The organism is Pallidibacillus thermolactis, from assembly GCF_025660415.1.
GTDB lineage: Bacteria > Bacillota > Bacilli > Bacillales > Caldibacillaceae > Pallidibacillus > Pallidibacillus thermolactis.
Genome location: NZ_JAOUSE010000018.1, coordinates 1 through 49,361, shown reverse-complemented (window position 1 = coordinate 49,361; position 49,361 = coordinate 1). Strand labels below are relative to the sequence as shown.

Sequence of the window (49,361 nt, the reverse complement as noted above, 5' to 3'; positions counted from 1 at the left end):
CGTAAAGTTTATTGGAACCCTATTTACGAAGAAATAAAAGCAAAGACAAAAGCAGCCCTTGATGACGAACAAAAAGCAACACTTTATGCCAAACGTAAAGTAGATGTCGAAAGTGTGTTCGGTAACATTAAGGGCAATTTGTCGTTCACTCGATTCCGGTTGCGTGGAATCGAAAAGGTTGAAACTGAATTTGGGATTGTGGCTTTAGCCCACAATCTCCTAAAATTTGTAGGTAATATCAAGCTGTTTTCAGGAAAATGTAAAAAGAGCGAATTGAGAAACACAAGGATTTCTCAATTTCGCTCTTTTTTTGGGGACTTATTGGACAGCCCCTATATTAATCATCGTTTTTTAATTAACGGTGACGCATGAGTGGGAATAATAAGACATCGCGAATGGATGGCGAATTTGTAAGTAACATAACAAGACGGTCTACACCAATACCTAATCCACCTGTTGGGGGCATACCATATTCTAAAGCCTCTATAAAATCATCATCCATTAAATGAGCTTCATCGTTTCCTTTTTCCCGTTCTTTTAATTGTGCTTCAAAACGTTCTCTTTGATCAATAGGGTCATTTAACTCTGTAAAGGCATTGGCATGTTCACGACCTACAATAAATAGTTCAAAACGGTCAGTGAAACGCGGGTCTTCCGCATTTTTTTTGGCTAATGGAGAAATCTCAACAGGATGTCCATAAACAAATGTTGGTTGGATTAATTTCTCTTCAACTTTTTGCTCAAAGAATTCATTAATGATGTGACCAACTTCCATATGTTCTGTAATTTCTACCCCGTGTTCTTTTGCAAGAGCACGTGCTTCTTCAATCGTTTTCTCTTCCCAGAAGTCTACACCACAATATTCTTTAACTGCATCAACCATATGGAGTCTTTTCCATTTTGGCGTAAGGTCAACTTCGTGTTCACCATATTGAATTTTGGTTGTACCTAAAACATCTTCCGCAATATGTGCAATTAAATTTTCAGTTAAATCCATGATATCCTTGTAATCAGCATATGCTTCATATAGTTCGATCATTGTGAATTCAGGGTTATGTCTTGTCGAAACTCCTTCATTTCTAAACACACGACCGATTTCATATACTTTTTCAAGACCACCAACAATTAAACGTTTTAAGTGAAGTTCTAGAGCAATACGCATATATAATTCCATATCTAGTGCATTATGATGTGTAATAAATGGTCTTGCTGCAGCACCACCCGGAATAGAATGCATAACCGGTGTTTCTACTTCTAAGAAACCTAAATTATCTAAATAGCGACGCATCGATTGTATAATCTTACTACGTGCAATAAACGTATCTTTACTTTCAGGGTTAACAATTAAATCTAAATAACGTTGACGATATCTTTGTTCCACATCTCTTAATCCGTGGAATTTATCAGGAAGTGGACGTAATGACTTTGTTAGTATTTGAAAATCTTGAACTTTAATCGATAGTTCGCCAACTTTTGTTTTGAATAGGGTACCTTTTACACCTACTATATCCCCAAGGTCAGCCATTTTAAAGATTTCATATTGTTCTTCACCCACAGCATCTTTACGTACATATATTTGTAATTGGCCTGTTACATCTTGTAAATGAGCAAATCCAGCTTTACCTTTACCACGTTTCGTCATGATACGACCAGCAAATTCAATATTTATATTTTCGTTTTCTAACGCTTCTTTTTCTAGCTCTCCATATTTTTCAATTAATTCTTGTGCTAAATGAGTTCTTTCAAACCTTTTACCAAATGGATCGAATCCTTTTTCGCGTAACTCCTCCATCTTTTGTCTACGAACGATAAGTTGGTCATTTAATTCTTCATGACTCATCCAAAATCATCTCCAATTGTTTATTCTTATCTTCTATTATGTAACCAAACTTAAAAGTTTCATAACCTCAAAGTTGAAAATTTATATAAAGAAAAAAGCAAAACTGCCAGTATTGTACTGGCAGTAAAACATACCAAATTAATTATATTTTAAATATCAGCCTATTGTCAAACCCTGGAGGTTAAATCTAGTCGTTATACAGCTTCCTGTTCTAATTTTTCCTTTTCTCCTATCTCTTCTACTATTGTATCTAATATTTTTACAAGATCCTGTCTTTTCTCACAGCTGTTAATTGCATTACGGAACTTGCCACTTCCTCTAATCCCTTTCAAATACCATGCCGTATGTTTCCTCATCTCTTTAAGAGCTACTTTTTCACCTTTAAGATTAATTAACCGGTCCATATGCTTTTTACAAACTTCCATTTTTTCACGAATGCTCGGTTCTCCAGGCAAAACACCTGTTTCTAGATAATTTACTGTTTGATATATCATCCAAGGGTTGCCTAAAGCTGCTCGGCCGATCATCACTCCATCAACACCTATTTCATCCAGCATTCGTTTTGCATCTTGTGGTGTTTTCACATCCCCATTACCAATTACAGGGATTTTCACTGCTTGTTTTACATCACGAATAATATCCCAGTTTGCCTTACCATCATACATTTGTACCCGGGTACGACCATGGACGCTTACAGCAGCACCACCCGCGCGTTCAATCGCTTGAGCATTTTCAACTGCATAAATATGTTCATCATCCCATCCAATACGCATTTTAACAGTAACGGGTTTTTCAACAGCATCAACAACATAGGATACCATATCATATATTTTATTTGGATCTAGTAGCCATCTCGCTCCTGCTTCACATTTTATAATTTTATTTACTGGACACCCCATATTAATATCGATAATATCTGCGTTCGTATTTTTATCTACAAATTTAGCAGCTTCAACTAATGAGTCTTTTTCGCCACCAAAGATTTGTAGACTCAACGGGTGTTCACGTTCATCAATATACAACATCTCTAATGTTCTTTTATTACGGAAATTGATTCCTTTGTCACTAATCATTTCACAACATACAAGACCTGCGCCAAATTCTTTCACGGTTAAACGGAAGGCTGAGTTACTGACACCTGCCATTGGTGCTAGAACAACCCGATTTCCTATTTCAACGTCGCCTATTTTCCACATACTATTGCCTCCCTATATAAAGAGATTATCTATATTGAAATCTTGCTTTTCTCTCCATAAACGGACACCTGCTGATTCTGTTTGAGAAACAAGGGCTTTAACAGTACTTTTTACATTTGGAACAACTAATTCTTCATTAATTTCTGCAAGAGGCACAAGAACAAAGGAGCGTTCATGCATTCTTGGATGCGGTATAGTTAAATGATCTGATTCAATAACTTCTTGATTAAATATTAGAATATCTAAATCAATTGTCCGCGGCCCCCAACGGATTGTTCGTTTACGTTCAAGTTGTTTTTCAACATCCAGACAAGTTTCTAATAATTTATAAGGATTTTTACTTGTTTCGATTTCAATAACCATATTTAAAAAAAGATCTTGTTCAGTAAACCCAACAGGGTCTGTTTCATAAATTGAAGAAAAATCCCGAATTTCTATCAATTCTTTTTCCAACGCTTTAATCGCTCGAAATAAATACATCTCCCGTTTACCAATATTGGACCCAATTGATAAAAAAGCTCTATTTTTCATCGTACATCATCCTGATTATTATTTTAACCATAAAAATATTACCAATTATATTACATTGATCCTTATTAAATATGAACAATATAAAAATTAACTTCTTTTACGTGTAATTTCAATACTGACTGATTTATAATGTCCAGGGATAGGCGGATCTGGTTTTATTATTTTTACTGTACAGCTTTCAATTTTTTTATATTGTTCAAGGACTTTCTCGGCAATTTGTTCTGCCACGGTTTCGATTAATGAATAACTTTTCCCTTCCACGATATCTCTACATAATAAGTATAGCTCAGCGTAATTGACTGTCTCTGATAGATCGTCCGTTTTACCAGCTTTTGATAAATCTAGTTCAACCATTAAATCAACAATGAATCGTTGACCAAGTCTATTTTCTTCAGGTAATGCTCCGTGGTATCCGTAAAATTCCATTTGGTTCACATATATTTTATCCATAAAATATTTATAGCCTCCTGAATTAATAACTTGTTATATTTTATCAAATCCAAACACTAGCTTAAAGCAAACCTTATTTTTTAAACAAAAAAATCCCACGGCTTAAAACCATGGGACAAAACTGTAATTGCTATTCGAATTGATAAAGAGCTGTACTTAAGTAACGTTCACCATTATCCGGCACTACTGCAAGAACTTTTTTACCTTTTCCTAATTTTTTCGCTGTCTCTAAGGCAGCATGAATCGCAGCACCTGAAGAAATTCCACCTAAAATTCCTTCGTTACGAGCAACTTTTCGAGCTGCTTCAAAAGCCTCTTCAGTAGTTACCGTAAAAACTTCATCATAAATTTCCGTATTTAGTACTTTCGGAACAAAGTTTGCCCCGATACCTTGTAATTTGTGTGGACCTGGCTTTCCTCCTGATAAAATAGGTGAATCTTTTGGTTCAACAGCTACAATTTTTATATTTGGATATTTTGATTTTAATATTTCACCTGCACCTGTAATTGTTCCTCCGGTACCGATTCCAGCAACAAATGCATCTAATTGATCACCCATTTGTTCAACTATTTCAGGACCTGTAGTTTTTCTATGTATTTCTGGGTTGGACAAGTTTTCAAATTGTTGTAGCATAAAGTATCCCTTTTCTTTGGAAAGTTCCTCTGCCTTTTCAACCGCACCTTTCATACCAGCAGGTCCTGGAGTTAATACAAGCTCTGCACCATAAGCACGCAATAAGTTACGGCGTTCTAAGCTCATTGTTTCCGGCATCACCAGTACTGTTTTATAACCTTTAGCTGAGGCAACCATAGCAAGTCCAATTCCAGTATTACCGCTTGTTGGTTCAATGATTGTATCACCTGGTTTCAATATTCCTTTTTTCTCAGCATCTTCAATCATAGCTAATGCAATACGATCTTTTACACTACTTGCAGGGTTGAAATACTCGAGTTTTAAATATACTTCTGCAGAATTTTCATCAACAATATTATTTAATTTAACAATTGGTGTACGGCCGATTAATTCAGTGATTGAATTAACATAATTGGACATCCAAACCTCTCCTTTTTTCAAAACCCTAGTAATTTAATTGGTTTAATAGTATTTTATTCCTAAAAGATATCCTCTGTCAAACGATATCGTATGGAATATTTCCACAATTTCTATTTTTCTTCTGCAAGTCTTTTATATTCTTCCAATTCTTCTTTCGTGAATAAATATTTTTCATTACAAAAATGACATTGTGCTTCTGCCTGCTCGTCCTCATCTATCATTTCTTGTAATTCTTGTGACCCCAATCCAATCAAAGCATTACCAAACCGTTCCTTACTACAAGTACATTCAAACTCAACTGGGACGGTTTCTAGTACTTTTATATTATCTCCTAACAATTCTTCTAAAATTTCTTCAGGCGTCATTCCCTCACGAATCATTGTTGATATTGGTTTAATTGTGTTTAATCGATTTTCAATTTCCGAAATAGTTGAATCTGTTGCACCAGGCATAATTTGTATTATAAAACCACCACTTGCAAGGATTGTGTGGTCTGGATTAACAAGTACACCAACACCGACTGCTGAAGGGGTTTGCTCAGAAGTAGCAAAATAGTATGTAAAATCTTCACCTATTTCACCTGAAACAAGTGGAACTTGACCAGAAAATTTTTCCTTTAAACCTAAATCTTTTATAACCGTCAACATGCCGTTCGTTCCCACTGCTCTTCTAACATCAAGCTTCCCTTTTTCATTTAAATCAAAGTGTACGTGTGGATTAGCTACGTAACCGCGAACTTTACCATTTGCGCTTGCATCTACTAAGATAAGTCGAATAGGTCCATCGCCTTCAATTTTAACCGTAATTCGGTCATTGTCTTTCAACATCGTACCCATCATGGCACTAGCTGTTAACGTCCGCCCAAGTGCTGCAGAAGCGGTTGCCCATGTATCATGCCGTCTTTGTGCTTCTTTAACAGTTTCTGTAGAACGAATTGCATATGCCCGTACTTCCCCTTCGTAGCCTAATGCCTTAACGATGTAATCACTCATGTTTTATCCTCCATCTTCAATTCTTTGATAAAATATTCAACTTAAAAATAAGTACATTGTGTATTATTGGTTCTTTTTATAAATAAGTCGCAACCCTTTTAATGTTAATAAAGGATCTACAACATCAATTATTTTTGCTTCTTTAGCAATTAACTCAGCTAATCCCCCGGTAGCAATAACTGTAGGTTTTTTTCTTGCCTGTGATTTCATTCTTGCCACAATTCCTTCAACTTGTCCTACATAACCATACAAAATACCTGATTGCATAGCTTCGACCGTATTTTTTCCAACTATATTATCGGGAGGAACTAGTTCTATTCTTGGAAGCTTTGCTGTTCTTGTATATAAAGCTTCAGTAGAAATCCCAATTCCTGGCGCTATTGCACCACCTTGGTACCAACCATTTTCATCAATATAACAATACGTTGTTGCTGTTCCGAAATCAATAATGATGATCGGACTACCATACTCATTTAACCCTGCAATTGCATTAACAATTCGATCAGCTCCGACTTCCTTAGGATTTTCATATTTAATATTTAAACCTGTTTTCACACCTGGACCAACAATAAGCGGATCAACATTAAAATATTTTTTACACATCTTTTCCAGCGCGGTCATAATCGGTGGAACAACAGATGAAATAATAACTCCTGTAACTTCAGATGTTTTTCGTCCTTCATGCTCAAATAGAGACTTTATCAGTAAGCCGTATTCATCTTCCGTTTTAGAGCGATCTGTCGCTATTCGCCAAAAATATTTTAATTTATCTTTTTCGTATACACCTAATACAATATTTGTATTTCCTACATCAAGTGCTAATAACATATTTTTCACCAACTTTAGTAAATAGAGTGCACAAAAATATTAACATAAATTACATGAAAGCTAAAATATTTAACTTGATTATATAAAGATAAGGTTAAGCGGAGCAAGATATAAACATACTATATACACAAAAAAAGCAGGCATACAAGCCCGCTTTTTTCTAAATTAATCTTATTTTTTTTCATTGTTTTCGTCTTTATCATCGTCCTCAGACATTTCTTCTATATCTTCAGTTGATGATCTTTCGTTTTTATTAACAATACTTTGAGCAATATCTTCTTTACGAGAAATATTAATTTTTACATCAGATTTTGAATCCGTTGTTATTTCGTCATCATCATCTGCTAATTCCTCTGGAGGCAATGTACCATTTTTATAAATATAGCGAATTTGCTTAGCATCTAGTGTTTCAACTTTTAGTAATGCTTGGGCAATAGCTTCTAACTGTTCACGATGTTCAGTAATGATTTGCTTAGCTCTTTCGTAACATTCCCGAATTATTGCCTGAATTTCTAAGTCGATTTCATAAGCAATTTTATCAGAATAATTTTGTTCACTATTTAAATCTCTTCCTAGGAAGACTTGACCCCCGCTTTGACCAAATTGCATTGGTCCAAGTTTTTCACTCATACCGAACTCAGTAACCATTCGACGAGCAATATTTGTCGCTCTTTCAAAGTCATTGCTTGCTCCAGTAGAAACTCTACCGAAAACTATTTCTTCCGCAACACGACCACCTAAAAGACCGGTAATTTTATCTTTCAGTTCTTCTGTTTGCATGAAATAACGATCTTCTTTTGGAAGCATGACAGCATAACCGCCAGCACGACCACGGGGTACAATTGTTACCTTATGTACCATATCAGCTTCATCAAGAACAAGTCCAATAATTGTATGTCCACTTTCGTGATACGCAACAATTTTACGTTCTTTTTCAGAAATTGTTCTCGATTTTTTAGCAGGACCAGCAATAACACGGTCTGTTGCTTCATCAATATCACGCATATCAATTTTCTTTTTATTCGCACGAGCAGCAACTAACGCAGCCTCGTTTAATAAGTTTTCCAAATCGGCACCAGAAAATCCTGGCGTTCTCATAGCAATTGTTTTTAAATCAACGGATTCATCTAAAGGTTTATTACGAGCATGTACTTTAAGGACGGCTTCCCTTCCTTTTACATCTGGACGATCCACTGTAATTTGTCTGTCAAAACGACCTGGACGTAATAACGCAGGATCTAGTATATCTGGGCGGTTTGTAGCGGCAATAATGATAATCCCTTCATTAGCCCCAAAACCATCCATTTCAACAAGCAATTGGTTTAATGTTTGTTCACGTTCATCATGTCCGCCGCCAAGTCCTGCTCCACGTTGACGACCTACTGCATCAATTTCATCAATAAAGATAATACAAGGTGCGTTTTTCTTCGCATTTTCAAACAAATCACGAACACGAGATGCACCGACACCGACAAACATCTCAACGAAATCAGAACCACTTATAGAGAAAAATGGTACTCCTGCTTCTCCTGCTACAGCACGAGCAAGTAATGTTTTACCTGTTCCTGGAGGACCTACTAAAAGTACCCCTTTAGGTATTCGTGCACCAAGATCGGAAAATTTCCGCGGATCTTTTAAAAACTCTACTACTTCAACTAATTCTTGTTTCTCTTCATCCGCACCAGCTACATCTTTAAAGCGAACCTTTTTCTTGTCTTCGGTATACAATTTTGCCTTACTCTTACCGAAGTTCATCACACGGCCACCGCCGCCTTGGGATTGATTTAATAAAAAGAAAATAAAGAAGATCAAGATAATAAACGGAATCATGGATGTAAGTAATTGAATCCACCCACTTGTTTCTTTTGCCATTAATACCACAAATTCCGTTCCTTTTTCTTCTGCTAAAGTCTCAATTCGCTCAACAGCTGAAGGACTTGGTAAAACATTTACGGTAAATTGTTCATTTTCACTGTAACTTTTTAATTTACCCGTAATATAATAAACCTGTCTTTCTGGTTGGACTTCAATTGATTCAACATCACCATTTTCAAGATGAGTAATGAATTCATTATATGTCATTTTATTATTCGTTTCTTGTCCATTGGTAAATATACTAATAATACCAATTAGAACTAGCAAAACGAGTAAATAGAATACGGTATTTCTAAATATACGATTCATCCTTGACCTCCTCTCAAGGGAAAACAAAACTTATTAAATAGTAACATAGAAAAACAAATAATGACAAGAAAATAGGTTGATTTTAACACTTGAAAGAGAATATGAAACAACAGTTTCTAAGTATATATTAAATATATGTATTTTTTGTTTAATTACTCAATGATTAGTTACTGTACACTTCAGGTTTTAAAACACCGATATACGGCAAGTTACGATATTTTTCAGCATAGTCTAACCCATAGCCTACAACGAATTCATTCGGTATTGTAAAACCAAATAAGTCAGCTTTAATATCAATTTTTCTTCCTTCAGGTTTATCAAGTAATGTAACAATTTTAATTGATTTTGCTTTACGGTAATGGAACAAATTAACTAAATAACTTAAAGTTAATCCACTATCAATAATATCTTCAACAATTAAAATGTCTCTACCTTCTACAGAAGTATCAAGGTCTTTTATAATTTTTACCTCTCCTGAAGATACTGTTCCCTTACCGTAACTAGATACATCCATAAAATCAATTTCTAAATAAATATCCATCCGTTTAATTAAATCGGCCATAAACGGTAAAGCTCCTTTTAAAACACCAACTACAAGAGGAAAACGATCTTTATATTCTTCTGATAAAACACCTGCAATTTCTTTTACCTTTTCTTGAATTTCTTCCTCTGATATTAAAACTTTCTCAATATCTTGGTTCATTTCATTTGCTCCTCCTAGAAGTTATTAATTAAAGTTATCTGCTTTAAATTGTGTTATATTGTTAATATAAATTGGACTAATTCATTCATATTGTAAGAAAGTGGTACTTCCCTTCTTTAGATCCGATGCTTCATAAATGGATTTTTTTAAGCCCGGTACCCATAGTATGTTATCATCTTGGTCCGTAACAATCGGCCATTTGTCCCGATCTTGTTTCGGAATTTTTAAGTCGATAAAGAGCGATTTAATTTTTTTCGTTCCTACTCCTTTAATACGGATTCTGTCACCATTCTTTCGTGTTCTTACGTACAAAGGAAACTTGGTTTTGTTATCTAAAATAAAAATATCTGGTCCATAGGTATTGGGAACAATACCTTCTTTAAACACAAGTTGCCTTCCATTCGGTAAGTCAATCGACTCCCCTTTATACCATTTATAAAAATAAGGTTCTTTCGTTTGTTCACGGTATGTAAAAATGCAAAAATCATAGGAACGATAAACTTTTAATTTTTGGGGTAAATCAATTCGTCCAGAAGGTTTATTTTTATCCACCATCTCTAAAATAGATTCAATATGTATAGAAGTTAAATCTTTTGGCAATTTGCTCTTGTAAAGATAGTTTAATATTAGTTGAATACATCTTCTTTGTAAAGGAAATGGTGCTTTTTTAAGCTCAATTAAATTAACAGATAGGTCACCATTACATTCTTTATTTATTACCTTATTATATGTTTCTTTTGCTAGATCCATTAAAAATTTTTCATCTTCTAACATTTGTTCACTAAATTGCTGAAAATGGATATGAACATTTTTATTTTCTGATTTTAAAAATGGGAGAACATGATTTCGAAAGCGATTTCTAGTGTAAATATCTAGCTGATTTGTATGATCATATACAGGTTTGAGGTTGTTCCTTCGAATGTAATCTTCAATTTCTGCTTTTGTAACACATAAAAAAGGTCGAATGATCGTCCCGGAAGCAAAAGGTCGTTTAACTTGAATTCCTGCTGTAGCTTTTAGTTCAGAACCTCTGGTTAACCTCATGAGAATGGTTTCAATTTGATCATCTCCATGGTGTCCTAAAGCTAAATTTGGAATATTGTTCTTTTCCATGACAGACTGAAAAAAATCATATCGTAATTCCCTAGCGATTGCCTCCGTGCTACCATACTTTTCCTTTGATTTTTCGTAAACATTAACCTGTATACTTTCAAATGGGATATTCCATTCTTGGCAAATACTCTTTACATATAATAATTCCTCATATGATTGTTTTCCTCGAAGCATATGGTCCATATGCGCAACCGAAATGGATATATCATAATACTCTATATGCTTTTTCAAAAAATAAAGTAATGCTAATGAATCGGGCCCACCAGATACACCAACTAAAATAGATGAACCTTTTTGAATTAATTCATGACGACTTATGAACTTTTTTACTTTCTCTTCAAATTCATTCATTTCTTACTTCCTCATTTATCATAAGGTTTATATCTTATTTTACATGAATGGCAATTATTTTTAAAATATTTTTTCACACATTAGAAAAAGAAAATAATGGCTTGAATAAATAGGTAGGAATCGTATTTATCCCTACCTTAATGTTAGTTAAAAGATCTGACCATATATATAATAGACATACAATAGAGAAATTAATATGAATATAATAATCGTTTCTAATACGCCTTTTAACTTGCTTTGATCGGATTTCTTTTGTTTCGTTGGACTTGTTTTTCGGTGTGTCCTTTTATGATCACTCACTGTTCTACCACTTAATACCTTCAATAAATCTTTTCGCATTTCATCTGCGATTCGGTATTTTCCTGTTAATGCTTTAATTAATACAGTTTTATACTTTGTTAATTCATGAGATGCATCTATAGCCCGAGTTAATTGCCGAATGCCACCTTCTCGCTTAGGGAAACGTTGCGGATAACAACTATTAATCATTATCATCGCAATTGCGAATAAATCATAAGAAGGTTCAGCTCTTCGAGTTCCAAGCCCCCAATAACCTCGATCATAAAATTCTGTATATTCCTTTATTGCTCTTCCAATTGCAGTTGTACCTCCTACATCAATGCAACGTATACGAATGGGTGGTCCAGTTATCATTAAATTATCAGGTTTTAAATCACCAAATACCCAGCCTTGTTTATGAAGATTTCCAATATCCGAAAGTAATTGTAATACAAGTATTGGAAGCCATGTCATTCCACTTTGACGTAAAAATGGAATAAAATGAACTCCCTGTATATATTCCATCACATAAAAGGAAAATTGGTGACCTCCAACGATCCAATCGTCTACATCCAATAAAGAAGGCCCGAGGGTAACCCCTTGGGCTTTAGAGAAAGATTTTAAAACATTAACTTCAGAAGTCACCGTCATCGGTTCAGAACTAATTTTTAGTGCAGCTTTATTCCCATTAAAATCTACTAAATAGACCGTTCCATTTGCTCCACTACCTAGTTCCTTTATTACCTTATATGAATTCTGATGCCATTTCCCTTGAATTACCGTTCCACAGTTTACATTAAATGGATTCTTCATAAAACTCCTCATCATGACCACCAGATAAAAAGCCTTTTAGAGTACGTCTTTTTTCAAAATGATGAACTGCCTCTATTATAGCCGGACCTGTCGGTGTCATTCCTCCTGGTGTTAATTTATTAAACACCGTTGTTAATGACTCAAGCTTCGGAGTCCAATCGAGTAATTTATCAACCTCTTTCCTCTTACCCGGGAAAACAAAGAGTGAAAATTGATTATTGCCTGTTCGGGCATTTAAACTAAGTGATAGATCAAGTAATGCCTCCTTTACCGTTGGTAGTTTATGTTTCATACTTGCACTTGTATCAACAAGAATCAGTATATCTAAATCCACTGTTTCATTCAGTTCGTCAACAATCTCTAATACCTCTCCCCTTTTTTCAGGCGGTAGTTTCTCCATTGACATCTCAGATCCTAAGATTTGTTTAAGTTCTTGATTTACAACCCCTTGAAGTGTTTGTGTCATCGCTTTTCTTGTGACCATTTGGACAGTTTGCGACAGGCTTTGAGCATATACTACTTGACTAACACCACCACCTTGACTAGCGATTCCTTCTATTTCCCTCATTCCATGTTCATCAATCACATCATTTTCCATTACTCCTATGACATTAACGGTAATACCTTGCTCCTTCGCTAAAGCAGCCATTGCGATCGGATTTTCTCCATGGTTCGAACAGCCATCAGTTATTAGTAATATCTGCTTAATTGTCCCTGTTTTCATAAAATTCCCCTCCTAAATTTACTATCCTCCATCCTTTCCTTTTTGGAGGGGAAATATACCCAATTTACTGAATATTCACCACCAATAATTGCTACCTTCTTTCTCAACATACTCATAATATTTATAACATTTACTTTTACCTATTTGACGAACATTCCTAAGCCAATTTTCTTAGCGAAATCGGTTCAATTGTTTTCCATTTAGGTGTATTGTGTTTGATCTTTGCTACAAAGACTGTCATATCATCGTCAATTCTACCATCATTTGCCCGGATTACCTCTTCTAAAATCAAATCAGCAATCGCTTGTGGATCATCTGTTTCAATCTCCCTTATTTTCCGTTTTAACCAAATATCTTTATTCTCGATAAACTTTGGTCCATCATAAATACCGTCACTCATCATTATGACAATATCTTCCGCCATGAGTTGTTCGTTTACAACATCTACTTCAAACTCTGGAATAATACCGATTGGTAGATTATTCGCTTCCACTTTTAATACTTTATTTCCTCGTTTTATAAAGCTAGGGCTTGAACCGACTTTTATGAATCTTGTCGACGCATTTTGCAAATCAATCATTGCTAAATCCAACGTAGCATAAATTTCATCTGTAGTACGTAAAGATAATATTGAATTGATAGATTTAATTGCCACCTCTTCATCAATACCTGATAATAATATTTTCTGTAATAGATCTAACGTTTCTCTGCTTTCTAAATAAGCACGTTCTCCATTCCCCATCCCGTCACTGATAGCCATAGCAAAGTTCCGTTGTCCAATCTCTAATTCTGTAAAACTATCACCAGATAAAAACTTTCCGTTTTTTGCAGCATAGGCAACCCCTGTATCAACAACAAATCGTTTGGCTGATCGGAAAGTAGCTTGACAATTTTCATTCGGATACTTTCCACACTCTTCATGATAAACTGTAATTGTTTCTCCTAAAATACTTGATAATAAAGGAGCAATTAATTTTTCACACTGCCCCATACCACCGCAATATGGTATCGTAACATCAATATCAATATTTCCTTTTTCCAAACTATAAATTTCAATATGATCAACTTCGATGCCGATCGATTGCATAGCATCTAAAATTTGTTCCTCTTGTTTTTCGTTATAATCCCGTTCTTTTTTAATTTCCTCCGCAAAATTTTTCATTACTTCTGAAACACCAAACAATTGATCAGCAACAATTTTTCGACTTTCTTGAATTTGAGAATTAAACTTATCCCTTACCTCCCGATAATAAATTTCTCTTTGCATTGCATCAATAACCTTTTTATTTTTTACGCAATATTGTTCCCACATTCGTTCTGTTCGATTAGAAATCATTAAATCATTTTCTTTTAATTCCGTCATAATTTCTGTCATTTTGCCATAGGTTTTATCAGTCCTATATTGCCAGCAATGTTCTCTTTTAAAACAACTCATACAAGTATGTTTCGTTACATCCGCTAACATATCATTCATAATAGCTACCTCGTCCATTTCTACTGCACGTTTCTGTTGCTGTTCGAAGCTCTCTGCTAGTGCAGTAAAAACTTTTGAAAAGTGGTGGACACGATTTGCTGTAACATCACGAACTTTCCTCATATATGCCTGCTGTTCAGCTGTAAACTCAGGTGTTCCAGGGGTATGTTTTGCAATTTCATTTGTTAAAGATTTTGGTGTTAGGAAAAATAGTATGGATGCTATAAACGTTTCATATAAACTTGTAACAATCGATACCGTACCTAGTTCATAAATACCAATTAATAGAGTAGCAATGATTAAACCAACGGAAACACCGACTTTTCTACCTTCTTTTAAAAGACCACCTAATAATCCTCCAAAGGCAAGTAAACTCATTTCAGGAAAACTTTCAATATGGGCAAGCCCAAAGATTAACCCAACAACGACCCCGACGGTAGCACCAACTGTCGCACCCGTTGTAAAAGCAAATATTAGCACAAGATACCTTGAAAAAATATGAGAGACTTCAACGTTTTCTATCGACCATCCAATCGTACCTGTTATCATGGAAGCTAGCAGAATAATTAAACAAACGATTTCCTCTGTTTTTAGTGTTTGTTTCCGTTTCGAGATTGAAAAAAGGGGTATACTTTGTAAAAAAATCATCGTTAATACAAAAGCAAGACTCGCCTCAACTCCAGTCATAATGAGATTAAATAATGTAACTTCTTGTATTTCGATGTAATAGTAAATAAACCGACCTATTAACATCGTAAAAAATACAACAAAGGGTAATGCTTTTATTTCATTAAAAATAAAGTGCTTAATCATTCGATTTAGTATGAGAAATAAACTTATAACGCCAAATGTATATAAACCATCGATTATAGATAGCGTTAAAGATCCTGCAACTAATCCAATTAAAGCAAGAGGAGCCTTATCTTTACGAATGGCAAATACAGCTGCAAAGAAAGGCAAACTAAAAGGACTTAAACCCGATAAAATAAAAGCTCTTGCAAGTAGAAAACCAACCAAAAATAATAATAGACCTTTTCTAAAAAATACTGTTTGTAGTTTCTTTTTAAAGTTTTCAAAAAAACGAGTCAGTAATAGTTTAAAGTCTACTGTTTTCCTTTCTTGAATTGGTTCCGCCAAACTCCCTTGATATTTATTCATAGAAAACACCTCACGACTAATTTTTGTCTATTATAATTCGATATAAATTAGAAGTTTGTCAAAAAAAAGAGGTAAATTCTATAAATTGTTCGACGATTCCCTACGTTTTTTCTAAAAAGATAACAATTTCAAACATTAAAATTAAAAATTTTTAAATAGGTATTAGCTAGGTTTTTGTAAGAATCCAGTCATATCAAGGGGCGCAAGTTACGACAATTTTCTGAAAATTATCAAATTTTGTCTAAATGTTTTTAAATTTCGCTCTTTTATTCGGCTATATTCATTTTTATCCAGATTCATTATTAAATCTAAAAAATAAAAAGTTGCCCCAAATTATGGGACAACTCTTATTATCATTTATATATTAAAACAAAATTTGATTACCACTACTATGAAACAATTCAATTTAAACGACAGCAAGTTAACCTCTTCGGGCTCCTCTACCTCCTCGGCGCGATTCAGTATGACGCTTTAATGATGCTAAACGATCTTCACTATCTTTTAAGAAACGAGCCATTTTTTGTTCGAAGTTTTCTTGTTGACGGTCATTTCTGTTATTTCGTGAACGATGGTTTTTATTACCACTTTCACTTTTATAATTATCTTTTGCTTTTTTAATGGATAGACCAATTTTGCCATCCTTCCCAACGTTCATCACTTTCACATCAACTTGATCACCGACTTTTAAAAATTCATTAATGTCTTTAACATACGTATCAGCAACCTCACTAATGTGAACGAGACCAGTTGAGCCCTCTGGCAGCTCTACAAACGCTCCAAAATTAGTAATACCCGTAACTTTACCTTTCAACTTGCTGCCTACTTCAATTGACATAAAAAGAAACTTCCTCCTTAAAATAATCAAAAAGTACAATTTATTATATTATAGTCTCAAACCTTAATAAGGTCAATCAACGGTTTCATCAGTTTTTTCGTCTTCTTTTTCCTCATCGGGTATCGTGAATATGACTTCGCCTTCATCAGATAAGTAATATTCCTGTCTAACGTATTTTCCAATATATTCATCATCCTGCAATTTCTTTATTTCATGTTGTAACGTCTTTTTTTCTTGTTCTAGCTCTTCTGATTGGACTTGTAAATCATTAAGTTTTGACTGTTTTTCATTTAATGTTTCTCGTTGTAACTTGAGTGTTAATGTAAAAGAAACAATAACAATACATGCAAATATAGAGAAAACGGTCAGCCTGCGAATGAGTCCCTTTTTCTTTCGTCTTTCTATCAACTTTTGCTCTTTTTTTTCATTCATATAAGATTGATTAACGATCGGTACTCGTTTATTATTACTACTCATTATAACAGGCCTCCCTTCATTTATCTCTTTTTCTTATTGAAAAATGTATATATTTTCTGGTAAAAATTTATAATTTTTTTATAAATGACATTCAATTTCATTTTAAATGAATTTGGTACAAGTTTCCAGCTTAATTTACCGAAATAGTTCAATGGTTGGAGGAAAAATTTAAAAATTGTTAATAAAATTCCCCCTAAGAATGTACTAAGCTTAAGTAAAAATTTACCGACTCCAACGGCAATAGATATGACAAATGTAAACAAAACAATAACTGGGCGAATAAGCAACATCGAGGTAAGCTTTGCACTTACGTTATATGTCCGAGTAATAAAGCGGATGAGGAGTTCTAAAAACTTTTGATATAAATTTTTCAATAAACTTTGATAAAATGCAAATCCGCAAAAAAGTGCCACAAAAATATAAAAGCGAATTTCACCAAAATTTACGGAGTATAAACAATAGAAAATGATTAATCCTTGTACAACCCAAAACAGGATATCATTGATAAAAATGAACCAAAACTTTCTTTTGCGACGGTTTAATAAGCGGCTATATGTATCCAAAGCCGCTCCTAAGTATCCGCCGACTGCAATCATAGCAATCATTGTATAAAATTGTGTTGTCAAACTCATTTGAACAACTTGCTAAAGAATCCTTTAGCTTTCTCTCCATGATTTTCATCAAGATAAACAAGATCATAAATCCGTCCTTTAATTGAAACGACTCCCTTATCGACATCCAGATTTTTCATAGATAAGTTTTGTCCCCGAATCGCCAAATATCCCATTACGGTTTCTAATAGGAACTCTTCATTATCAAAACTTTCAACTTGTTTAACACCAGTAATATCTAAATTTTTCCTCCCCCGCATAATAACATCATGTTCTTGAACCGTCGGCTTCGTGCTTTTCGGCTGATCATAATATTGGCTCATTTTCCATCCCCCGCTTTTTCAAGTTCTACTCTTAAAAATAAATATGCTCGTCCCTTTTGATATAGAACTTGAAATGTTTAGATAAACTTCCATTGATTTGTTTTTATAAGAGAGGGATGCTTGGAACCGAAATAATGCTATAGGGACCTATCTATACATTATTTTTTTCTACTCTTTCTTCTTTAATAACTATATACATTGAACTTGCGTCTTCTTTTTTTGTCGTCTCTTGAACTTTTGCAACTTTAACGTGGACGATCTTTTGACCGAAACGAATTGCTAGCTCGTCGCCAATGCTTACTTCTGAGCTAGCTTTTGCCTGCTTACCATTGATTAAAACTCGCCCTTGATCCGCTACTTCCTTTGCTAAAGTTCTTCTTTTGATTAGTCGAGAAACTTTTAAAAATTTATCTAGTCTCATGTTGATTTTCCTTTCTACTCATAAACCATTTTCTTTTGCCATATTCCAAAATTGATCTAATTCTTCTAAGGTAAACTCAGAAAAATCTTTACCTGTTTCCTTTACTTTTTCACATACAAAATCAAATCGTCTGATAAATTTTTGATTTGTTTGAATTAATGCTTCTTCTGAATTAATGTTTAGAAACCTTGCGATATTTACCATAGAAAATAATAAATCGCCAAATTCAGATTGAACCCGCTTTGATTTTGGATTAACCTTTATCTCATCCAACCACTCATTCAGTTCTTCTTTTACTTTCTCGATAACAGGTTCAATTTCCTGCCAGTCAAACCCTTTTCTTTTGGCAGATTTTTGAAGTTCCTCTGCATAAAGTAGTGCTGGAAGTCCCTTTGGTATGTCAGAGAATGTAGTCGTTGATCTTCTTCCCTTTTCATTCTCTTTTATCTTTTGCCAATTAGATACAACATCACTAGCGCTCTCTACAACAACATTTGCGAACACATGGGGATGCCTATGAATCATTTTAGTCGTGATGGATTCAATAACATCATCAATTGTAAAATAACCTTCATCTTCTCCAATTTGGGCGTGCAGCATCACTTGTAATAGCACGTCACCTAACTCTTCTACTATATGGTCATCATCATTTTCATCTATAGCCTCAAGTAATTCATAGGCTTCTTCAAGTAAATATTTTTTTAAAGATTCATGGGTTTGCTTTTTATCCCACGGGCACCCATGTGGTCCTCGAAGTGTCGCAATCACCTGACGTAAATAGGAAAATTGTTTATATAAAATGGTTTCATCCTTTACAGGTGGGATATATAAACTTGTTAAATTACTAATTTTAAAATCATGGTCAAGTTCATATAACGGTAACTTCTTTACAACCTCATTAGGCAGACCAGCATTGGTAATGATATAAATCTCATATGAATCTGGAAATATTTCCATTAATTCAAGCTTTACATGGGATGCTATCATTTGGTCATAAACTTGTCCGATAATAATATGTTGAGTAGGTTGAACTTCTTCTTTTTTGATATCTGTACCATCAAGTAACTGAAAACCTTCTATTGGATCAACAAGAACCGATTGGAATAAAGCATCAAGGAAGCTTTGTCCCCCTTCCAAACGGATATCATGGTCCTTTTTCTCTATTAATAATTGAACCGTTTTTTCGGCGACCATCGGGTGCCCTGGTACCGCATAAATAATATCTTTATCTTTTGCCTCTTTACATAGTTCTTCGACAATCAAGCGATATACATCTTCAAATTGATTCTTTTCCTCATAAAGATAATCGAAGGAAGTAAATTTTACACCCTCTTGTGCTAGTTGATTAACTACCGGATGTTCCTTCGTTCGTAAATAAATGGGTCTATCTCCCTTTAATGTTCGATAAACACCTAAGGGGAGTTGGTTTATATCACCTGCACCTAAACCAACAATCGTTATACTACTCATGTCTTCACCTCATTTTTTCTATTAAAAAACAAATACATCTTTTTACCAAAAGGGATCATTTCTAGTGCTTCTCTTGTAAAAATACCGCTACATAACAGTGAAATTAAAAATACCACTCCACCTAACAACGAGGCTAAAAGCGAAAATATACTTGCATAAAAGCGGTATTCATTAATAGACTCCTTTAAAAAGCTACCGGTAAATTGAATAAATAGAACTACAAGTATCATGGTACATAAAGAGAATATCAATTTGGTTATAAATTCTCGATGCAGTAGTTTGATCGAAACATTTTTATGTAATTTCCAATACAAAAAAAATGAAACAAAAGATAACGCTATAACCGTAGCAAGTGCTGCCCCAGTAACACCCCAATGACGGATTAGTAACTGGTTTAATATTACTTTAATGACCAGACCGGTTAATACAACAAAGGCTGGAAAATAAACATAACCTAGACCTTGTAACATGGCGCTAACTGACATACTAAATGAAGCTAACAAAATGGCAATCATCAAAATCCGTAAGACATAAGAACCATCATCATTTTGAAATAGCATCGTATTAACTTCATTCATAATAAGAATTAAACCGACAGTTGCAGCTGCACCAACAGTAATACTAATTTGTATACATAGCCTAATGTAACTTGTGATATCTTTTCCCTTCTGTTTCATTGATGCAATAATAGGTACAATTGATAAAGAGAGAGATGTCGCAAGAACAAGACCGAGTTGAAGTAGAGGTTGACCTCGATCATAAATACCTTTTATTTGCTGAGCTTCTTCTATCGGTATTCCGAGATTCTTTAATACAGAAAAAATTTGAAAAGCATCACACATTTGGAATAATACCAATGTTAAACTACTAACACAAATAGCTAATCCTTGAATGATAACAGTCTTTATAATAGGTAAACTTTCTTTTAAGTTTATAAGGAAAGCAACTTTTATATTCTTTTTATTATTAAAAAGAAAAAAGCAAGTTAACATAAAAATGGCAAAAACACCGCCAAAAATCGATGAAAGAATTGCCCCTTGACCAACACGATATAAACTTTCTCCAGCATTCACAAATAATACAGCTGTCATTAATATAAATGTAACACGAATAAATTGTTCACCAATTTGAGACATAGCTGTCGGTACCATCATTCCCTTTCCTTGGAAATACCCCCGTAAGACAGAGATAAACGGAACGAGTAAAAAGGAAAAGGAAACAAGACTGATCATAGGTTTAAGATTCGCATCCCCCATTGTTGTTGCAATAGAAGAAGAGAAATAAAAAATACAGAAAAAACAAAAAAAACAAAGAAGAAAAATCCCTATTAATGTAGGAAAGAGCATACGCTCAGCTTTTTGCTTTTCACCTGAACTTAATAATTCTGCATATAATTTAGAAATAATAACTGGAAATCCGTAAGTAGCAAGAGAGATTGCTATTCCATAAAAGGGATAGACTTGCTGGTAAATATAAAATCCTATGTCACCTACAATATTTTGAAAAGGAATTCGATAAACAGCACTTAATATTTTTGTCATTAAAGCTGCCATTGAAAGAATAAATGTACCTTGTAAAAGTAATTGCCTCTTTTCTGTTCCTTCAAACATTTTGACACCTATTTTTATTTTAATATTTACTTAAATAACGTACCATCAATTGGAAATAAAAACAATTTAATTAAGAGGAAAAATGTTTGCAGTTGTGATGAGGAAAGATTTTCAATATAAACATGCTTACCTTTAAATGAGGTTTGATATCCATCATTAGAAAAGACTCGCATATTGGCGAGTCCCGAATTCGGAGATAGGGGGTTCATATTCTAATCTATTTTGAAAAAACTTTATCCTCCTACGTCCTTAACTGAGTCTTGTTCATAAATTACTGCTCCATCTGTCTGGCTAAAAATCCTGCTGCTGTTTCTGCAGATTTTTTCTCTACCTCACCAAGTGAATGATCTTTAGACAATATAATGACAGCACCTATAGGATCACCATTGGCAACAATCGGACTAATCGTATATGAGGCTAATGTTTCTTCATTACCTTCTACAATGGATACAGAACTTTCATTTGTAACAAGAACTGATGTACGTTCATCCATTACCTTTTCAACGATATCGCTAATATTTTTATTTAAGTACTCCTTTTTTGAACCACCTGCTACAGCAATAACTGAATCTCTATCACAAATAAGGACTGGATTACCTAAGCTATCAAATAAAGCCTCAGCATACTCCTTTGAAAAATCGCTTAACTCACTGATTGGTGAATATTTTTTTAGGATGACTTCACCATCTCGGTCAACAAAAATTTCTAACGGGTCCCCTTCACGTATTCTCAATGTCCTTCTAATTTCCTTTGGTATCACTACTCGACCTAAATCATCAATTCGACGAACAATACCTGTTGCTTTCATCTTATGATGCCTCACTTTCCTCTGATGATTTTTATACTGAAAATAAAATAACAGACGTCGACGTTTGTTTTTATGTTCCAATAAACAAGAAGGGCTGTCACCATTTGTAAATTGGAAATGTACCCCTTGTATTTTGGAATCATCATCCTTTTCTACAATTATTATCTTTCATCTGGAAAGTTCTATGCATAAACTAAAACTTTTTCTTGTAATAAATATGTTTGCCAATTACGGTAAGTTTTTCCACCAATTTTTATACAAAAAAACAGCTACCTAAAATAAGCAGCTTTAATCTAAAGAGCAGCTAAATTTTAAGTAGCTGTGCACGATTGTTACTTTGAAAAATCGGATAAAATTCAAAAGAATTGGTTGGAAACTCATTATGATACGGTCTTTACTTCTTTATCGGCAATTTTTAAGATTTCGTCTACCATAGATGCAAGGATAGGGAACCATTCATTTACACTCATTTTTGTTGTATATAGTACAATTTTAAACTTTTCACCATCCATTCCAAAACCAACCTTCCGACCAAAAGGTTTATATAATTGTACTAATTCTTGAGCACGGATATTTTTCGATGCTTCTTCACTAAAAATTAATTGAACATCATCCTTTATTTTCTTCACTGTTTCTATACCCACTTGTTTTGCAATAACTTTCATTTTCGCTATCGTAAATAATCGATCCACTTCGTCTGGATAATCTCCGTATCGGTCAATCATTTCATCTTGCAATTCTCTAATTTCCTCCATTTCCGTTATCCCACGGAAACGTTTATACATCTCAATTTTTTGATAACCATCACGTATATATCGATCTGGAATATATGCATCAATATCAATATCAATTTCAACTTCGTGTTCTTCTTGTTTTGGTAAGTCACCTTTTCTCTTCTCAATTTCTTCCTTCAACATTTGCGAATACAAGTCAAATCCAACAGATTCGATAAATCCATGTTGTTGTGCACCAAGGATATTTCCTGTACCGCGGATTGATAAATCACGCATCGCAATTTTAAAACCAGAGCCAAGTTCAGTAAATTCTTTAATTGCTTGTAATCGTTTTTCTGCAACTTCAGTCAATACTTTATCTTTCTTATACGTAAAATAAGCATAAGCCACACGATTAGAACGACCAACACGACCACGCAATTGGTACAATTGTGAAAGACCCATTCGATCTGCGTTTTCTACAATCAAGGTGTTTACATTAGGGATATCCACACCTGTTTCTATAATAGTTGTCGTCACTAATACATCTGCTTCACCTTCTAAAAATGACAGAATGACATTTTCTAATTCCCGTTCCGTCATTCTTCCATGGGCATAAAGCACTTTTGCATCCGGCACTAGCATCGATATTTCTTCTGCTTTTCTTTCAATATCCTCAATATGATTATATAAATAATACACTTGCCCCTCTCGAGCCAATTCACGTTCAATTGCTTCTTTAACTAGTGCAAGATTCATTTCCATAACATATGTCTGAATAGGGAACCGGTTTTCCGGCGGTGTTTCTATTACGGATAAATCACGGACACCGAGTAACGACATATGAAGTGTCCTTGGTATTGGTGTCGCAGTTAAAGTTAATACATCTACGTTGGTTTTTAACTTTTTTATTTTTTCTTTATGGGTAACACCGAACCTTTGTTCTTCATCAATGATTAAAAGACCTAAATCATGGTAAGTAACATCCTTTGATAACAAACGATGGGTACCTACAACAATATCTACTGTTCCATTTTTTAATCCTTTAATCGTTTCCTGCTGTTCCTTTCTTGTACGAAAACGGTTTAATATTCCAATTTTGATTGGATAATCAGCAAAGCGTTCTTGCATTGTTTCATAATGTTGTTGGGCAAGGATGGTTGTAGGTACTAAAAAGGCAACTTGTTTCCCGTCCATAATCGCCTTAAAAGCTGCACGGAGAGCAACTTCAGTTTTCCCATAACCAACATCACCACAAAGCAATCGATCCATCGGTCTAGATCGTTCCATATCTTTTTTTATTTCCTGAATAGAACGAAGTTGATCTTCGGTTTCTTTATATGGAAAAGAAGCTTCAAATTCCCGCTGCATGTCTCCATCTGGTGAAAAGGCATAACCTTTAGAAGCTTCCCGTTCAGCATAAAGTTTAATTAAATCATCAGCAATATCTTCAACAGAAGATTGAACCTTACGTTTTACCCGTTTCCATTCGGAACCGCCTAATTTATATAATTTCGGTTCTTTTCCTTCTGTTGCACCGACATATTTTTGGACTAAATTAATTTGATCAATAGGAACAAACAGCTTATCAGTTCCTTGATATTTAATTTGTAAATAATCTTTATGAACACCATTAATTTCCAAAGTTGTAATGCCTAAATATTTACCAATACCGTGATTAACATGAACAACATAATCGCCAACCTTCAACTCACTGTAACTTTGGATTTTCTCAGCATTAGAAAGTTTAGCAGACCGAGAAGGACGTTTCTTCATTTTTTTATTAAAGAGCTCCGCTTCCGTAATCACGGCAAGTTTATACATCGGTAGTTCAAAGCCTGAATTTAACTGACCTTGAATAATTTGCGACTTCCCCTGTAATAGCTTATCACCATCAAGATTATTAATGAAGTCAATGGAGTAATCATCTAGCACACGGTTTAAGTTTTGAACCCGTTTTTCATCAGCACCAAGGAAAATAACGGTAAAATTACTCTTTTGCCATCTGTCCATTTCCGTTTTTAAAATATTCATTTGGCCATGGAAATTTTGCATTTGTTTACCGGAAATATTAATAATGTTTTGTGGATTAACATTTTGAATATGACGTAAAAATAAAGAAAAGTACACAATGGGTCGATTTGCTTCCTGTATAATTTTCATTACATCGTGACTAACCCAAGCCGAATGAACAAGTTTCCCCTCACCAATTAAACTTACTTGCCATTCGCCTTCTTCTTTTTCTAATGAATCTTTCGTTTCAACAATTCGACTGATTTCATCCATGCAAATGATCGTATTAGGCATTAAATAATCTATTAAACTTGCTGGTTTTTCGTAAGCAAAGGAAAGATATTTAAAAATTTGTTCTGGTTGTTGACCTTGCTTAATCAGTTCTAAATCGTGTTCGGTTTCGAACACAAGAGATTCTTTTACTTTTTCATCCCTTATTTTTTTCAAACTGTCTGCCAACGCTTGTTCTAATTTGCCTGCTAATCGCTCATAATGACTAGCTTCTAATAATATTTCTGTTGCGGGTCCAATTATAATCGAGTCTAGTTTTTCCAATGAACGTTGATTATGAATATTAAAATAACGAACTGAATCAATGACATTATCAAATAACTCTATACGTATTGGATTTTCTTCTGTTAATGGATAAATATCAATAATACCACCACGAACACTAAACTCTCCTGGTGCAGAAACCATTTCATTACGAGAATAACCCATCTGAACAAAAGCATGAATCGTTTCTTCAAGATCAATTTCATCATCTATTCTTAATTGCATTAAATAGCTTTCCCATAATTTCTTTGGTGGTAAAATTTTTCTTAAGCCAGCGATCGGTGCAATGACGATACCTTGCTCGTTCTTACACAAAAAATTTATTGTTTCAATCCTTTGTGCCCGAAGTTCAGGACTTGCAACACTTAAATCGGCAGCTATTAATTCATCTGCTGGATATAAATATAATTGCTCTGACGGAAAAATTTGTCCTAAATCTTCATATATCTTTTGGGCCTGTAACATATTATAAGTCACAATAAATAGTGGTCGATTCATTTTTTTATAAAGACAAGCTGCAAACAAATGGCGGCTTGATCCTGAAAGACCAGTAACAAGTTGTTCTTTAAGTCCTTCCTCTATTCCATTTATAATCGTTAACACATCATCTTTTTCCATTAATGTTGAGACTAAACCTTTCATGGAACGCCTCCTCTCTTGTTTATGTTTATCTTTGTTTCATATTGTTATAGTTTAATTATTTCTGAATTATATAAAAATATCGAATTTTCCGTCATTAGAAGCATTTGAACGTATTTCTTTACTGATTCGCGTCCATTTTTGTTATAAACTTTGAAAAAATGATAATAATTTTAAATAGAAAAACGCCTTGGTTACATCCAAAGCTAATGAATAATATAATCGTTTTCATAATTCATAGGGTTTGTCATAAACGACTCATGGCAATCTTCACAAATACTTTTCACATGAATGTTCCCTTTACTATCGTACTGTATCATGTCCAATCGTTCATCCTCTGTTAATTTATGGAAACCAAGTGATTGTGCATCAACTGAAGAATGTGTAATTGTCCCAATGTCTATCCCGCAATAACGACAAGTATAGTGGATTGCCACTGTTTTCACTCCCTGAAATGGTCTTTTATAATATTATTGACCATACAAGAAGTGCTTATTCATTTAACAGTATACCAAATTTTGTCCTCTTCATAATAAGATTTGTTCTAAACAATGGAATGTTTATTACTGATTATATATATTCATTACCTCTAAGAAAGGTTTATCAATCCACTCTTCACAAGCCTTAACACTTTTTTGAACCATTTCTTCAATGATTGGAATGTCCTCTTTGTTAAACTTACCTAAAACATAATCGGATATAGATTTGCCTCTTTCTGGTCGATCAATTCCTATCCGTATTCGTTTAAATTCCTGAGTTCCAATATGTTGAATAATCGACTTAATTCCGTTATGTCCTCCTGCACTACCTTTATAACGCAAACGGATTTTGCCAACAGGTAAATCAAGCTCATCATAAATGACGAGCAGTTCCTCTGCAGATATTTTATAAAAATTCATTAATGCTGATACGGCTTCGCCTGATAAATTCATATAAGTCATTGGTTTTAATAATAGAACACGTTCACCATTAATATTTCCTTTTCCATACAAACCTTTAAACTTTGATTCATTTAAAGGAATTTGAAGTTCTTTTGATAATTCATCAATTACTTTAAAGCCAATATTATGCCGTGTTTCTTCATACTCTTTTCCAGGATTTCCAAGACCAACAATTAATTTCACCTGTTTCCCTCCAATTTCTCTGACCTGATTGTCGAATATCATTGTTTTATAGCTAGATAGATTTAACCAAGCAAAACAATAAAGGATGCTTTTTGTCTGCACTGGAACGGAACAATGGATAAAGGGGCTGATCGTCTGGACAGCCCCTATAAAAAATTGTACTATAAAATTTCGGTCTAATTGTATATCAGTTTACGAACGACCGAAAACCTATATGAAGTTACTCACTTTCTTCTTTAACTTCAATATCTTCCGGCATAGTAGAGGATTGTTTTTCACCTGTATGAATAACTTCTTCTTGTTTCGGTGGTAAAATTGATACAATGACTTCAGTATCTTCATGATTGATTTCAAATGGAAAACGGTCTCTTATATCATTTATATAGATTGTTTCCGCAATGTCTAAGTTTGTTATATCGACATCAATAGATTCTGGGATATCCGATGCCTTACTAGAAATGGATAACTCATATAAAGACTGCTGTAATACGCCTCCTTCTTGTACACCTAGAGACTCACCTACTAACGTTACAGGAACTTCAGTTGTAATAAGTGAAGAAGGATTTACAGCTAAAAAGTCTATATGTATAATTTCTCTTGATAAAGCATCTTCCTCGTACGTACGCATAATCACCTGATGTTGTTTTCCAGACACATCGATTGAAAGCAACGCATTTCTTCCAGCTGCTTTAATACCTTTTAAAAAATCGGCCTGATCAACGTAAATCGGTATATTATTTATATTTCTACCATAAATAATGGCCGGAACATTCCCATTATCCCTTAATGTTTTTAGTTCATGTCGAGTAAGTCGACCTCTTTCTTTTGCATGTAGTACAAAAGACATAAAGTGGACACCTCTTTCATTAGTAATTTTTTAAAACTACTAATTATTGTGTCCAATTTATGCTTATATCAACCATAAGAATGTTTAAAATAAATCACTTACCGAACGATGTTCAAAAATTCGGATTAAGGCTTCCGCTAATAATGGTGCAACTGATAGTTGTTGAACTTTATCGATTTGTTTTTCTTCTGGTAACTTAATCGTATTTGTAACTACTAACTCTTTGATTTTTGAATGTTCAATTCGCTCAATGGCAGGTCCTGAAAGTACAGGATGTGTACAACATGCATATACTTCACGTGCACCGTTTTCTACTAGTGCATTAGCGGCTAAAGTAATGGTTCCAGCGGTATCGATAATATCATCAATAATAATACATGTTTTACCTTCAATATTACCTACAATATTCATTACTTCTGCCACATTTGGTTTTGGACGTCGTTTATCAATGATCGCAATTGGTGCTTTTAAACGATCTGCCATTTTTCTTGCACGGGTCACTCCACCATGGTCTGGTGAAACAATGACGATATCTTCAAGATTTTTCTTTTCAAAATAATCAGCTAAAATTGGTACACCCATTAAGTGATCAATTGGAATATCGAAAAATCCTTGAATTTGTGGCGCATGCAAGTCAATTGCAATCATTCTAGTTGCACCGGCTGTTTCCAATAAATTTGCTACAAGTTTTGCAGTTATCGGTTCACGAGAACGGGCTTTTCTATCTTGACGGGCATAACCATAATATGGAGTAACAATATTAATTGTTCGTGCTGATGCCCGCTTTAAAGCATCAATCATAATTAATAATTCCATTAAATGTTCATTAACTGGATTAGAAGTTGACTGGACTACAAATACATCACATCCACGAATACTTTCCTCGATATTTATTTGTACTTCTCCATCACTGAATCGAGTAACAGAGCTTTTTCCAAGACTTACTCCCATTACCTCAGCAATTTCTTCTGCTAATGCACGATTTGAATTCAGCGAAAATAATTTAAGATGATTGTCTGGGTACACGTTAGACATGGTGAACCTCCCTAGTTTGTTCTTTTCTTTTTTAATTTTTGTACATAGTTTTCCTTATTCTCTTGACGGGCACGTGCAATTGAAAGCGCTTCGCTAGGAACATCTTTTGTTATCGTTGAACCTGCTGCAACATAGGCACCTTCACCAATTTTCACAGGTGCGACGAGATTAGAGTTACATCCAATAAACACATGATCTTCAATTATTGTTTTATACTTTTTAACTCCATCATAATTTACTGTTATTGATCCACAACCAATATTTACATTATTTCCTACTTCAGCATCTCCTATATATGAAAGATGGGAAGCTTTACTACCTTTACCAAACGTAGATTTTTTAATTTCTACAAAATTTCCAATGCGGACTTCATCACCAATTTGTGATTGAGGACGAATATGAGAGAATGGACCAATTTGAACAGATACACCAATCTCACTATCGTGTGCAACAGATTGACGAATGGTTGTACCACAACCAATATGACAGTTTACTATTTCAGAATTCGGACCAATCACACAGTTTTCCGCAATCGTTGTTTTACCTTTTATAACCGTTCCTGGATAAATAACTGTATCTTGCCCTATCTCTACTTCAGATTCAATATACGTTTGATCAGGATCAATGATAGTAACACCATTACGCATATGTCTTTCATTAATCCGATTACGCATAATTTTTTCTGCCTTTGATAAAGCGACCCGATCATTCACTCCTAATGTTTCCGTAAAATCATCAGTACTATAAGCTGTGACTATTTCACCTTCTGATTTTAAAATTTCAATAACATCGGGTAAATAATATTCTCCTTGGGCATTTTCATTCGATACTTTTTCCAATGCATTAAACAATGATTGATTGTCAAAACAATACGTACCTGCATTTATTTCTTTTACTTGTTTTTCTTCATCGGTCGCATCTTTATGTTCAACGATTTTTTCTACATAACCGTGCTCGTTACGAATAACCCGTCCATATCCTGTTGGGTCATCAGCATAACTTGTAAGTATAGTAGCTTTTGCATTTTCCTTAATATGGTGATTCATTAGTGCATTAATCGTTTCAGCTTTCAACAAAGGTGTATCTCCACAAACAACAAGAGTAGTCCCTTGTTTTCCTTTTAAAAGCTGACTTGTTTGCATAACAGCATGAGCAGTACCTAGTTGTTCAGCTTGAAGTACATATTCACATTCATCACCGAGTTCTGATTTGACCATATCTGCTCCATGACCTACAACAGTCACGACACTTTCAGCCTGTATCTCTTTCATTTGGTCTAGAACATGACGAACCATTGGCTTACCACATACAGGATGAAGTACTTTATATAGTTTTGACTTCATACGAGTCCCTTGTCCAGCTGCTAATATAACTACAAATCGACTTGACATATGTGCCCTCCAATATAGCTTTCTTTCCATATTGAATAATATCTTAAAAATCATCTCATTTCAAGGAACAACCCGAGTTGTTTTCAAAAAATAAATTAGGGTAATTGATTAAAGTGAGAACCTATAATAGGAAGATTTATATTGTGGGAAATGAAATGGAGGTTTATAGGAAATTTTTGGAAAAATATGCTGCACAAAAAAAGAGCCTTACATTCTTGTAGGCTCTTAGATGCTATTATTTTATCAGGAAGCCCCAGCTTCTTCTAACTCTACTTCAGCCTCGCCTTGACGATGATATTCGGTTAGTACAGCATCTTGAATTTTACCTCTGGTTGCAGAGTTGATTGGGTGAGCAATATCTCTGAATTCACCATCTGGTGTACGTTTGCTAGGCATCGCTACAAATAATCCGTTATTACCATCGATTACACGAATATCATGGACAACAAATTCATTGTCTAACGTAATTGAAGCAATTGCCTTCATACGTCCATCCGTATTTACTCTGCGTAATCTTACATCTGTTACTTCCATCTATTTCACCACCTTAAAAATTAGTTACTTAAATGTTTCTACAAAAATTTGAAATATCCTTCTTTTCTATCAAAAATTTTAAATTTTTTATTTCTCAAGGCGATGAAAGTAATAGATTGGTATCTGTAGTAAAAATAAATGTAATTAGCTGCAGTCAAAGTGTTCTTATCGAGATTATTTCGTAAAATAATTTCCTTCACTTACGGTAATTTTTTTCTCACGTACATCAACATTGGAAAGTTTCACAACAGAAGTATACTGTTCGACTAACCGGTCTTCTACTTCTTCCGCTTCAATTAATACAGCAATCCCAACATGGCTAGCATTAAATTCACTCAGCAAGCTAATCATTCCATTAATGGTACCACCAGCTTTCATAAAGTCATCGACAATCAATACACGAGAACCTTCTTTTAAACTTTTTCTTGCTAAAAGCATTGTTTGAATTCTTTTTGTAGAGCCAGAAACATAGTTAATACTTACCGTAGATCCTTCTGTTACTTTTGTATCTTTCCGCACAATAACAACTGGTACGTTTAAATAACGGGCTGTTGCATAGGCCAATGGAATTCCTTTTGTGGCTACCGTCATGACCGCATCAATTTCTTGATCACTAAATTTTGATGCAAACATTCGCCCTACTTGATCTGTTATTTGTGGATTTCCTATAATATCTTGCATATACAAATATCCGCCAGGTAATAGACGATCTGGAACAGCAAGCAGCTCACATAAATTTTTAATAAATGGTTTCACTTGATCTTCTTTAACCTGTACAAAATATTTAACACCACCGGCTGCACCCGGAATAGTAATTAATTTACCGATTCCTTGCAATTCAAACACATCTTTTAATATTGTGATATCTTCACTTATTGAGGATTTTGCCGCATTATAGCGTTCCGCAAAAAACGTTAAAGAAATTAGATCACGAGGATGACTCAATAAGTAATTTGTCATATCTATTAAACGTTCACTTCTTTTCCAGCTCATGTCTTCACCTCTAAACACGAATATTAATAACAATATATTATATTATTATTCGTGTTTTATCAAGTATCGGACGAATTTTTACTTTATAAAATCATTCGTTTGGCTGCCCTAGTATCCGAACTGCAAAAACTTGATTACAGTATCCTCTTAATCCATTATAAATTCGCTGCATTCTCGAATCATGTTGTACTAAAGCAAATACTGTAGGACCGCTTCCACTCATCAAAACAGCATCTGCTCCAAATCGCTTCATATCTCGCTTAATTTGTTTCACTTCAGGATGCAAATTTAACGTCACTGACTCTAATACGTTACTTAAATTTCTACACATTTTTTCATAATTGCTAGTATTAATAGCTTCTAACATCGCTTGTGTATCGGGATGTTCTAAATTTTCCAGTTCAAGCTTTTTATATATTTCACCAGTAGAAACACCGATTGAAGGTTTTGCTAATACAACCCAACATTTTGGTGGAGCTGGCAGAGGAGTAATAACTTCGCCTTTCCCTTTAGCTAAGGCTGTCCCACCATAAACACAGAAGGAAACATCCGAACCAATTTCAGCTCCCAACTGCGCTAATTCATCTATTGATAATTGCAAATTCCATAATTTATTTAATCCCCTTAACACTGCTGCTGCATCACTACTTCCACCACCAAGGCCTGCAGCTACAGGAATATTCTTATCAATTTTGATCGCAACACCCTTGTTTATTGAAAATCGGTCTTTAACTAAACTTGCTGCTTTATAGGCTAAATTCCGTTCATCATCAGGTACAAATCGAGTTTGAGATTGAACAACAATGCGATTTTCATCTAGTAATTCTAATTCAATTCGATCAGCTAAATCAATTGTTGTCATAATCATTTCTAACTCATGAAAGCCATCATCTCGCTTATATAGGACATCTAATGATAAATTTATTTTTGCAGGAGCTTTTATGAGCATTTTCAATACGTCCACCTACTTTAAGAATATGTATAATTTTGTCTTATTTTACCACAAAACATATACGAGGAAAAAATGCCAAATTGTTTGACCTTTCTGTACACAAATGAAGACTGCCCTCTTTGGAGGACAGCCAGTCATGGCATATTTTTGTTGTATATCGGATATGAAAGAGATACTTACTGTTTACTGTTGTTCATCAGCTGTTCTTGTGCAATCTCAATTGCTCGTTTCACCATGTTTCCGGCATCTTTTGCTCGAATACCGCCCCAGCCTTCTTTTTGAACAACATCGTAAAACCCAAGCTCTTTTGCCAGTTCAATTTTCATTTTTTCTGACATAATGCCTCTTCTTCCCAATTAAACAACGCCTCCCTTGCCATGACTATCTTTAGTTTTCACTTCACCTTAATATTCATTCAAGGGAAAACAAAAAAAGAAATTTTATTCAAATAAACATAACCACATATCCATCAAGAATTTTCTATAACAATGTTAACTGATGACAAAAAAAATACCCGTATCAATAGATACCGGTAAAATTACCAAATATTATGGTTTACTACAATTTTTATTAAACTAATTCTTGCTTATCTTCGTAAAAAGTAAGTTGTACAGTTTCTGTTAAAACATCAGCATAACTGTAAGAAACACGTTCGAAGGAATTCTCATCTTGATCTAATTCAATTACAAACACAGCTGGATAAGTTTCAGCGAGAACACCTGTTCGTTCAATTGTTTTTTTACGACCTCCATTCGCTCGTAACAAGAGGCGCTTTCCTAAATTACAATCAAGATTTTTTTTAATTTCAGACAATGTTTTTGGCATAACTTCTACACCTCACTATAAATTAGTATAGCAAATTAATAAAAATGTGTCAATGGTAAAATAATAAATTATATCAGGGATAAAAAATGTTTGTCAACAAAAATTTGATTTATTTTTAATACTTTTATTCACAGTTTTTAGGCTTTCCCATTTAAAACAAATTATGTATATACATCACTAAGTGTTTTCAAAGGATTGATAAAAAAGTTAACGATGGAACGTTAACTTTTTAAATCTAGTCTCTTTTTATTCCCTTTCACCATAATTTGGGTGGTAAGGCATTCCTAATCGAAGTACACCCTTTGTTTCTATACCACCTATTCCTTTTTCACCAGTAATCGTATTTCGTAGGATATCCCAAACATTAATTTGTTCAGTAAACGGTGTAAAACTTAATTTTGAAACAATATAAACCGGATCCAAGGCATGGATATTTACCCTAAGGGGTGAACTAGCAAAGTTGGCACCAGCATTAATTAATGACTCGAAATGGGATTGACAGGCGCCTGCAAAAATAATTAATTGATCTAAATTCGGATATTTCTTTCTCACTTCTTGAACTGTCAGCACAAAGTCTTTTGAATGTCGATAAGCACGAATATCATTTTGCTTCCCCTTTTGTTTTGAATACGAGTCATGACCAGTAATAACTAATATATCTGGGCGAACTTGATCGACAAGCAACGGTACTTGAAAAGGCATTTCTTTTTCTTCACAAAACGTTCCATAAACAGGAACTCCTAATTTTTTATATAAAGCAAGACATTTCTTTAAGTAATTGGAATCTCCATCCACATGTAGAACCTTCCCTGGCAATTGGAAAAGTTTCAGGTCAGACTGATATCCTGAAGTCGTTTCATACTCCTTCTTTTCTCTTATGCTTTGGAAGTCTTGCCGAAATAAATAATTTGATTGTTCTTCCATTTGTCTATAAGGAGCTAGTATACGATTTTTTGTTTGTTGATCTAAAATGGTTAAATCACCGATCGGAGCATCTGCAATCAAACGAATATCTTCCCCATATAGTAAGGCAAACATTTCTCCATTGTGCTTATATAACCGAATGACCCGAAAGGGAATGTCACAATGATACGACTTTCTCCCTACAATTTGATTAATTTGAATATCCATTACATTCACCTCTAGATTAAGTTCACAGGCTTTTATAGGCTATGCAAATAGACAAAAATTGGTGAAAGTAAAAAAGTAGAGGGAAATACAAAAAAGGTTTGGTTCCTTTTCATACTAAAAAGGACCAAACCTGTATTCTCTACTTAAAATTGTCATACAAAACATCACTTAATTTAGCAAATTCCTCAATTGTTAACGTTTCTCCCCTTCTTTTCGGATCAATTTCTGCCAAATTTAAACAAGCAAGTATTAATTCTTTCTTCTCTTTTCCTTGTTCAAACGAGTTTGTTAAATTATTCAAAATTGTCTTTCTCCGTTGACCAAAACTTGATTTAATAACTTTAAAGAAAAAAGACTCATCCTTTACTTCTACAATTGGCTTTTCACGTTTACGCAACCGAACAACCACTGAGTCAACATTAGGTTGTGGGATGAACACCGTTTTCGGCACATGCAAGACGATTTCTGCAGTTGTAAAATATTGAATAGCAAGAGTTAGAGAACCATAATTTTTTGTACCTGGCTTTGCTACAATGCGGTCACCTACTTCTTTTTGCATCATAACGACCATATTTTTAAACGGTAATTTATCCTCTAAACACTTCATAATAATCGGGGTTGTAATATAGTAAGGCAAATTGGCAACAATTGAAATCTCCTGGTCATCTGAAAAATAATCTCTGAGTACTTGATTTACATTTGCCTTTAAAAAGTCTTGATGAATAATCGATACATGAGGATATGGAGATAATGTATCCTTAAGCACAGGAATCAACCGATGATCGATTTCAAAAGCGATTACTTTCTTACATACTTTTGCCAGTTGTTCCGTTAACGCCCCAATTCCAGGTCCAATTTCAACTGCTCCACTCATCTCGGTTAGTTCAGCATTTTTAACGATTTTTCGTAAAATATTCGTATCAATTAAGAAGTTTTGTCCTAAAGATTTTTTAAATGTAAATCCATACTTATCTAGTACTGCTTTTGTTCGAACTGGTGTAGCAATATCCTTATCCATTTATTTGTTCCTCCTGAAAAATCTGTTCCATCGCTTGCATAAAGGTTTCCCGTGAAATTTGGAACATTTGCAAACGTTTAAGTAATTGTTTACCGTTTGTATAGCCAATATTTAAAATTTCCCCTAGTTTTTCTCTTCTTGTTTTGGCATTTGGATCTCCAATCAATCTGTAATATATTAAATCTTGTTTTGTTATTATTTCTAAAGGTTCAGTTTCCATAAGATGAGCACCCTTTAGCGCTTTTCGAATGTCTTCTGGTTTTGCATGTTCAACGCCAATTTTCTTCCCATTTTTCTGCTTTGCAAGTTCCTTCGGCAAGAATGCATGCTTACAATTCGGTACCTTTTCAATAATCTTTTTGCGTATTTTTTCACCAGGAAAATCTGGATCAGTAAAAATAATGACACCACGCACTTCAGCAGCTAATTTTATTTGTTCTATTATCTTTTGATCAATAGCAGATCCATTCGTTTCAATTGTATCAGCTTCCACTGCCCTCTTTATGGCAACTGTATCATCTTTTCCTTCAACAACGATAATTTCTTTAATTTTCATTTTTTCCTCCAAAATGTGAAACCTTATATTTGTCATTTACGTCAAATTATATAGAAATAAACAAACTGATCATCGTTAGTTTCTCTTTTATACACTTTTCTTATTATCCAATGGATATAGAGAAAAGTAAAATGCAGAGAAAAAATTTCTCTGCATTTTAAAGAATTTCTTACCAGCAATTACTTTAATATTTTTATTTTTACTTTCTTTCGTCCCCAGCTGTAAGCTTCTGATTTAGAAGGAAAGAAAACATCGATTTTATGACCATTAATGTTTCCACCTGTATCTGCCGCTATTGCATAGCCATAGCCTTCAACCCACACTTTTGCACCTAGTGGAATAACGTTCGGATCTACAGCTATAATTTTTGCATTTGGGTTAGAACGAAGATCAAAGCCTGTTGCTGTTTTTCCAGAACATCCATTACAGTTTGCTGTATAGGCCGTAGCCTCCACAAAAAATTCTTTACTTGATGCTTCTCCCCGGGATACAGATACAGGTTCAACTTTTTTCGTACCTACAGCTACAATTTGGTCTTTTGCTGCTTCAACCACTTCTTCAGATACAAGTGTTTTGGAAACTTCTTCCCCATTTTCTAAAACAACTTCGTATGTTTTTTTCACACGACCTTCCTTACCTTCTTGGACGATTTTTTCTTTACCAGATTGTAAATTATTATCATTTTTCGTTACAACCGCATAATCTATGGGCTCTTCCACTACATCGGTGACCTTTTCAACGCGGACAATATTAATTTTTGTATTTGTATCTAACATTTTGTCAATTGCTGGTTCAATACGATCAAGTTCAGATAACTCGATTCCTTGTTGTGCTAAAAAGTCACCGACCGTAGTCGAGGTAGACCAAAGTTTCTTTTCTTCTCCACCGTCATTAACTACGACTTGAAAAGCTACATCTAAAACAATGTCTAAATCTTCTTTTATCTTTGTATTAAGAGCTACATTCAATTTGTCATGTTCATTGATCATAATACTTTTTTCTTCCAAAAAACCTTTAACTGTGTCAGCTATCGTCCAATATTCTTTTTTCTCACCATCTAAAGTCAATGTCACTTTCGTTGCGGGTTTCCAAACAACTTCCATATTCTCGGTTAAGACGGTTTCCTTTGCAGGTTTTAAATGATCATGTTTACCAAGAGAAATTTCGGATTCTTCTAATAGATCTGCTACTGTCTCTGCATGGGTTTTTACAATTCTCTTTTCACCGTCAGCGACAAGTGTAATACTTTTTTTTGTCCCTTGGTAGATGAGAAGACCTGCTACTGATACTACTACCGCGAGTGTTGCAGCAGTAATAACCAGTTTTTTCTTGCTATTAAAAACAGCAAGAGCAAGGTCTTTCATTTTTTGGAAATTCATGAATTTGCCTCCTTTTATTCATGGCGTGAGTATAAAAGAGAATAAGCAGCATGTCAGTTTTTTGAGAATAGAGATTAGTTTACTAGATTTGTGCAATATTATTACATAATTTATTTCTTTTTGAAAAGCCCGTTTTGTCGACACAATTTTTAGAAGTGAGGGGATTTAGATAAAAACACGTAATAATTTGTCAAATCCCCTACAACTTTTGTCAACTAATCCCGAAAAGTTTTTTCGCATTTTTAGTTGTAACATCTGCTATTTCCTCAAAAGTAACTCCTTTAAGTTCAGCAATTTGTTCTGCAACTAACTTGACATAAGCTGGCTCATTTCTCTTTCCTCTGAACGGATGAGGCGCTAAATACGGACAATCCGTTTCAATTAATAATTTATCTAATGGAACAACCTTTGCTACTTCTTTTGGCAATTTTGCATTTTTAAATGTGACCGGGCCGCCAAGAGAAACATAAAAATTCATATTGATGATTTCTAGTGCTGTATTAGCATCACCACTAAAACAATGCATAATTCCTCCAACATCTTCTGCTTTTTCCTCTTTTAAAATTCGAATACAATCTTCTGTTGCATCCCGATTATGAATCATAATCGGTAGTTTTAATTTTTTTGCTAGACGAATTTGTTTACGAAAAAGCTCATGTTGGACTTCCTTTGGTGATTTATCCCAGTGGTAATCTAAACCTGTTTCTCCTAAAGCTACGATTTTTGGATGGGCACAAAGATCTTCAATCCATTGTAAATCCTCTTCGCGGCAATCGATGGCGTCTACTGGATGCCAGCCAATACAACCGTATATATTGTCATATTTATTAATTAAATCCATCGCTTTCGTAATTGTTGGACGGTCAAAACCGACGACAACAATGTTTGTAACACCTGCATCCTTAGCCCTCTTCAAAACTTCTTCTAAATCCTCTGCAAATTGATCTGCATTAATGTGGGCGTGGGTATCAAATAACATATCACTTTCTCCTTTAAGTTTTTTTAAAGAAGAAGGCTATCAATTTCCTTGATTACTCACATTAACATAGATATATTTCAATTTTGTTACAATCTGTTAATAATTCAAGTACAAAATGATAGGTGACCTTCTTCTTTCTTGTAATATTCATTTTTTCATAAAAAAATAAAGCTATCCCATCCACTGTTTCTAATTTTATTAAAAACAATTCCATAGTGTAGAAAATACTTTATCGGGATAGCTTTATAATGGTATAACAATCAATTTTTAATACTTCATTTTTATTTCACTTTAGCTCCGATCGGTAAACTTTCAGCAACGGTTGCTAGAGACAAGACTCCGTCTTTTTCTCCTGCTAAAATCATACCTTCAGATATTTCACCACGTAATTTTACAGGTTTTAGATTCGTAATTACAATTACTTTCCTTCCAATCAAATCATCTGGTTTATAGTATTCCGCTATACCAGAAACTACTTGGCGCTTTTCGTAGCCTAAATCTAACTGAAGTTTTAACAATTTATCTGCCTTTTTCACTGGTTCACAATGAGTGACTTTCGCTACACGAAGGTCAATTTTTGCAAAGTCATCAATTGAAATTTGTGGTAATTGTTCTTCCTTCACGTCTTCCCTTTTTTCTTCTTTAGGTACATTCGCTTTCATTTGATCTTGTATGTAAGCAACTTCCTTATCAAAATCCAGACGTGGAAAAATTGGATCTCCTTTTTTAACCTTCGTACCTGCTGGGATTTGCCCGAATTCATTTAAACTTTCCCAAGAATGTAATCTTTCATCTTGAATATTTAATTGTTCAAAAATTTTCTTTGGTGCACGTGTTAAGAATGGTTGTATTAAGATTGCTACACGACGTAATGTTTCTGCCAAGTGAATAAGGACACTTTCAAGTTCTTCTCGTTTTGTCTCGTCTTTAGCAAGCTTCCAAGGCATTGTTTCATCAATAAATTTATTTGCACGACTAATGATTTGCCAAACAGCTGAAAGTGCAACAGAAAATTCCATTTTCTCCATGGCTTCTTCAAATTTACGAACACCATCAATATTTGCTTGTACTAATGATTGTTCAAATTCTGTATGGGATCCGCTATAAGCAGGGATAACCCCATCAAAATATTGTGTGATCATTGCAACGGTACGATTTAATAAGTTTCCTAAATCATTAGCTAAATCATAGTTTATGCGATTTATAAAGTCTTCTGGTGTAAAAACTCCATCACTACCAAAACTTACTTCACGCATTAAGTAGTAACGAACAGCATCTAAACCATAACGGTCGACTAACATGTCAGGATATACAACATTACCTTTCGATTTTGACATTTTTCCATCTTTCATTAACAACCAACCATGGCCAAATACTTTTTTCGGCAATGGTAATCCTAGAGCCATTAACATAATTGGCCAATAAATGGTATGGAAACGAACGATCTCTTTTCCAACCATATGAACATTAGCCGGCCAATACTTCTTAAATTTTGAATCATCTTCACTGCCATAGCCAAGAGCCGTAATATAGTTTGCTAATGCATCAATCCATACATAAATAACGTGTTTCGGATTACTTTTAACAGGAATGCCCCATTTAAATGATGTTCTGGAAACAGCCAAATCTTCTAAACCTGGCTTTATAAAATTATTGATCATCTCATTTTTTCGTGATTCCGGCTGAATGAAATCAGGATGTTCTTCATAATATTGTAAGAGACGATCAGCATATTTACTCATTCTAAAGAAATAACTTTCTTCCTTGACAAGCTCCACTTCATGGCCACTAGGAGCTTTACCGCCGATTACTTTTCCATTTTCGTCACGATAAACTTCAGCTAATTGTGACTCTGTAAAGTATTCTTCATCCGGTACGGAATACCAACCTTCGTATTCCCCTAAGTAGATATCACCTTGTTCTAACAATTGTTCGAATATTTTTTGAACCGCTTCTTCATGTTCTTTATCAGTTGTCCTGATAAATTTGTCGTTAGAAATATCTAATTTTTTCCATAATCTCTTCATGTCTTCAGCCATATTGTCAACATATTCTTTTGGCGTTAAACCTAGTTCTTTTGCCTTTTTTTCAATTTTTTGACCATGTTCATCAGAACCAGTTAAATAAAACACATCATAACCCTGTAGGCGCTTATAACGTGCAACCACATCACAGGCTATTGTTGAGTAAGCATTTCCTATATGAAGCTTACCGCTTGGATAATAAATTGGTGTAGTAATATAAAATGTTTTCTTTTCTGCCATTTTTATCTCCTCGTTTCTATAAACTTAAGAAAACTGCCTAATTGGTAAATCTGGATGATACTAGAAGTATAATCTCCTTAAAAGAAAGGAAAGTTACATTTAAAATATAGTTGTTCATTTCGTAAAAGAAGCCCTCAGAATTTGAACCGAGAGCAATTTTAATTTGCAACTATTAATAGTCTAGCTTAACCGCTTATATAGGAAAAATATACCTAAATAACTTGAAAAATGCAACCTTCCTAGTTGTGCCATTACCATGATAATTGTCATTAAAAGAGCTTTCAAACCTATAAATTTCAAATTATTGACGGTAACTATGAACATTGTTACTATAAATGTAATTAAATAAAATTTGTTAATTTTCTATTAATTGAATACATGTGAGAGGGGTTATTCAATGAAATCCACAGGAATTGTAAGAAAGGTCGATGAACTAGGTCGAGTAGTCATTCCAATAGAACTCCGTCGTTCACTTGGCATTGAGGAAAAAGATGAACTCGAAATTTATGTCGAAGATGATAAAATTGTGTTGAAAAAGAACAAACAAAATAAAATATGTATGATAACCGGGAAACAATCAGATGAAAATATCGTACTAGCAGATGGGAAAATCGTATTAAGTGAAGATGGTGCAAAACAATTAATCCATGAGTTGAAAAATGTCTTTCACATAAAAGAGGATTGAAGGGCAAAGTTGCCCTTAGAAAATGCTTGTTATTTTCAATATAGAGCAAAGATTGATTATACAATTGTTTTATTGATCCATATGATATACCTTGTATACTTCTCTTTTTCCCATGCCGCGATCCTTCGCTGCTTTTTTTATTGCCTCCTTCGGAAAGTCTCCCTGCGCAATATAATATTCAACATGTTGTTTTATATCTAATGACTCCCAAAATTGTTCATTTCCATCTTCTTCATTTTCATTGTTTCCTTCAACTATAATACAAAATTCTCCTCGTATCTCATGATTGTTTATCCAATTTAATAATTCATACAAATTCCCTCGTATATACTCCTCAAACTTTTTCGTCAATTCCCTAGCAAGTACAGCCGATCGATTGCCAAATTTTTCATTTAACGATGATAATGTTTCCTTTATGCGATGTGGTGCTTCATAAAATATAATGGTTGCATTTAGTTTCTTTAATTGTTCTAATTCTGAATTTCGTTCCTTCTTTTTCCTTGGTAAAAAACCATAAAAATAAAACGGTTGTGGTTGAATACCTGAAGCTGTTAAAGCAGTAAGAGCCGCATTCGCACCGGGAAGGGATACAACGGAAATTCCTTCATTAACAGCATCCCTGACAAGCTCGAAACCTGGATCTGAAATAGCCGGCGTGCCTGCATCTGTAACTAATGCAATACTTTTCCCTTCTTTTAACTGTGCAATTAAATGCCTACCGCTCGATTCCTTATTATGTTCATGGTAGCTTACCATCGGTGTTTGAATTTCAAAATGCGTTAACAGCTTTCTAGTATTTCTGGTATCCTCTGCAGCAATAATGTTAGCTTCATTTAAAATGCGGACCGCTCGAAATGTCATGTCTTCCAAATTTCCTATCGGTGTAGGAACTAAATATAATATTCCTTTATTGTTTTGATAACTCTTTTGTATGTTCACGTGACCAAAACTCCCTTAAAAACTTTTCTTTTTCTTTTCTTGTTAGTTTTTTAAACTTGTACTCTGCACGCATGGCTTCACTTTTTGTTCCATACCTTTCATAATAAATTAATTTTACTGGCAGGCGGTTTCTTGTATACTTTGCACCTTTTCCAGAGTTATGTACAGCAAGTCTTTTTTGTACATCAGCAGCATAACCACCATAAAAAGAGCCATCTGCACATTCTAACACATAAAAATAATAGTTATTCTTTACCATATAAGATCTCATTCACTTCTTCCGTATAATTCCCATCTTCCTTATAAACAATAAGCGGTGGGAGAATTTTCAAATCTGGTTTTCCATCTTTTATTCCCTCAATTAAAATGGTATTTGCCTCCTTGCCTAATTTCGGATATACAAAGCGTAATCTTTTCGGTTCCACTCGATAATGGCGCATTAATTCTAACATTTCAAGAAGTCTGCCTGGACGATGAACAAAGGCTACTTTCCCACCAGGTCGCACTAATTGACTACTTACCCGTACACAGTCTTCCAATGTACAATAAATTTCATGCCTTGCAATAGCAAAATGTTCCCTTTCATTAATTAAATTTTTATCTGATACAGGAAAATATGGTGGATTACAGGTTACTACATCAAATGTATTAAATCCAAGTTTTTTAGGCATTTCTTTCAGATCACCATGAATCATATTTATTTGGTCTTCTAACTTATTATAAGTAACACTTCTTTTTGCCATATTACATAATCGTTCTTGAATTTCAACGCCAGTAATTTTTGCTTTTGTTCGGGGACTAAGTAAGAGAGGAATAACACCATTCCCTGAACATAGGTCAATAATTTTCCCCTTTTGAATCGGTAGATATACAAATCTAGCAAGCAATACTGCATCTAAAGAAAAAGAAAATACGGATGGACTTTGAATAATCCGTAAGTTTTCAGCTAATAAATAATCAAGTCGCTCATCTCCAACCAGTTGAACCAATATACAAGCCTCCAATACATTCATCATTTATTAAGTATTATAAATGGATTTAAAAAAGCTATCCAATAGTTTTGATGATCCTCCAACCAACAGTAAGTAATATCGTACTACAATCGATTAGGGGAGAAAAACTATTTGGATAGCCTTTATTATTTATTCTTATTAAGAAAGGATATACAAAACATACAATCGCCATCTTTACGTAAACTACCGAACTGTAAATTGCAAATATGAAATCCTTCATTATATAATCTTGCCAAGTTATCATAACCTTCACCTATATCTGGAAGGTTTTTCTGCTTTATATTCTTTTTAATTTGATCATTACGATGTTCCGTATTTTCGAAATCGTCATCTAATCGTTTACGCAAATGCTCATTTTCTAATTTTAAAGAGTGATTTTCTTCTAGAACTTCAGCCAATTGCTGTTTCAATTCTCCAAGCTGCTTATATAAATTTCCTATTTGTTGCTCCATATTACTTACAGAGTCAAACAATTCCTTTTTATTCATCATTTTAGCACCTCGTCAATCCGCGGCTTTAGAAGAAATAACTCCTTCTTCAATTATTTCGTCTAATGTATACTCAATAACCTTTTCTTGTTCTTCTAATTCAATTTGAATAATGCGCTCCATTAAATTCAAACCAACAACTTTCCCTTGACCTAACGATGTGTAAATCATCTCACCTAAATCCGGTAGTTGTTCCTTTGCTTCTTCATATTCGTCATTTTCATATTTTAAACAGCACATAAGTCTACCACACAATCCTGAAATTTTTGTAGGATTTAGTGACAGATTTTGATCCTTTGCCATTTTAATAGATACAGGTTCAAAATCACCTAAAAATGTTGAGCAACAGAGCATCCGACCACAAGGGCCAATGCCGCCTAACATTTTTGCTTCATCCCGTACACCAATTTGTCGAAGCTCAATTCTTGTTTTAAATATGGCGGCTAAATCTTTAACGAGTTCACGGAAGTCTACTCGTCCATCCGCGGTAAAATAAAAAATCACTTTATTTCGATCAAATGTATATTCAACATCAACTAATTTCATTTCTAATCCATGTTCATTTATTTTATCAGCACATATTTCAAAGGCATCCTTTGCCGCCTTCCTATTCTCATTTACTTGAAAACGATCCTTCTCATCGGCAAGGCGTAGCACTTTTTTCAATGGTAAAACAATATCTTCCTCTCCAACTACCTTGTTGGCAATAACAACTTTTCCATATTCTATTCCGCGAGCCGTTTCTACAATGACAAATTGTTCCTTTTCTATAACTAAGTCACCGGGATCGAAATAGTATATTTTACCCGCCTTTTTAAAGCGTACACCAACGACATTATACAAATCTATCCCTCCTGCAGCTTTATTATAAGCTGTTCCATTAACAGTGATCCATTAACATTGGATTGCAACCGTTTTTTTGCTTCTAAAATTGCTAAAATCTGTTCCGATAGCCGCTTGCTAGAAACACGAAGCGCTTGCTGCTTCCATTCTGCTTTTAAATCAGGATAGATTAACTCGTTATCCTGCTCTAACTGAATATATAATAAATCTTTATAAATATACAAGAGCATGTCCAATCCCGTATCCATCTGCTCCCTCGATTTAAAATGAGGCAACCAGTCTGTTTGTAAAAATAAAAGCGTATCCATAAGCGTTTGACGAGACTGGATTTCATATAATTTTAACACTAATTTCCTCGCTTGTAAAAACCATTCGTCTTCTTGTAAACGTAAAGCATCTTCAACACTATTCGTTAAGTTTGCCAGTAGCGGTGCCCGTCCTTTTTTTACTCCATTATCAACGAGCATTTCGACTAATTCCCGCTTTGGAATTGGTTGAAATGTGATATGTTGACATCTTGAATAGATCGTAGGCAGGATTTTTTGAATATGCTCCGTAATTAATATAGCAGTAGTTTCACTGTTTGGTTCTTCTAAAAATTTTAACAGGCTATTTGCAGCACTAGCTGTCATTTTATCAGCATCAATGATCATGTAAAACTTACGGCCAGATTCAACACTTTTCTTGGAAAATTCCTTTTGTAGGCTAGAGATTTGCTCTTTTTTTATCGAAGTTCCTTCAGGTTCCAACACATGAATATCTGGATGATTCCCATGACTAATCCGTTTACATTGTATACAAGCATTACATGGTTTGAAATCATCCACTAATTTTTCGCAAAATAAAGCTTTAGCAAACATCAAACCTATTTCTCGTTTTCCTGTTCCTTTCATTCCTTCAAAAAGATATGCATGGGCAATTCTTTTTTTTAATAGTGCCTGTTTCAACAATTTCATAACCAACGGTTGTAATTTTTCCAGCTGTTCCCATTCTCTATGCACAACTATCACTCTTCTCTTTAAAAGCTACTATAATATTTATGAATATAAATTGATAATTAATCCTTTAATTTCACCAAGAATACTCAGAATGTTTATATTTTCCTCTTCGTTTCTTAATAGTTCATCCGTCAACTCAATAAATTTTTCATCAATTTTCTCAATCGTTTGTAATACGCGACTCTCTCCATATATATCCATGGTATGGGACTTGTTTAAACCAATACCATTTTCAGATACTTCTTTTAAAAACTTTTTAACTAACAATTTATATTTCGCTAAGTCACGGAAATTTCGTGATTTAGCTAAACGTTCACCAGCTTTTTCTATATCTGAAAACAGATTTTGGAGTTCTCCCATTTGTAACTTCTCTGTTTGGGATTTGATGACATTTTGGAACTTTGAATTTACTTGCTGTTGCACCTTTATGTCATTAATCAATCGGTCATTCAAGACACGAATATCTTGATTTACCTTCATTAAAGAATCCTCCATATAACTATCATCAATTACGCTTATTTATATAATAAAGGAGGAAATAGAATGAGAGCAACCGGAAATACAGCCCGATTGCTCAAAAGAAATTTCCTTTAAAAATGTAAAAACTGTTCCACTGGTAAAACGAATACGGTTGCACCACCTACTTCTACTTCAACAGGATATGGCATATACGAATCTGCATTTCCTCCCATTGGTGATACGGGTGAAACTAATTGCTCTCTTGAACTACAATTCTCTTTAATTATCTGTAATGCTTTATCTACACGAACATCTTCCGTACCAATAAGAAACGTTGTATTTCCTGATTTTAAAAATCCTCCTGTTGATGCAAGTTTTGTTACACGAAAATTGTTATCCGTAAGTGCACTGAGTAAACGATTACTATCTTGATCTTGGACGACAGCAAGTACTAATTTCATTTCCGTCCCTCCTAAAAATGTCTAATTTAGTCTTTTTATTTTATTATAACAAAAATTAAATCTTCCTAAGAATAACTTTTTTTAATTTTTTGATTATTTTAAAATATTAGTAATTTATATGATATTTTATGTTAGACCAACGTATAATGGTGATAATTTTATTTAAGTCATAAATACCATTAATTTTTTTTTACTATATATCAGCCAGTCATAGCAAATGCTTTATCTAGCATTTATAAATTGTAATATTTTGTTTAATACTTCACGATGTACAATATCAATATCATTCTGTGCATTGATCATCAAAATTCTATCAGGGTACTGTTTTAAAAGTAAGTGATACCCTTCTCGAACCTTCGCGTGAAATTGTAACGATTCAACATCTAAACGATTTACTTCCCTATTTTTATCTTTATTAATTCTTGCTAAACCGACTTCAGGTGGAACATCTAAATAAATTGTGAGATCAGGCATATAATCTTCAATCGCAAATTTATTTATCGTTAATACTTCATTTATACCGATACCTCTAGCATATCCCTGATAAGTTAAACTGCTATCAACAAATCGATCACAAAGGACAATACTCCCTTTGTCTAATTCTGGGATAATTTTTTCAACTAAATGTTGCCTTCTAGCAGCAGCGTACAAAAGCGCTTCTGTCTTTTCATCCATTTTTACATTGTTCCGATCTAAAATAACATTTCTGATTTGTTCTGCTATTTCTATTCCACCCGGTTCTCTTGTCGTAACAACTCGAAACCCTTTTTGTTTCAATGTATCTGCTAAAAGTTTTAAAACTGTACTCTTGCCTGCTCCTTCACAACCTTCTAAACTAAAAAAATAACCCACAATTCATCCTCCAACTTCTTGTTCAATCATTGCATATGTTTAATTATATCGAATTTTATCACTCACGTCTTATTTAACATAAGATATCTATATATTTCTTTATGAAAAGATAAAATCATATTTTTGGATATAAATGCGATCAATACGTAAACTTCAATACTATGAATGATAAATGTTTTGTTTAGAATTTATTTTCCCCAACTGCTTTACAAAAAACATATAAGCTTGCTCATTTGTTTCTGTTTGTACAATTTTTTCTTCACACTCTTTGCAAATAAATGATGATAAAATATAATAACCTTGTCTCTTTTCATTTTCACAAATTATGCATTTTTTTACACCGGTCATCTCCCCACCTCCATATTCCCATTATGCCCTTAAAAACTACAAAATATTCAACTTATCGAATACTTTCTTTAAAACTATTACTATCTTATGTCGTAGGCGTTTATTGCGTGTTTGCCTATATTTTTTTATGAGATTATTGTTGGAGATAGCAAATAAGTAACTCCATATTTTTATAGAAATAAAACTTTATTCGAGTTAAAAAATGAATCAAGTACTTGTTAGGGAAATGAAACTCTTATCCATGGTTCACATACAGGTAATAATGGGGGATATTTACAACACAACTTCTAAACATTTTAAAATTGTGAGGAATATTTACATGAGTTAACCGGGAAGAATATTAGAATAATTAATATATGAGAAAAATTCTTCATAGTCTTTTCCAGGGGGATTTCCCCCCTTTATCCTTTAACTTAATCGATTTTCCACTTGCTGACAAACTTCCTCTGCACTTAGCCCACGTGCTTCAATAACAGATGCCTGGGTTACAGAATCATGCATTCCCATTACATTAGAATCAAAACCTGAAACGACGCAACAATCACAATTTGCCGCATCAGACTCTTGCTTTAACTCAACAACATCATACCCTTTTTCTTTCAGTAATTGTTGTATATTCGTTAAAGAAGCTTCAACACCGATTTTTGCCATAAAATCCACCTCCTCAGTTGGTAAGATGACCAACTCGAGGGAAATTATTCATAATAAATGAGGAGGATCAAAACAAGAAATTTTTTGGCAAATAAAAACAGCGACGAATGTCGCTGTTTTATTTGCCTGGCAACGTCCTACTCTCGCAAAGGGGAACCCTTCACTACCATCGGCGCTGAGAAGCTTAACTTCCGTGTTCGGGATGGGAACGGGTGTGACCTTCTCGCCATCGTCACCAGACCGATATTTAATTGAAGAGAACTTCGTTCTCTCAAAACTAGATAACGCAAGGCAAGTAAACCAAGTTATTGTCAATTGGTTAAGTCCTCGAACGATTAGTATCCGTCAGCTCCACACGTCACCGTGCTTCCACCTCGGACCTATCAACCTTGTCATCTTCAAGGGTTCTTACTTCCATAAAGGAATGGGAA

General features: G+C 34.1%; 50 protein-coding genes, 2 rRNA genes and 1 pseudogene. 2 read left to right on the top strand and 51 right to left on the bottom strand.

Translation table 11 applies throughout. The features are described 5' to 3' along the window. Window positions 1-372 (top strand): transposase (locus tag OEV82_RS07795; RefSeq protein WP_263061516.1); only part of this gene is annotated, 372 nt, incomplete at its 5' end. Here the strand turns inward: OEV82_RS07795 and lysS are convergent. The 38 genes and pseudogenes from lysS to metG form a co-directional block, all read right to left on the bottom strand. Next, on the bottom strand, window positions 356-1,840 hold the full coding sequence (gene lysS / locus OEV82_RS07790) for a lysine--tRNA ligase (protein ID WP_173658341.1): 1,485 nt from the start codon (window positions 1,838-1,840) through the stop codon (window positions 356-358). The genes OEV82_RS07795 and lysS overlap by 17 nt on opposite strands. A gap of 194 nt (window positions 1,841-2,034) precedes the next feature. Continuing rightward, on the bottom strand, window positions 2,035-3,036 hold the full coding sequence (gene dusB / locus OEV82_RS07785) for a tRNA dihydrouridine synthase DusB (RefSeq protein ID WP_173658340.1): 1,002 nt from the start codon (window positions 3,034-3,036) through the stop codon (window positions 2,035-2,037). Between the two features lie 12 nt (window positions 3,037-3,048). Further along, window positions 3,049-3,567 carry a 2-amino-4-hydroxy-6-hydroxymethyldihydropteridine diphosphokinase gene (folK, locus tag OEV82_RS07780; protein ID WP_263061515.1) on the bottom strand — a complete coding sequence of 173 codons (519 nt, stop codon included), beginning with the start codon at window positions 3,565-3,567 and terminating at the stop codon, window positions 3,049-3,051. 87 nt (window positions 3,568-3,654) lie between these two features. After that, window positions 3,655-4,017: a dihydroneopterin aldolase gene (gene folB / locus OEV82_RS07775; RefSeq protein WP_173658338.1), complete on the bottom strand. Its 363-nt coding sequence runs from the start codon at window positions 4,015-4,017 to the stop codon at window positions 3,655-3,657. 130 nt (window positions 4,018-4,147) lie between these two features. Continuing rightward, on the bottom strand, window positions 4,148-5,071 hold the full coding sequence (gene cysK, locus OEV82_RS07770; RefSeq protein ID WP_263061514.1) for a cysteine synthase A: 924 nt from the start codon (window positions 5,069-5,071) through the stop codon (window positions 4,148-4,150). A 110-nt stretch (window positions 5,072-5,181) separates the two neighbouring features. After that, on the bottom strand, window positions 5,182-6,063 hold the full coding sequence (hslO, locus tag OEV82_RS07765) for an Hsp33 family molecular chaperone HslO (protein ID WP_173658336.1): 882 nt from the start codon (window positions 6,061-6,063) through the stop codon (window positions 5,182-5,184). A gap of 63 nt (window positions 6,064-6,126) precedes the next feature. Further along, a complete protein-coding gene (locus tag OEV82_RS07760) occupies window positions 6,127-6,891 on the bottom strand; it encodes a type III pantothenate kinase (protein ID WP_173658335.1) in 765 nt (254 codons plus the stop codon). A 171-nt stretch (window positions 6,892-7,062) separates the two neighbouring features. Beyond that, window positions 7,063-9,075, bottom strand: coding sequence for an ATP-dependent zinc metalloprotease FtsH (ftsH, locus tag OEV82_RS07755; protein WP_173658334.1), 2,013 nt, complete (start codon window positions 9,073-9,075; stop codon window positions 7,063-7,065). Window positions 9,076-9,238: 163 nt separating this feature from the next. After that, the gene (gene hpt, locus OEV82_RS07750) at window positions 9,239-9,778 is read right to left on the bottom strand and encodes a hypoxanthine phosphoribosyltransferase (RefSeq protein WP_173658333.1); all 540 of its coding nucleotides are present in this window, start codon (window positions 9,776-9,778) and stop codon (window positions 9,239-9,241) included. An 81-nt stretch (window positions 9,779-9,859) separates the two neighbouring features. After that, window positions 9,860-11,242, bottom strand: coding sequence for a tRNA lysidine(34) synthetase TilS (gene tilS / locus OEV82_RS07745; RefSeq protein ID WP_173658342.1), 1,383 nt, complete (start codon window positions 11,240-11,242; stop codon window positions 9,860-9,862). Window positions 11,243-11,389: 147 nt separating this feature from the next. Next, entirely contained in the window at window positions 11,390-12,334 is a 945-nt protein-coding gene (locus OEV82_RS07740; protein WP_317634308.1) for a serine/threonine-protein kinase, read from the bottom strand. Beyond that, window positions 12,318-13,058, bottom strand: coding sequence for a vWA domain-containing protein (locus OEV82_RS07735; protein WP_173657966.1), 741 nt, complete (start codon window positions 13,056-13,058; stop codon window positions 12,318-12,320). The genes OEV82_RS07740 and OEV82_RS07735 overlap by 17 nt, the downstream gene beginning before the upstream one ends. A gap of 157 nt (window positions 13,059-13,215) precedes the next feature. Further along, complete coding sequence (gene spoIIE / locus OEV82_RS07730) at window positions 13,216-15,690, bottom strand: stage II sporulation protein E (RefSeq protein ID WP_173657967.1); 2,475 nt, start codon at window positions 15,688-15,690, stop codon at window positions 13,216-13,218. Window positions 15,691-16,111: 421 nt separating this feature from the next. Further along, the gene (locus tag OEV82_RS07725) at window positions 16,112-16,525 is read right to left on the bottom strand and encodes a S1 domain-containing RNA-binding protein (RefSeq protein ID WP_173657968.1); all 414 of its coding nucleotides are present in this window, start codon (window positions 16,523-16,525) and stop codon (window positions 16,112-16,114) included. 72 nt (window positions 16,526-16,597) lie between these two features. Further along, complete coding sequence (locus OEV82_RS07720; RefSeq protein WP_173657969.1) at window positions 16,598-17,002, bottom strand: FtsB family cell division protein; 405 nt, start codon at window positions 17,000-17,002, stop codon at window positions 16,598-16,600. Between the two features lie 20 nt (window positions 17,003-17,022). Continuing rightward, complete coding sequence (yabQ, locus tag OEV82_RS07715; protein WP_173657970.1) at window positions 17,023-17,634, bottom strand: spore cortex biosynthesis protein YabQ; 612 nt, start codon at window positions 17,632-17,634, stop codon at window positions 17,023-17,025. Continuing rightward, window positions 17,631-17,936, bottom strand: a complete 306-nt coding sequence (gene yabP, locus OEV82_RS07710; protein WP_173657971.1) for a sporulation protein YabP — start codon at window positions 17,934-17,936, stop codon at window positions 17,631-17,633. The genes yabQ and yabP overlap by 4 nt, the downstream gene beginning before the upstream one ends. A gap of 151 nt (window positions 17,937-18,087) precedes the next feature. Further along, window positions 18,088-18,357, bottom strand: a complete 270-nt coding sequence (locus OEV82_RS07705) for an RNA-binding S4 domain-containing protein (protein WP_263061512.1) — start codon at window positions 18,355-18,357, stop codon at window positions 18,088-18,090. Between the two features lie 18 nt (window positions 18,358-18,375). Then, a complete protein-coding gene (gene yabN, locus OEV82_RS07700) occupies window positions 18,376-19,827 on the bottom strand; it encodes a bifunctional methyltransferase/pyrophosphohydrolase YabN (RefSeq protein WP_173657973.1) in 1,452 nt (483 codons plus the stop codon). Beyond that, window positions 19,824-21,437, bottom strand: a complete 1,614-nt coding sequence (locus OEV82_RS07695; protein ID WP_173657974.1) for a putative polysaccharide biosynthesis protein — start codon at window positions 21,435-21,437, stop codon at window positions 19,824-19,826. Before OEV82_RS07695 ends, yabN begins: the two co-directional genes overlap by 4 nt. Before the next feature lie 271 nt (window positions 21,438-21,708). Continuing rightward, complete coding sequence (spoVT, locus tag OEV82_RS07690) at window positions 21,709-22,245, bottom strand: stage V sporulation protein T (RefSeq protein ID WP_173657975.1); 537 nt, start codon at window positions 22,243-22,245, stop codon at window positions 21,709-21,711. Between the two features lie 380 nt (window positions 22,246-22,625). Next, on the bottom strand, window positions 22,626-26,168 hold the full coding sequence (gene mfd / locus OEV82_RS07685) for a transcription-repair coupling factor (protein ID WP_173657976.1): 3,543 nt from the start codon (window positions 26,166-26,168) through the stop codon (window positions 22,626-22,628). Between the two features lie 203 nt (window positions 26,169-26,371). Then, window positions 26,372-26,602 (bottom strand): anti-sigma-F factor Fin family protein, encoded by a 231-nt coding sequence (locus OEV82_RS07680; RefSeq protein ID WP_173657977.1) that lies wholly within the window; start codon window positions 26,600-26,602, stop codon window positions 26,372-26,374. Between the two features lie 126 nt (window positions 26,603-26,728). Further along, window positions 26,729-27,289: an aminoacyl-tRNA hydrolase gene (gene pth, locus OEV82_RS07675; RefSeq protein WP_317630485.1), complete on the bottom strand. Its 561-nt coding sequence runs from the start codon at window positions 27,287-27,289 to the stop codon at window positions 26,729-26,731. Between the two features lie 220 nt (window positions 27,290-27,509). After that, the gene (locus OEV82_RS07670; protein WP_173657979.1) at window positions 27,510-28,136 is read right to left on the bottom strand and encodes a 50S ribosomal protein L25/general stress protein Ctc; all 627 of its coding nucleotides are present in this window, start codon (window positions 28,134-28,136) and stop codon (window positions 27,510-27,512) included. A gap of 84 nt (window positions 28,137-28,220) precedes the next feature. Further along, window positions 28,221-29,171 carry a ribose-phosphate diphosphokinase gene (locus OEV82_RS07665; RefSeq protein WP_173657980.1) on the bottom strand — a complete coding sequence of 317 codons (951 nt, stop codon included), beginning with the start codon at window positions 29,169-29,171 and terminating at the stop codon, window positions 28,221-28,223. An 11-nt stretch (window positions 29,172-29,182) separates the two neighbouring features. Further along, window positions 29,183-30,562, bottom strand: a complete 1,380-nt coding sequence (gene glmU, locus OEV82_RS07660) for a bifunctional UDP-N-acetylglucosamine diphosphorylase/glucosamine-1-phosphate N-acetyltransferase GlmU (protein WP_263061510.1) — start codon at window positions 30,560-30,562, stop codon at window positions 29,183-29,185. A gap of 243 nt (window positions 30,563-30,805) precedes the next feature. Continuing rightward, on the bottom strand, window positions 30,806-31,096 hold the full coding sequence (gene spoVG, locus OEV82_RS07655) for a septation regulator SpoVG (RefSeq protein ID WP_173657982.1): 291 nt from the start codon (window positions 31,094-31,096) through the stop codon (window positions 30,806-30,808). A 174-nt stretch (window positions 31,097-31,270) separates the two neighbouring features. Then, window positions 31,271-32,089: a pur operon repressor gene (purR, locus tag OEV82_RS07650; RefSeq protein WP_173657983.1), complete on the bottom strand. Its 819-nt coding sequence runs from the start codon at window positions 32,087-32,089 to the stop codon at window positions 31,271-31,273. Between the two features lie 91 nt (window positions 32,090-32,180). Continuing rightward, the gene (gene ispE / locus OEV82_RS07645; protein WP_173657984.1) at window positions 32,181-33,044 is read right to left on the bottom strand and encodes a 4-(cytidine 5'-diphospho)-2-C-methyl-D-erythritol kinase; all 864 of its coding nucleotides are present in this window, start codon (window positions 33,042-33,044) and stop codon (window positions 32,181-32,183) included. Window positions 33,045-33,217: 173 nt separating this feature from the next. Further along, window positions 33,218-33,379: a small, acid-soluble spore protein, alpha/beta type gene (locus tag OEV82_RS07640; protein ID WP_173661213.1), complete on the bottom strand. Its 162-nt coding sequence runs from the start codon at window positions 33,377-33,379 to the stop codon at window positions 33,218-33,220. Window positions 33,380-33,611: 232 nt separating this feature from the next. Further along, window positions 33,612-33,866 (bottom strand): biofilm formation stimulator Veg, encoded by a 255-nt coding sequence (gene veg / locus OEV82_RS07635; RefSeq protein WP_173661211.1) that lies wholly within the window; start codon window positions 33,864-33,866, stop codon window positions 33,612-33,614. A gap of 246 nt (window positions 33,867-34,112) precedes the next feature. Further along, the gene (yabG, locus tag OEV82_RS07630) at window positions 34,113-34,997 is read right to left on the bottom strand and encodes a sporulation peptidase YabG (RefSeq protein WP_173661209.1); all 885 of its coding nucleotides are present in this window, start codon (window positions 34,995-34,997) and stop codon (window positions 34,113-34,115) included. A gap of 139 nt (window positions 34,998-35,136) precedes the next feature. Beyond that, window positions 35,137-36,015 carry a 16S rRNA (adenine(1518)-N(6)/adenine(1519)-N(6))-dimethyltransferase RsmA gene (gene rsmA, locus OEV82_RS07625; protein WP_173661207.1) on the bottom strand — a complete coding sequence of 293 codons (879 nt, stop codon included), beginning with the start codon at window positions 36,013-36,015 and terminating at the stop codon, window positions 35,137-35,139. Further along, window positions 36,008-36,571: a ribonuclease M5 gene (rnmV, locus tag OEV82_RS07620; RefSeq protein WP_173661206.1), complete on the bottom strand. Its 564-nt coding sequence runs from the start codon at window positions 36,569-36,571 to the stop codon at window positions 36,008-36,010. The genes rsmA and rnmV overlap by 8 nt, the downstream gene beginning before the upstream one ends. 179 nt (window positions 36,572-36,750) lie before the next feature. Beyond that, entirely contained in the window at window positions 36,751-37,950 is a 1,200-nt protein-coding gene (locus tag OEV82_RS07615; protein WP_263061509.1) for a G5 and 3D domain-containing protein, read from the bottom strand. A gap of 211 nt (window positions 37,951-38,161) precedes the next feature. Continuing rightward, window positions 38,162-38,929: a TatD family hydrolase gene (locus OEV82_RS07610; RefSeq protein ID WP_173659509.1), complete on the bottom strand. Its 768-nt coding sequence runs from the start codon at window positions 38,927-38,929 to the stop codon at window positions 38,162-38,164. A gap of 281 nt (window positions 38,930-39,210) precedes the next feature. Continuing rightward, a pseudogene (gene metG, locus OEV82_RS07605) lies at window positions 39,211-41,202 on the bottom strand (methionine--tRNA ligase); the annotation flags it as partial. Between the two features lie 388 nt (window positions 41,203-41,590). Here metG and OEV82_RS07600 point away from each other — a divergent pair. Beyond that, window positions 41,591-41,878: an AbrB/MazE/SpoVT family DNA-binding domain-containing protein gene (locus tag OEV82_RS07600; protein ID WP_173659505.1), complete on the top strand. Its 288-nt coding sequence runs from the start codon at window positions 41,591-41,593 to the stop codon at window positions 41,876-41,878. A gap of 69 nt (window positions 41,879-41,947) precedes the next feature. On the opposite strand, the gene rsmI is transcribed toward OEV82_RS07600, so the two are convergent. The 13 genes from rsmI to OEV82_RS07535 all read right to left on the bottom strand — a co-directional run. Next, window positions 41,948-42,817 (bottom strand): 16S rRNA (cytidine(1402)-2'-O)-methyltransferase, encoded by an 870-nt coding sequence (gene rsmI, locus OEV82_RS07595; RefSeq protein WP_173659503.1) that lies wholly within the window; start codon window positions 42,815-42,817, stop codon window positions 41,948-41,950. Continuing rightward, complete coding sequence (locus OEV82_RS07590; RefSeq protein WP_173659516.1) at window positions 42,786-43,076, bottom strand: GIY-YIG nuclease family protein; 291 nt, start codon at window positions 43,074-43,076, stop codon at window positions 42,786-42,788. Before OEV82_RS07590 ends, rsmI begins: the two co-directional genes overlap by 32 nt. Further along, the gene (locus OEV82_RS07585) at window positions 43,063-43,806 is read right to left on the bottom strand and encodes a tRNA1(Val) (adenine(37)-N6)-methyltransferase (protein ID WP_263061508.1); all 744 of its coding nucleotides are present in this window, start codon (window positions 43,804-43,806) and stop codon (window positions 43,063-43,065) included. The genes OEV82_RS07590 and OEV82_RS07585 overlap by 14 nt, the downstream gene beginning before the upstream one ends. A gap of 149 nt (window positions 43,807-43,955) precedes the next feature. Continuing rightward, on the bottom strand, window positions 43,956-44,318 hold the full coding sequence (yabA, locus tag OEV82_RS07580) for a DNA replication initiation control protein YabA (RefSeq protein ID WP_173659513.1): 363 nt from the start codon (window positions 44,316-44,318) through the stop codon (window positions 43,956-43,958). A gap of 15 nt (window positions 44,319-44,333) precedes the next feature. Then, window positions 44,334-45,161 (bottom strand): PSP1 domain-containing protein, encoded by an 828-nt coding sequence (locus tag OEV82_RS07575; RefSeq protein ID WP_173659499.1) that lies wholly within the window; start codon window positions 45,159-45,161, stop codon window positions 44,334-44,336. Between the two features lie 2 nt (window positions 45,162-45,163). Beyond that, window positions 45,164-46,162 carry a DNA polymerase III subunit delta' gene (gene holB, locus OEV82_RS07570; RefSeq protein ID WP_173659497.1) on the bottom strand — a complete coding sequence of 333 codons (999 nt, stop codon included), beginning with the start codon at window positions 46,160-46,162 and terminating at the stop codon, window positions 45,164-45,166. A 36-nt stretch (window positions 46,163-46,198) separates the two neighbouring features. Continuing rightward, window positions 46,199-46,639, bottom strand: coding sequence for a YaaR family protein (locus tag OEV82_RS07565; RefSeq protein WP_173659495.1), 441 nt, complete (start codon window positions 46,637-46,639; stop codon window positions 46,199-46,201). 110 nt (window positions 46,640-46,749) lie between these two features. Further along, window positions 46,750-47,079, bottom strand: coding sequence for a cyclic-di-AMP receptor (locus OEV82_RS07560; RefSeq protein ID WP_173659493.1), 330 nt, complete (start codon window positions 47,077-47,079; stop codon window positions 46,750-46,752). Window positions 47,080-47,301: 222 nt separating this feature from the next. Beyond that, window positions 47,302-47,931: a dTMP kinase gene (gene tmk, locus OEV82_RS07555; RefSeq protein ID WP_173659491.1), complete on the bottom strand. Its 630-nt coding sequence runs from the start codon at window positions 47,929-47,931 to the stop codon at window positions 47,302-47,304. A gap of 159 nt (window positions 47,932-48,090) precedes the next feature. After that, the gene (locus tag OEV82_RS07550; protein WP_173659489.1) at window positions 48,091-48,279 is read right to left on the bottom strand and encodes a sigma factor G inhibitor Gin; all 189 of its coding nucleotides are present in this window, start codon (window positions 48,277-48,279) and stop codon (window positions 48,091-48,093) included. A gap of 408 nt (window positions 48,280-48,687) precedes the next feature. After that, on the bottom strand, window positions 48,688-48,930 hold the full coding sequence (locus tag OEV82_RS07545; protein ID WP_173659486.1) for a YkuS family protein: 243 nt from the start codon (window positions 48,928-48,930) through the stop codon (window positions 48,688-48,690). Window positions 48,931-49,054: 124 nt separating this feature from the next. Then, window positions 49,055-49,170, bottom strand: a 5S ribosomal RNA gene (rrf, locus tag OEV82_RS07540). Between the two features lie 75 nt (window positions 49,171-49,245). Continuing rightward, window positions 49,246-49,361 (bottom strand): 23S ribosomal RNA (locus tag OEV82_RS07535); the annotation flags it as partial.

What these genes read in the sequence shown, in the direction of transcription:
- lysS (WP_173658341.1), bottom strand. Translation starts at nt 1,840, where the DNA reads ATGAGTCATGAAGAATTAAATGACCAACTTATCGTTCGTAGACAAAAG.
- dusB (WP_173658340.1), bottom strand. Translation starts at nt 3,036, where the DNA reads ATGTGGAAAATAGGCGACGTTGAAATAGGAAATCGGGTTGTTCTAGCA.
- folK (WP_263061515.1), bottom strand. Translation starts at nt 3,567, where the DNA reads ATGAAAAATAGAGCTTTTTTATCAATTGGGTCCAATATTGGTAAACGG.
- folB (WP_173658338.1), bottom strand. Translation starts at nt 4,017, where the DNA reads ATGGATAAAATATATGTGAACCAAATGGAATTTTACGGATACCACGGA.
- cysK (WP_263061514.1), bottom strand. Translation starts at nt 5,071, where the DNA reads ATGTCCAATTATGTTAATTCAATCACTGAATTAATCGGCCGTACACCA.
- hslO (WP_173658336.1), bottom strand. Translation starts at nt 6,063, where the DNA reads ATGAGTGATTACATCGTTAAGGCATTAGGCTACGAAGGGGAAGTACGG.
- OEV82_RS07760 (WP_173658335.1), bottom strand. Translation starts at nt 6,891, where the DNA reads ATGTTATTAGCACTTGATGTAGGAAATACAAATATTGTATTAGGTGTA.
- ftsH (WP_173658334.1), bottom strand. Translation starts at nt 9,075, where the DNA reads ATGAATCGTATATTTAGAAATACCGTATTCTATTTACTCGTTTTGCTA.
- hpt (WP_173658333.1), bottom strand. Translation starts at nt 9,778, where the DNA reads ATGAACCAAGATATTGAGAAAGTTTTAATATCAGAGGAAGAAATTCAA.
- tilS (WP_173658342.1), bottom strand. Translation starts at nt 11,242, where the DNA reads ATGAATGAATTTGAAGAGAAAGTAAAAAAGTTCATAAGTCGTCATGAA.
- OEV82_RS07740 (WP_317634308.1), bottom strand. Translation starts at nt 12,334, where the DNA reads ATGAAGAATCCATTTAATGTAAACTGTGGAACGGTAATTCAAGGGAAA.
- OEV82_RS07735 (WP_173657966.1), bottom strand. Translation starts at nt 13,058, where the DNA reads ATGAAAACAGGGACAATTAAGCAGATATTACTAATAACTGATGGCTGT.
- spoIIE (WP_173657967.1), bottom strand. Translation starts at nt 15,690, where the DNA reads ATGAATAAATATCAAGGGAGTTTGGCGGAACCAATTCAAGAAAGGAAA.
- OEV82_RS07725 (WP_173657968.1), bottom strand. Translation starts at nt 16,525, where the DNA reads ATGTCAATTGAAGTAGGCAGCAAGTTGAAAGGTAAAGTTACGGGTATT.
- OEV82_RS07720 (WP_173657969.1), bottom strand. Translation starts at nt 17,002, where the DNA reads ATGAGTAGTAATAATAAACGAGTACCGATCGTTAATCAATCTTATATG.
- yabQ (WP_173657970.1), bottom strand. Translation starts at nt 17,634, where the DNA reads ATGAGTTTGACAACACAATTTTATACAATGATTGCTATGATTGCAGTC.
- yabP (WP_173657971.1), bottom strand. Translation starts at nt 17,936, where the DNA reads ATGAGCCAATATTATGATCAGCCGAAAAGCACGAAGCCGACGGTTCAA.
- OEV82_RS07705 (WP_263061512.1), bottom strand. Translation starts at nt 18,357, where the DNA reads ATGAGACTAGATAAATTTTTAAAAGTTTCTCGACTAATCAAAAGAAGA.
- yabN (WP_173657973.1), bottom strand. Translation starts at nt 19,827, where the DNA reads ATGAGTAGTATAACGATTGTTGGTTTAGGTGCAGGTGATATAAACCAA.
- OEV82_RS07695 (WP_173657974.1), bottom strand. Translation starts at nt 21,437, where the DNA reads ATGTTTGAAGGAACAGAAAAGAGGCAATTACTTTTACAAGGTACATTT.
- spoVT (WP_173657975.1), bottom strand. Translation starts at nt 22,245, where the DNA reads ATGAAAGCAACAGGTATTGTTCGTCGAATTGATGATTTAGGTCGAGTA.
- mfd (WP_173657976.1), bottom strand. Translation starts at nt 26,168, where the DNA reads ATGAAAGGTTTAGTCTCAACATTAATGGAAAAAGATGATGTGTTAACG.
- OEV82_RS07670 (WP_173657979.1), bottom strand. Translation starts at nt 28,136, where the DNA reads ATGTCTTTTGTACTACATGCAAAAGAAAGAGGTCGACTTACTCGACAT.
- OEV82_RS07665 (WP_173657980.1), bottom strand. Translation starts at nt 29,171, where the DNA reads ATGTCTAACGTGTACCCAGACAATCATCTTAAATTATTTTCGCTGAAT.
- glmU (WP_263061510.1), bottom strand. Translation starts at nt 30,562, where the DNA reads ATGTCAAGTCGATTTGTAGTTATATTAGCAGCTGGACAAGGGACTCGT.
- spoVG (WP_173657982.1), bottom strand. Translation starts at nt 31,096, where the DNA reads ATGGAAGTAACAGATGTAAGATTACGCAGAGTAAATACGGATGGACGT.
- purR (WP_173657983.1), bottom strand. Translation starts at nt 32,089, where the DNA reads ATGAGCTGGAAAAGAAGTGAACGTTTAATAGATATGACAAATTACTTA.
- OEV82_RS07640 (WP_173661213.1), bottom strand. Translation starts at nt 33,379, where the DNA reads ATGTCAGAAAAAATGAAAATTGAACTGGCAAAAGAGCTTGGGTTTTAC.
- veg (WP_173661211.1), bottom strand. Translation starts at nt 33,866, where the DNA reads ATGCCAAAAACATTGTCTGAAATTAAAAAAAATCTTGATTGTAATTTA.
- yabG (WP_173661209.1), bottom strand. Translation starts at nt 34,997, where the DNA reads ATGGATATTCAAATTAATCAAATTGTAGGGAGAAAGTCGTATCATTGT.
- rsmA (WP_173661207.1), bottom strand. Translation starts at nt 36,015, where the DNA reads ATGGATAAGGATATTGCTACACCAGTTCGAACAAAAGCAGTACTAGAT.
- rnmV (WP_173661206.1), bottom strand. Translation starts at nt 36,571, where the DNA reads ATGAAAATTAAAGAAATTATCGTTGTTGAAGGAAAAGATGATACAGTT.
- OEV82_RS07615 (WP_263061509.1), bottom strand. Translation starts at nt 37,950, where the DNA reads ATGAATTTCCAAAAAATGAAAGACCTTGCTCTTGCTGTTTTTAATAGC.
- OEV82_RS07610 (WP_173659509.1), bottom strand. Translation starts at nt 38,929, where the DNA reads ATGTTATTTGATACCCACGCCCACATTAATGCAGATCAATTTGCAGAG.
- OEV82_RS07600 (WP_173659505.1), top strand. Translation starts at nt 41,591, where the DNA reads ATGAAATCCACAGGAATTGTAAGAAAGGTCGATGAACTAGGTCGAGTA.
- OEV82_RS07590 (WP_173659516.1), bottom strand. Translation starts at nt 43,076, where the DNA reads ATGGTAAAGAATAACTATTATTTTTATGTGTTAGAATGTGCAGATGGC.
- yabA (WP_173659513.1), bottom strand. Translation starts at nt 44,318, where the DNA reads ATGAATAAAAAGGAATTGTTTGACTCTGTAAGTAATATGGAGCAACAA.
- OEV82_RS07565 (WP_173659495.1), bottom strand. Translation starts at nt 46,639, where the DNA reads ATGAAGGTAAATCAAGATATTCGTGTCTTGAATGACCGATTGATTAAT.
- OEV82_RS07560 (WP_173659493.1), bottom strand. Translation starts at nt 47,079, where the DNA reads ATGAAATTAGTACTTGCTGTCGTCCAAGATCAAGATAGTAATCGTTTA.
- OEV82_RS07550 (WP_173659489.1), bottom strand. Translation starts at nt 48,279, where the DNA reads ATGACCGGTGTAAAAAAATGCATAATTTGTGAAAATGAAAAGAGACAA.
- OEV82_RS07545 (WP_173659486.1), bottom strand. Translation starts at nt 48,930, where the DNA reads ATGGCAAAAATCGGTGTTGAAGCTTCTTTAACGAATATACAACAATTA.